This is a genomic window from Paenibacillus sp. IHB B 3415, from assembly GCF_000802655.2.
In the GTDB taxonomy this organism is placed as follows: domain Bacteria; phylum Bacillota; class Bacilli; order Paenibacillales; family Paenibacillaceae; genus Paenibacillus_AQ; species Paenibacillus_AQ phytohabitans.
In genome coordinates, this window is the sequence record NZ_JUEI01000025.1 from 1 (window position 1) to 47765 (window position 47765).

Sequence of the window (47765 nt, forward strand, 5' to 3'; positions counted from 1 at the left end):
TTTTAGGTCCTCTACTTTTCCCTCTTTTATAATTTCTATTATTTTCTTTTCAAATAATCGTTCGCGAAAAAGACTTGAATGTAAATTCCGATTGAGCTCTAACTCCATTTTCTCTATTTTTACATTAGGTTCTGTTAGTTCAGCATTTTTCTTCCATACGGATTCCGGTGGAAACAAGACATGGTTAAACATGTAGAATACTATTGTACTTATGCTTAACAGTTTTTCGTGTAGAACAATAGGGAGCAACTTGTAATATTGTAGGATTTTATCACGATAAAAAAATCCGCGTGAATCATGGATTATTCCTTTCACTCTATCCTCAGATATAGGATAGGAAACAGAGGGGCCGATTAATGCGGTACCTTCAAATGTTTGATTGTTAAAAATACTAATCAGTATAAATTTTTCTGAAAATGCCGACTTCTTAATTAATGGGAATTCATACGGTTTACTCGCGTAGAAATTCAATTGCGCAAATAATTTTTGTTTTTGGTTCTCATAAAGAGGATTGAAAAACGGTTGATTTGAGGATTCATATATTATTTTCCCGTTTGGGTCAATATATAAAACGCTTAAACCAAAAGTACTGGAAATGAGATCGCATATTTTCTTGTTTTTATCAATGTAAGAGTCCATGCACTTTCCCCTTTCCTCATTCAAGTACAATAAGCTCAATGCTTCATGTGGTAATTGTACAAAAAAAAGTACGGAAATACCATAATGATTTAATTTTCAATGATATGATAGCGCTTAGAGCTGCGACCGTAGTATTGCAATACATACGGATTTTCAGTTATTCCTATAAAAGTCTGATTCTTTGATAAAAGGCGATTATTTAAGAGAGGGTGTTAAGACAAATGAAGGTATTGGACAAAGTTATTGTTGTTACAGGAGCGGGAGGCGGAATCGGTAGAGAATTGGTTCTTAATCTGCTTTCAAAGGGTGCGAGTGTTGCTGCTGTAGATATAAGTAAGGAAGCATTAGAGATAACTGTGAATCAAGCAGACAATAAAAGCCGGAGGCTTTCTACACATATCGTAAATCTAACGGAGCGGGATGCAGTCGAAGCACTTCCGGAGCAAGTTATTGATCATCATGGAAAAGTGGATGGAATCATAAATAATGCAGGTATTATTCATCCATTTTTGAAAGTCAATGAACTGGAATACGATAAAATCAAGTTAGTCATGGATATTAATTTTTACGGGACACTTTATATGGTAAAGACATTTCTTCCTTATCTGCTGAATAGACCAGTTGCACATATTGCCAATGTATCCAGTATGGGAGGATTTCTTCCGGTTCCCGGTCAAACCATTTATGGCGCATCTAAGGCTGCTGTGAAACTTTTGACAGAGGGTCTCCAGGCCGAGCTTAAAGAGACAAATGTGAAAGTAACTGTTGTTTTTCCTGGCGGAGTAAGCACAAACATTATGAAAAATTCCGGATTGGATGTTACGGATAATAAGGAGATAAGTAAGGAACAAGTTTCCCAATTGTTATCACCTAAAGAAGCGGCCGAAATTATTGTGAAAGGGATTGAAAATGACCAGATTAGAATTTTGGCGGGCAAAGATTCCAAAATAATGGATAAACTCTATCGTTTGAGTCCTAAAAGAGCGACAAACCTTATTGCAGATAAAATGAAGGATTTGATCTAGGAGAAGATCAGCGTTCCCATTTACAGTGAAATGGAAAAGAGATTGCTACTATGAACGTATGGGGTAATTAGTAGCAATCACTTTCTTGACAGAAGAGCATCTACGACATAGGCCAGATTATAGAAAGCTGGTATTAGTACAATACTTTATACAAGCTTATGTTTGTAAACTCTATTAACCATTTCTGAAGATACAAACATGATGCTAAAAAGTAGAAGCAAGATAATGGGTACCATAAACATACCAAATTGGCTTGCAATAAACCCCATTAATAAAGGTATCAATGTAGAACCTGTATAAGCACTTGCCATTTCAAGTCCAATTACACTTGAAGAAGCTTTTTCCCCAAACCTTTCCGGTGTGGCATGAACAATATTCGGATAGATTGGCGCTCCACCTAGTCCCACAATGAGCAATGCCCCTGCAGCAAACCAATGTGGAACCGGTAAAATAAGAATTAGAAGTCCGACACAGCCAACTAACCCGCCGTATCGTATCAGCCTTTTACTGGATAACTTAGTCGAGAGAAATCCGGAAAAAATCCGTCCTATAATGATTCCAATATAAAATAGGGAAGAAAAGGCTGCTGCTGTGCCAGGAGTAATTCCTTTGCTATCAATAAAGAAGGATGCCATCCATAGACCAGCGGCTGTTTCCGAACCATTGTAACAAAGCATGGAGACCATGGACATTCTCACACCCCTGATTCGTAAGGCCTCTCTGTTACTGACGAGTGTCTGCTCGTCTCCTTCTTCTATCTTTCCGTTCTCAAAAACCTTCCATAAAGACAGCGATCCCAATAATATTAGAGCTATGATAGTAAGTACTATCCCTATAGTAAGGTATCCCATACGCCAGTTATTTCCATTATCCAGTGAAAATGACATTACAATAGGTCCCGTCATTGCTCCAATCCCCCAGAAACAATGCAACCAGCTCATATGCCTGGCCTTAAAATGTAGAGCTACATAGTTACTTAATGCTGCATCTACAGAACCAGCACCTAATCCCAAGGGAATCGCCAGAAGTATAAAGAATAAGAACTCGTTTGAGAAGTAAAATCCAAATAAGGCAATCGTTGTTAATAAAATGCTGAACAATGTTACCTTTCCAGTGCCAAATCTATGCAACAATCTGCTTGCAAATAAACTGGATACAACCGTACAGAATGAGACCGTTAACGATATATAACCTGCCATTTCTGTTGTGGCACCAATATCAAGTTTCATAATAGACCATGCACTTCCAAGCAAGGCGTCAGGCAATCCGAGACCTATGAATGCCAGGTAAATAATAATCAGCAATAACGTAATCATCTCTAATCTCTCCTCAGTTTGAATACACTTTGCAATAGCATTATACCAATATAAATCTATCTTAAATAGCAATAATCAATGAATAAATAACACTATTTCGATGTCCTTGTAAGGGAAAGCTGCCTAAAATAAGGTTATATTCCTTACACGGACTGTTACTGGGCGAACCAGGCATGACCGATTTCGATTACTCAACCTGTAATCGTTTTCAGTCATTTTTATTTTGCAGGGGGTGAGTATGTATGAAGGTGATTAAGAAAGTGAACTACAACGTGGTGGCGGGCTGCTCATCGTGCCTATGATGCTGGCAGCAGTGATCAACACCGTGTTTCCGCAGTTCTTTCAGATTGGTGATCCCACAACGGCTCTATTTACTTCGAAAGGAACGATGGTGCTCATCGGCATGATCCTGCTCGTCTCAGGTATGCAATTGAACTTGAGCAAGCTCCCTGTCACGCTGAAGCGGGCGGGAATGCACTGTCTGGCAAGGGTGCTGATCGCCTGGGGGATCGGCTGGGCATTCGTGCATTGGTTCGGCGTGGAGGGGTTGCCGGGATTTCTGCCGTTGCGTTCATTGCGGTGCTGACCAGTTGCAATCCGGGCCTGCACCTGGCGTTAATGAATTCCTATGGGGATGACGTGGACCGGGCGGCTTTCGGCATTTGAACCTCATCGTCGTCCCGGTAATTCCAGTCATGATCCTGAACTCAGCCAGCGGGGTAGGAATTGATTACTTGAGCGTGCTGGCAACGCTGATTCCTTTTCTGATCGGCATCCTGCTTGGTAACCTCGATGACCATATTCAGAAGATGTTTGCTCCGGGGACGGTCATTGTGTTGCCGTTCCTGGGGACAAGCTTTGGTTCAAACATAGATCTGAGCATTGCCTTCCGTTCGAGCCTGTCCGGGCTGCTTATAACGGTGCTGTTCTTCGTCCTATGTTTACTGCCACTGATTATAATTGACCGTGTTTTGTTAAAGCGTCCAGGGTATACAGCAGCAGCCACCTGTTCAGTCGCCGGATTGTCCATGGCAGTACCTGCCATGGCTGCCGGATTCAACCCGGCTTATACTCCTTATGTTGATACAGCCATTGCACAAATTGCATTTGCTGTCATTCTGACCTCCATCACTGTGCCATATGTGGTGAAAAGGCTGGCGGGGTAGTAGGTGAGCTATGGCAGGTAATATGTAATAGAGTGTCCCAAATGCCAAGAATGGCTTGGGACACTCTTATATATGTTTACTTTCCGAGCAAAAAAACAGAGAAGGTGCTTGGAGGAGAAGCAAATGCATAACGTAGCTTAGAAGATGGTAGCAGGATCAGCTCCACAATTTAAAATGGTTCGGTAGCATTATCTTTCTGTACTTCGTTCTCTTGGCCACCAAACTTTTCCTGCATGTATCCTGCGCTAACCTGGATACTCTTGATTGGGTCGTTATCCACCCAATTTTTATGAGTTTCTAATATAACACCTTCTACTCCGTTTTTTATAGCAATTGCTGAGAGAGTATCCAGATCCATATTTCCATATCCTAATTCAGTAGCATTTTCTTTCAGTATGGGTGTCATATAGGGACCTGATTTGGTATGTCCGCGGTCATTGATATGCCATAGTTTCATTCGGCTGCCCAGTTTTTCCATCAAAGCCGGAACATTAGCCCCGCCATCGGCCATCCAGTAACTATCAAACTCGAAATTAACATATGCAGGATCTGTTTTTTCAATAATAATGTCGTAAGCTGTTTTATCAGGGGTGACCTTTTGCAGTTCAACATTATGATTATGATATAAAAGACGTATCCCTTCTTCAGAAAGGGCTTTTCCTGCCTGGTTAAGATTTTGAACAAGTTCTTCCACGTCATCTAAACTACTATAATCAAATTTGTACATACCGGTAATAACTACTGTATCTGTACCGAATTTTTTCGCTTCAACGGCTAACGCTTTCGCATCCTTCTCAATGCTCCCCAGATTACTATGTAGGCTTACGACCTTCAGTCCGCTTTCCTTAATCAGCTTAGGCCAATCAAGCTTGCCGCCATTGCCAATAGGCATTCCTGAGAACTTTGTCATTAGTTTTACAAGAATGGAAGACTTGTGAATCATAAAATCATTTAATTCGATAGAATCATAACCTGCATTTTTGATATTAAGTAATGTTTGTAAAGCATTATCATAATTATTACTCATTGTTCCTATCATAATCTGTTGAACTGCAGTTGTTATATGCTGTGAATTATTCCGGACCTTACTTTTAACAATTTTGCTTTGCTCCGTTTTGTGTGATTTGACAATTTTATTAATGCGGATATTTTCTTTGATTTCATACCCGGCAACAAGAATTATTATGAGACTAATACACGCAATGATTACTTTTAGTACCTTTTTTCTGTTTTTTTTCAATTTGTACATCTCCGTTTCATTGACTTATTTCATGAGTACTTTACAATAATATCAACATCTGTCTATTTTACAACCGACAGATTCTTCGGAAATGTCGAATACAATGGAGGCCCTATGTCAGAAAAAAATAATGTCAACCAGAGGGTGATGCTAACGAAACGCTTGGTTGGCGAAGCTTTATTAAAAATGTTAAAGACGCGTAATATTAATAAAATATCCATACGGGAACTATGCCAAGTTGCAGGAATTAATCGCACTACATTTTATAATCACTATGGGAGTCAATTTGATGTATTAAATGAAATCGCTGAGACGTACATGCAAAATACTTCATTTACTGTTATCAATGATCTTGCAGCAGGTAAAAATATTGATGAATGTCTGACTGGAATACTACAATACATCAAAGACAATCTTGAATTTATAAAACTTGTAATAGATATGGAGAATTATGATCTAATCTCCCGCATTACTATCTCACTGCCGCAGTTTGATCATATGGTCATTAAACATTTACCGGAAAAATTGGATTTGAAGGAAAAGAAGGCAATTGCCTCTTATGTCCAGTATGGAACAGTAAGACTTCTTAAAGAATGGATTCTCACAGATTGTTTGGAGTCACCGGAAGAAGAAGCAGAATTGATTCTGAAAATGGCTGGAAGGACGATTGGTAATGGATAACCGCCTGCAATAATCAGAGCCATGCTGATTCTGAAGAGACAATCTCTCGACTGGAAGAAGCTCTGGACAACATGAAAGAAGCGGAGTGTGTGGCAATAATCCACGTGATATTCCAAGGGATGGTTGACATGCCATGGATGAATCCCATAGATCTCCAGTTGCGGTCTTTGAATATACAAAATATTCCAGGTGGTTGGATATTCAGATACACAGCATTTTTCAAGGAGGTTCGAAAAGGTCGCGGGCTGCAAATCCAGGGACTTTAGGAAAAACACACCAAGTGTTTAGACGTATTTAGCCATCCGATGGAATAAGTAAGAGGTGAAACTGTAGTTGATTTGAAAATAAATGCCTGCGGGTTCAGCAGAACTTACATCATTTTGCGCGGTATGCAATTGGACAAGAACTGAAGTATCCAGTTTTGTGTTTAAGGGCGTATCGCGCGTTTTTTCCATAGTTATGCAGGAGGCACAGTCGCTAACCGACGAGCTCCCAATTGATACACTAGCAGGCTCAAAAAGCTCATACAGCGGGATATCATGAAAGACTGACGATGAAGTGACCAGATGAGCCTGACAGGGTCAGTCCGTTTTCTTTTTTCAACCACTACTTCTGCTATATGCTCATCCTTTCACTTCGAGGAGCAGCTTGTGCAGCAAGGCAATATCATTTTGGACTGATTGATGGGCATGTTCTGAAATCAGCCGGACGGAGACTTTTTTAGAATCGGGAATGTTTGATAATTCAGAATCGCCATTTTCAATCAAAAGCTTTCTTTTATTCAGCCGTTCAATGGCATCTTCGATCAAATAAGCAAGCTTCCTGCTGTCAACCTTATCCAGAAAAAAGAGGGAGGAGTACAGGGAAGTGAAATTTGTTAAGTTTTGAAATGCGGAATAGATTTCTTCCACCAGTGTTTCACGGCCCTTTTCTGTAATTCCATAGGTCGTTTTCTCGGGACGGTTGTCGGTCTGCTCAACCTTGATTTTTTGAATAAGTCCTTTTTTTAAAAGAACCTCAAAATTATAATAAAGGGTTCCATCGTTGATCGGAAATGAATTATCGAGAGGCTTTAGAACTTGCTTCTTCAGATCGTAAGGATGATGCTCCCCCTCGCTCAGGATACCAAGGATAAATATTTGAAGCGACATAAGACTCCTCCTAAAATATATATGAAAAGAGCCGTCTGCCGTAAAGGGCGTTCGGCTCTTTCTATTTTACATGAAGAGCGGCTGAGGTGCATCACCGGGGCTTAATTTAGTGTACGGCTTGAAATGGTGGATTACAGTATTCAAAGCAAGCGCTGAAACCATGATAAGGCTAAGACCTAACAGCAGTACAGCAGAACGTCCTCCGCCGAATAGCAAATTGTAGTCCAACTGAACTGTATAAAACATTACGGAAATATGGCTAATGGCTTTATAAAATCCTGGCATCATAACCTGTGGCACCACCGATCCATTGGCGATGGTCTGAATCAGCAAGAACGGTAGATTTAGCATCATGCCTGCCTGTCCAAAGAGGAGGCAGAAAATGCTGGTGAACTGAATGGCTGCGAATAATTCGAGGGCGTGCAACAGCCACAAATGAACAAACGTACCAGCTCCATATCCGTGTATGAAGAAATAAATGCTAAGCCCGATCAAGGGGACGATCAGAGAAATTATAGCATTGGTACCTTGCAGCGAAAGGAAGGCTTTCCATTTTCCAAGCTTACCCTTTAATTGGTTCAATGCACCGATTGCCATCATGGAGTATATCATTGCCCCGACATAAGAGGACATCGTCAGAAACATTGGAGCCATTTGGTTATGCATCCCGGCTGGCTGAGGATTGGAATCTATTACATTGGCCTTGACTTTGTTAACAATGCCTGTGGCTATTTCCTTGGCCTGCACCTCCGACATCTTCATATTTTGCAGTACACCTTCAATGCCGCTTGTCTGCAGCTGGGTACTGATTTTTTCTGTGATTTGCGTTACTACATTTTGAACTGTGCTGTTGGTGGTAGCTGGATTGGATTGGTTGATATAATAATCCAGTTGAACTTGCTGGTCCGGAGCAGAGAGCTTCTGCGTAAAATCCTGAGGGATGTGCATGATCAGATGAATGTCCCGGTCTTCAAGCTTTTGCTGAGCCGTCTTTAGATCGGTATCCGTCTGCACTTGAAACGGCAGCTCCTGCTCAAGCTGCTTCGCAAATTCCATCCCGTACTGCTTATCTTCATTTACAATTGCCACCGAGAGATTGCCGATGTTCTTCGGAACCGCACTATAACCGGAAGTGAAGACTCCGATCATAATGATTTGGTAAAAAATCATCATAAAAACACCACTCAGAATTGCCTTATTTTTGAAAAATGATTTCATCGCTCACACCATCCATATACTTTATTTAAAATACTCTATTTAAAGTATAACTTTTCATGGATGCTGTCAATAGTTCCGAGAAATCGTTTCAATCAAAATCTTGTTCGGTTTGTATACTGATGATGCTATGGTAGCAGGCAGAATTAAAAATTCTATATCGAAAACGAAATAGTTAATCGCTATACTGTAAACGAGTGAACTGTTAACTTTTTAACTTTAATCGGCTTGGACTGACAGTTAAAAGAAAGGAATAAAAAATGGATCAGGACTTAAAAACTCAACTCGTACATTCGATATTTCAATTAAAGAGGCTACATGGAGCGGGACTCGGAATGGAAACGGGAGGGAACAAGAGTGACATTAACATGACAGAACTTGTTCTAATGAAAGGAATCGCCGACAATTCCACTGATTCCGAAAACAACATCGGTTTGCCCGACGTTCGGGGATACCTGTCAATCTCCAAAGCTGCAGTTTCCCAGATGCTGGGTACACTTGAGAAGAAAGGATATATAAACAGAGACTTAGACAAGAATAATCGTAGAAACCTTGTTGTTACACTTACCCCCAAAGGACGTGAGATTCTAAAGAACAAGGATAACGAGTTTAACGATAGGCTTGATAAAATTATAACTCATCTCGGAGAAGACGATGTTAAACAAATGATAACGATTGTTAACCGTATGATAGAGTATACAAACAAACTTAATAACGAATAAGACAGGATGAATGAGCGAAGATTTTTAAATAAGCAAAAGAAGGGGAAGAGGTTATGAATACATGAAGAATAAAGAGCGTTGGACGATTTCCGATATTCCCTCCCAGAAAGGCCGCTTGATTCTTGTCACAGGTACAGGGGGGTTAGGTTATATAACCGCTTTAATTCTGGTCCGTGCAGGTGCGGAAGTTATTCTGGCAGGACGAAACAGAAGTAAGGGGGAGGCGGCAGTCAAAGAAATTCAGTCAAATGTTGTTTCGGCAAATATACATTTTGAACAGATTGATCTTGGCGATCTTGCCTCCATAGAAGCTTCCGTAAAACGGATACGCGATAAGTATCCAAGGCTGGATGTCCTTATTAATAATGCCGGAGTGATTATGAATCAGGAACGACAAGTTACCAAGGATGGTTTTGAATTGCAGTTTGGCACAAATTTCCTTGGACATTTTGCGTTGACAGCTCATCTTATGCCGCTTTTACGAAAAGGACACAACCCTCGGGTTGTCAATGTCTGTGCCCTTGCCGCCAATAGTGGTGTAATTAATTTTGATGATCTGCAGTCGGAAAACCTTCATAAGCCCATGCCAGTATATGGTCAATCAAAACTGGCTAACTTGATTTTTTCACTTGAGCTTCATCGTCGTAGCATGGCTGAACGGTGGGGAGTTATGAGCATTGCCGTTCATCCGGGCTTATCTCGATCAGATTTGGTTGACAATGGAACAAGAGAAAAAAGCAAGATGCCGCTTGCGCTTCGTCTGATTGGACCAATAATGTTACAGTCGGCTGAACAAGGGGCTTTGCCAACGCTGTTCGCAGCAACCTCCCCGGAGGCCGTCAGCGGACAGTATTATGGACCGGATGGAGTTAAAGAAACAAGGGGATTCCCTGCACCTGCCAAAATACCGGCTACTGCAAAAGATGTAAATACTGCCATACGATTATGGGAAATCTCCAAACAGTTGACGAATGTGGATTTCGAGAAGATATTATCGGGGATATCCTAAATAAAATCATGCCGGTTACTATTCTGCCAAGGATGCGAGCGCAGTATTATGCAGAAAAAGCGGCCGAGGAGGCCGCTTTATCATTTCTGTAATAGCGCTGCTCATCCAGACTGTATTTGGTTTGTTACATCCTACTAGTCAGCAGTTCCACAAATTTGGTTGCTTCCGCCCCGGTCACGGGCCGATTCGGTGCGAATTGGGTGGCGGAATCACCGTTCAGAATCCCCGCCGCAACGGAGCGCCCAATAGCTTCGGAAGCCCAATGCCCGTTTGGCACGTCTTTGAAGGCTACCGGGTTTGCTACAGAAGAAGCTTGTTTTTGGCCCGTAGTCCGCATAACATTATCAGCGATCATCGCAAGCTGCGCCCGCGTTACGGCCAAATCCGGGTTAAACAGGCCTGCACCGGTTCCTTTCATAATACCGGCCGTCTTATTTTGGCGAATAGCCAGATCCTCAGGCGAATTTACGGTATCCGTGTAAATATCTGTACCGATTACCTCGCTTAGCTTTAGCTGGTCAGCCAATAGCGCAGCCAACTCCGCGCGTGTCACTTGAGCATCCTGCAGTAAAGAGACCGATGTCGCAGCTGGCTTTTTCTGCTCAAATAACCATGCCAACATATTCTTATCATTAAATACGGGTATCCACGAACAGTGTCTGAAATCTCCGTAAAGCTGTTGAGAGGCTAGAAACGCATCATCATAAATAGTTAGCTTGGCCTGGTTGTTGCCTAAACCGGTCAATGCCTCGTAAGTCAGCGTACTCGTCCGGCTATCTGTGATCGGGTCATTTTGTGCATGTACGAGCCATACCGGTACATCCGTCAGGTCCTTCAGTTCCGATTTAAACTTATCTACGGATCCGGTGTAATCAGCTACGGCGTCTTTCGCCGCAACGATAATGGAGCCGGCGAACAGCTCCGGATACTGCGTCAGGAAACGAAGCGCACCGCCGCCGCCGCTGGACACCCCTACGACATAAATGCGGTTCGGGTCTACCTTGCCAGAAACGATAAGCTCCTTGATTAACTCCGCCTGTACCTCAAAGTAATCACGCATCAACGAAAGTTCTTCGGGATTGTTATAGATTTTCCACCCATAGTTTTCTGGGAATTGTACGGCCAGAACGGATGTATCGTAACCAGAATCTGTCCAGGCAACGGCGCCTTTGTTCTCGGTGAGTTGCTTGAGGTTGTCTGTTCCGACCTCTCCGCCGCCGTGCAGCCATACGATCAGGGGTTGTGGGGCTGTAGATTCGGTCAGTTTAAGTCTGTAGTTCAACTTCTCTCCATTAGTTCCTGTAAACTCCCCAGCGACAAAATCATCGAATGTCCGTGTCTTCACTACCGTCACGGATTCCTTATTAAACGACAACTCGGGGTAACGTCCATTCGTCACGGCAAACGCTGACACCGGACCCCCGGAATATTTAAATGGCTTTACTTTAAGTGATAAAATATTATCCGCCCAACTCAGTTCAACCCCGTCATCCGCATAATCGTTTTGCACAGTCTCGTTATTCTCGTTAACAGGATAACCATCGAAGTTGCCGGTAATTACAAAGTCAGATGCTCTCAAATCGGCATATGAGCCTGCGCTGCTCACCTGCAAATCAAATGATTCAACCATCCTACCCGTATCGCCAATATAAGTATTTGCCGTAATTTGCACAGGTGAAGCCGCTTCGGCTTTCACAGACAGTCCACCGGTCAGTATGGTGCCAACCGCCAAAACAAACGATAACATCAGACCAGTACCTTTTCTCAATTGCATCCTACCTACCTCCAGTTATAAAGTTGTGTTATTTGTACACGAGTCGGATCAAGTCGCTTAAAATGAAAAAAACCTAACTCGAACCGACATAGGAAAAATCCATGTCTGATTCGATTTAGGTTTTGCCCGATTAAGCGGTTACAATCCACATCGTATCTACATACGAAATCATATATATGAACTTTTAAAAAGTCAACAAGTTATTTTTTTAATATTTTCAAAATAAAAAAACATATTTTTACATTATCTTTCACTTGAAAACGTTCTCCACCTCTTATATAATAAAAATACAATTTATATTAGGGTTGTAACTGCATTGCAGGCAAAGCCTAAACCAATTCATGCTAGTTTAATTTTAGTTATGGATTCGTTTAGGCTTTTTTTGTCCGTAAAAAAATATAAAGTGGGCGAACTCATGAGGATAAAAAAAGTATTTAATAATAATGTTGCATTGGTTGAAGGACCAAATCGATCTGAGATCATTGTTATTGGAAAGGGACTAGCCTATCAGAAAACTCCAGGTGAAGATATAGATCCGTTAAAAATAGAGAAGACTTTCGTGATGGAGACCAAAGAGTTATCTGAACGGCTATCTACATTACTGAGTGAGATTCCTCCAAAGCATCTGGAATTGACAGATCAAATTATTCGTTATGCAGCAAAGGATTTAAGCACGACCTTTAGTAATAATATCTACCTGGCTCTGACAGATCATATTAGCTACGCAATTACGCGCACCATACAGGGGTTGAGCCTTAAAAATGCACTGCTATGGGAGATACAGAAATTTTATCCGAAAGAATTTCATGCTGCAACGCATGCATTACATTTAATTGAAAAGGAAACTGGAATTAAACTGCCTGTAGATGAAGCTGGATTTATCGCAATGCATTTCGTGAATGGGCAGCAAGATGGTCAGGAAATGGAACAGACCTTGTTAGTTACCCAGATGGTTCAAGGAATTCTTAATATAGTAACACTTCACTATGGGATAGAGCTGGATGAGAATTCGTTAAATTACAGCCGCTTTGTGACCCACTTGAAATATTTTTCTTATCGCACCATGCGTCATGAATCGATTCCTTCTGAGGATGATGAACTTTACCAACAAGTCGTTACCAAATATCCTGAAGCTTTTGCCTGTAGTGAGAAGGTAAGATTCTATTTACGGGAAGAGTTTCAAGTTGAAACAACCGAAGGTGAAATGGTCTATTTTATGCTTCATATTAGGCGTGTGACCAGCAGAGATTAACCTATTACAATAAAGAACAGGGTTGTTACCATTAGTTGGGCAAAGCCTGGATACGTGATAAGTGTACTGTTTTTCAGTGTGCTTTATCACCTATTCAGGCTTTTTTATTTCATAAAACCAGCCAGAATGAGATCAAAAGGAGCGAGCACAAATGAAATACGAAAGATTAGCCAAAGATATCGTGCAAAATATCGGCGGAGAAGAGAATGTTAACAATCTTGTCCATTGTGCAACACGGTTAAGATTTAATCTCAAAGACAATCAGCTACCGGATAAGGAGAAGCTGAAAAGCTTAGCTGGGGTTTTGAGTGTCGTAGAAAGTGGCGGTCAATTCCAAGTGGTAATTGGAAATGACGTTGCTCACGTGTATCAAGAAATTATGAAAATCAGCAAATTAGGGGCAGGAAATTCTGCTTCCGCAGATGCAGATCAACCCAAGGAGAAGATCATGTCCAGAATTTTCGCAGTAATTTCTGGAAGTCTTTCTCCCCTATTGCCTGCAATGGCTGGAGCGGGGATACTTAAAGCTTTTTTAACCTTATTCACAAACTTTGAATGGCTATCTGCTGATAGTGGAACCTACCTCATTCTGGCAGCAGCAGCAAATGCCGTTTTCTATTTCTTGCCTATATTCTTGGGCATTTCTGCATCGTTCAAATTCGGGGCAAATCCATATGTAGGTGGAGTTATTGGTGCAGCTTTAATGGAACCGAACTTTACGGGATTATTGGCGAATGGAGACACCTCTTCTTTTCTTGGCATTCCTGTAGTCTTAATGGATTATTCATCAACGGTCTTTCCGGTATTCGTATCCATTTGGATTTTCTCTTATGTGGAGAAATACTTAAAGAAAATCATTCATAAAGAGCTCCAGACGTTCATGGTTCCGTTGTTGTCTTTAGTCATTCTTGTGCCGCTTGCTGCGATAGTCTTCGGTCCGTTTGGAGTATATCTCGGAAACGCGATCGCAGATGCTATCAATTACCTCATGGGAGTTAGCGGGCTGTTAACAGGTGCTGTAATTGGCGGGTTAATCTTCTTCCTAGTTGTGTTTGGGCTCCATTGGGGAATTATTCCGATCGTGCTGGCAAATCTTACGAATGGAACCGATCCAATCCTTGCGATGTGGGCAGCATCTAACTTTGCAATGGCAGGGGTGGCACTGGCTGTCTTCCTTAAATCCAAAGAAAAGACTTTGAAATCACTGGCTGGTTCCTCTACATTAAGTCTGTTGTTAGCCGGGGTCTCTGAGCCCACTGTTTATGGTATATTGCTGCGTTACAAGCGCACAATCCCCTATGTTATTATTGCCGGAGCTGTCGGCGGGGCAATTAATGGCGGTTTCAATACGTATGCTACAGCATTTGTCTTCCAGAATATTTTCTCGATCGGTGCATTTGAACCGGTGGGTTACTATTTAATCGGGATTGTCGCCGCTATGGGAATTGGTTTGATTCTAACGCTTCTTTTCGGGTACCAAGATAAAAAAACTGTTGCAGTGACTGAAGCAACTCCTGCTGTAGAAGTGAAGGCTATTCAACCGGAGGCAAGTGCCAATTCTTCTAATCATTCATCTGTCTTGAAGAAAGAGGTGCTTCTCAGCCCGTTAACAGGGGAAGTGAAATCCTTGACTGAAGTTCCCGATCCTGCTTTTGCAGAAGGTGCTATGGGAAAAGGAATAGCTATTGTTCCGAGTGTTGGCCAAGCCGTATCTCCAGTGAATGGAACCGTTGGTACCATTCTCAAATCAGGCCATGCTGTAATTCTACGGTCCGAGAATGGAGCAGAAATATTGATTCATATTGGAATCAACACCGTTCAATTAAAAGGGCAATATTTCACCCCTCGGGTTAAAGCAGGGGATCAGGTGCGAAAAGGGGATCTACTGATTGAATTTGAGCTTGAAAAGATCAGGGAAGCTGGTTACAATCCGATCACTCCAATCATTATCTCAAATACTGCTGAATACTTGGATGTAATTGAAACAACAAGCTCATCGGTTACAGCCCAAGATAAGTTGCTGACTCTTGTGGTCTAAGCAGAACTGGCTAGAAAGGAGACTCACTTTGAAATCCAACACAAACAGTTTTCCAGAAAATTTCTTATGGGGCGGCGCAGTAGCGGCCAACCAGGTAGAGGGCGCTTTTTTAGAGGATGGAAAAGGTTTGTCCACAGCAGATGTAATGCCACGTGGCATTACAGGGCCGATCATGGAGATTCCTGAAGGTGAATATCCTTCTCATGAAGCTATCGATTTTTACCACCGGTATAAAGAAGACATCGCAATGTTCGCAGAAATGGGCTTTCGCTGTTTTCGGACTTCAGTTGCATGGACACGTATTTTTCCAGAGGGAGATGAAGAGATTCCTAATGAAGAGGGCATCCGCTTCTATGAAGGCTTGATAGATGAGTTGCTCAAATACAATATAGAACCTGTCATTACGATCTCTCATTATGAAATGCCTTTAGGATTGGCCAAGAAGTATGGAGGTTGGAGAAGCCGTAAGACCATTGAATGCTATGAACGGTATGCCAAGGTTCTATTTGAGAGATTAAAAGGGAAAGTCAAGTATTGGATGACTTTTAATGAAATTAATATTCTGGCCCATTATCCGTTCACAGGTGGTGGAATTATCCTCCGGGAAGGAGAGAATAAGAAACAGGTTCAATATCAGGCGGCACACCATCAGTTCATAGCAAGTGCACTCGCCGTAAAGGCTTGTCATGAAATTATACCTGATGCCCAAATCGGCTGTATGTTGGCTTATATTCCCGCATATCCGTTGACGAGTGCACCGGAGGATGTCTTTGCCGCCCTGCAAGGTGAAAGGGAAATCCTGATGTTTGGCGATGTACAGGCCAGAGGAGGTTATCCATCCTATGCAGCGCAATTTTTCAAGGAGAATGAAGTGGTACTTGAAAAAGAACCCGGGGATGATCTTATTCTGAAAAGCTACCCTGTTGATTTTATTGGCTTCAGTTACTATATGAGCCGTGCTGTGAGTGCAGATCCGGAGGGGAAAGAGACTACAGCGGGTAATTTGTTCGGTGGTGTCAAAAATCCATATTTGCCTTCATCGCAATGGGGGTGGCAGATTGATCCGCTGGGTCTAAGAATTGCTCTTAATCTATTATATGACCGTTATCAGAAGCCGTTATTTATTGTAGAGAATGGTCTGGGTGCAGCAGACAATCTAGAAGCTGACGATACGATTAATGATGATTATCGGATCAATTATTTGCGGGAGCATCTCTTGGAGGTCTCGAAGGCTATTCAGGATGGTGTCGATTTAATCGGATACACCAGCTGGGGACCGATTGACTTGATCAGTGCATCTACCGGAGAAATGAAAAAGAGGTATGGTTACATTTATGTAGATAAAGACAATGATGGTAAAGGAACCCTTAGAAGAATAAAGAAGAAAAGCTTTGCCTGGTACAAGAAGGTAATTGCTTCTAACGGGTCTGACTTAGACTGAAATATTACTGACATAAAAGCCGCCCTTTAACTAAGGACGGTTTTTATGTTAAGAATATATCATCTATTCTTGAGTGACGTCATGGGCATTTGCGTAGTTTTCAAGTTGGAGCAGGTACAAGACTCCAAGGCCATCTAAATAGCTACAGTGATTGCCTGGATAATCATGTAAATATATTAGTCATTCTCTTCAGAGCGGCTTTTATTTTATTGAAAATGACATGTTTAATCTTAAAAATGCCCATTTGAGTAGTAGAATGAATGATTGTATCATTAAATTGTAAGCGGATTCAATAATTATATTTGAGGGGGAGCATCATGAGATTTAAAAAAATTGGGTTAATGCTGGCGGCTGGCGCCCTGGCTATTACAACTGTTACCGCCTGTGGTGGGAACAATAACAACACCGGAAATTCCACTGCCGCCAACCAGAATCAGGACCAGAACACTGGCGGAGATGAGATTGTTGACATTGAAGTCTGGGGAACGAATATCGGGTATAAGCCAATCATCAAGGGCAGTGAGCTATACGAATTCTACAAGGAAAAACTCGGTGTTGGAGTTCTTCATCCCTATGTGGAATGGAACGGGGGTACGAATTATCTCAATCAACTGAATCTGAAGATTGCTGCTAATGAAATGCCGGATCTTTTTCTCCCCCAGCAGGGTCTTGAGGACAGCCTGGCCAAAAACGGGGCGATTGCAGATTTGACTGAGTTGCTGCCTAAATATGCGCCAAATTTGTGGAATGCGATCCCGCAGGATATGTGGGATGTAGTTAAAGCGAACGATCCTACCGGACAGGGGAAAATATATTATATTCCGGGTGTAGTGGACTATGGAAGATACGCTGGTATGATCCGCCAGGATTGGCTCGATAAGCTGGGCCTGCAGATGCCTACAACCCAGGAGGAGTATGTAAAAGTGCTAGAAGCCTTCCGGGATAAGGATCCCAACGGGAACGGACAGAAGGATGAGATCCCAACGGGCGGACGGGAACAGGCACGCTGGATGGACCACATATTTGCAATGTATGGTGTAGCGATGTTCGAGGGCTATCCAGACTGGGATATTTATAATGGTGAACTGACGTACTCTGCGGTGACTCCGAATATGAAAGCCTCGTTGGAGTTCTTGTCCAAGTTGTATCAGGAAGGCCTGATCGACAAAGAATCTTTGCTGAACAGCAAAGACAAATGGGACGGCAAGATTCAGTCTGATAAAGCCGGGAATTACTTCCACTGGGTGGAGTCTGGCTATCTGCCGCTTGAAAACTTGTTTAAAAATACCGGCGTGAAAGCTAATTTCACTGTACTGCCAGTTCCAAAAGTTGATGGTTATGAGGGCTTTTATACATGGAAACGCTTCACGCCTCCTGCCTGGGTAGTGAAAAATAACAAGGATGAGAAAAAGCTGATGGCTACCCTGAAGCTACTGAACAATATGTATGACAAGAAAGTATGGAAGGATTTGTATCTTGGCGTAGAAGGCATGCATTATACGATGAAAGACGGTAAAGCCGTCAAACTTCCGGACGATAAATCTACGCAGGAGAACCGGATTCTCGATCCCTATGCCAAAATATCCACGCTTGATTTCATGACCGATCTGAACAAGTCGACAGCTTCAGAAGATACAATGTGGGAGATGGATCAGGTTAACCGGAATATGCAGGAGGCCCAGAAGTATGCGAAGGTTATTGCCGGTGATGGCATGCCGGCCAGTGTATACGAAGGCTACCCGGACATAAACAATCGTACACTTTACGTGGAATACGCTTCAAAAATCATTATTGGGCAATACCCGCTTAGCAAGTTTGACGAATTTGTAGAGAAATGGAATAAGTCTGGTGGCGAAGAGGTAACTAAGCGAGCCAGAGAATGGTACGCAAAAGTGAAGAAATAAACGGGTTATCGCTAAAAGGCTGCTCGACACGTTACAGTCGGGCTGCCTTTTTTTGTAATACTTTTAGATTTAGACTGCTACCACAGTAAAGGGATGTGGATGCATATAGTGTTGATGAAGATCAGACGCATTTCAGATGAAGTAAGTAGAAAATGTTCCTTTAAATGACCTGGTAGGAACTTAAAAACGCCTTATTGAGCCATGAATCTGTTAATTATATAGTTACACTGTAAACGAATTCAACAACGAGAATTTGGGAGGGGAAACATTGAAATCTATTGCATCTCATCAGATGAAGGTATATTGGCCGCTTTATGTGATGGCAATTCCGGGCATGATATTTCTCATCGTGTTTAAATTCATTCCGCTGGCCGGTGCTGTAATCGCCTTCAAAGACTATTCCGTTTTCAGGGGATTTATTGATAGTCCCTGGGTAGGGTTTAAGCATTTTGAAACGCTGCTGCAGCATCCTGATTTTCTCAATGTATTCAGCAACACTCTATTGCTGGGACTATTTAAGCTTACGATTGTGTTTCCGGTTCCCGTGCTGCTGGCACTAATGATCAATGAAATCCGGAAATCAGCACTGAAGAAAGGAGTTCAGACTGCACTCTATATTCCACACTTTTTGTCGTGGGTAATCGTGGGAGGTATTCTGTTCGATTTCTTTTCATTAAGCGGGATGTTCAACATTGTCCTTGGATGGTTTGGGGCTGAGCCTGTTCTGGCGATGCAGGAAAGCGCATACTTCAGACCTATTTATGTCCTGGCTTCCATATGGAAGGATGCGGGATGGGGAACGGTAGTCTACATGGCCGCAATCAGTGCCATTGATCCTCAGCTCTATGAATCAGCAATGATTGACGGCGCCTCCAGACTCAGACAAATCAGGCATATTACATTCCCGATTCTGCTTCCTACCGTGCTTGTGCTTTTCCTGCTCGATATCGGGAATTTCTTAGATCTTGGATTTGACCAGGTATATAATTTGTTAACTCCTATGACCTATAACGTGGGGGATATCCTGGATACGTATGTGTTCCGGACGGGTATTCAGCAGGGGCAATATAGTTTTGCAACTGCAGTAGGCTTATTCCAATCTGTCATTGGATTTATTATGGTCTACACGTTTAACAAGTTGTCCAATAAGATTTCAGATGGGGGGCTCTGGTAACTATGCTTGAAGCAAGAAAAGAGAAAGTGTTTGTAGGAGTCATTACTGGCTTGCTCATTCTGCTCTCTGTCATGGCGCTAATACCGCTTGTGTCTGTAATCTCCACTTCCTTGAGCTCCAGAAGTGCCGTAGATATGAACCTGGTCACCCTATGGCCGAAGCAATTCACTTTAGATTCTTGGAAATATATAGTTGATAGACCTGATTTATGGAAATCATTCTTTTTGACACTTAGCACGACTCTGATTGGTACCGTATTGGCCCTCTTGATGACCGCTTTGTTTGCTTATCCATTATCAAAACCGGAATTCCGGTGGGGTTCGGTCATTATGATGGCTGTTGTAGTCGCGATGATTTTCAAGGCGCCCCTCATACCGTACTTTTTGACCGTACGCGGTATTGGTCTGTATGACAACCCGTTGGTTCTGATCGTACCGCATATTTTAAATCCGTTCAATCTAATCATCATGCGAACCTTCTTCAAGCAATTCCCTAAGGAACTTGAGGAAGCGGCCTTTCTGGAGGGAAGCGGATATTTCCGAATGCTGTTCCAATTTGTGCTTCCGCTGTCCAAGGCTGTGCTGGCAACCCTTGCTTTATTCTATGGTGTAGTACTATGGAATCAGTTCCAGCATCCGCTGCTTTTCCTGCAGGATACTAATTGGTTTCCGCTGCAAATCAAGATCCGCCAATTCATCACCGATGACAGTGTTATTATGGCGGGGGCTACATCCACGATGGGTCTTAATTACAATGAGCGGACTTTAAGGGCAGCAACAGTTATCTTTGCAATTATTCCAATTATTATTGTATATCCTTTCCTGCAAAAGTATTTCGTCAAAGGAGCAATGCTGGGTTCCGTCAAGGGCTGATTTATTAAAATAAGTGTATCAGGACGTATCTGGGATACAGGCAAAAGAAAGGAAGACAGAACTAGATTATGCAGGAGGTAGACATGAGCAGTCGTTTAACGGAAGTGCTGCAGGGTAAGCAGCACAATTATATTCTTCCTTTTCTCTGGCAGCACGGCGAGGAAGAAGCTGTCATTCGGGAGGAGATCACCCGGGTTCATGAATCCGGAATCGGAGCGTTGTGTGTGGAGGCACGCCCCCATCCCGACTTTCTTGGTCCGAAGTGGTGGGAGGATATGGATATTATTATGGATGAGGCACGTAAGCGGAACATGAAGGTATGGCTGCTGGATGACGATCATTTTCCTACCGGACATGCGGCAGGCAAGGTGAAGGAGGCTTCAGAGGAGCTTCAGCGCAAGTTCCTGGGAGAACGCTTTATTGATACTCTGGGTCCCGCGAAGGGCAGCTCTCTGCTGATTGATACTCTGCTAATGACAGGACTGCGACCGACCTTCTCCTTGCGGCCTTACGCCGGAGGGATCAACAAGCTAATTTCTGTGGTGGCTGTCCGCCGTGACCCAGCCAACGGAAGATTGCTCAGCGAAACTGTAGACCTTACTGAATTGGTGCGGGAAGGTACCCTGTACTGGGATATTCCTGAAGGATACTGGCGGGTGTTTATTGTTTCAGAGAATAGGGAAGGCGGCAGTATACAGCAGGAGGATTATTTGAATCCGCTGGTGCGGAATTCGGTTCGCATCCTGCTCGATACGGTGTATGAGCCTGTATTTGAACGTTATAAAGCGGATTTTGGCAAGACCTTTGCCGGCTTCTTCTCAGATGAACCCGGATTTTATAATGACAAGACGACCTTCGATTTCAATTCAAGGCCCGGTAAACAAGGAGTGCCGCTTCCCTGGAGCAGTGAAATGCCAGACTTGTTGGAGCAGGCGCTAGGTGAGGGCTACCTTGCGCAGCTGCATCTTCTCTGGCATGATGCCGGGGAACAATCGGACATTGTCCGCTACACGTATATGAATATCATCAGCAGGTTGTATGCGGACAATTTCTGCAATCAAATCGGAGAGTGGTGCAGAGCCCGTGGGGTCGAATATATCGGTCATGTGCTTGAAGACAACAATGTGCATGCGAGGCTTGGTCCAGGCACCGGACATTTCTTCCGCTCCCTCTGGGGACAAGACATGTCCGGCCTTGATGTAGTGCTATGGCAAATTGTTCCCGGTTTCGATCAATTATCTTTCCGCCAGCCAACTGGGGGAGAGACGGACAGTGAATTCTACCACTATGGCCTCGCCAAGCTAGGGGTGTCGCTCGGGCACATCGATCCGAAGAAACAAGGCCGGACGATGTGTGAAGTCTATGGAGCGTATGGCTGGACAGAAGGGCTGAAGCTGATGAAATGGTTGACTGACCATATGCTTGTGCGCGGCGTCAATCATTTTGTCCCGCATGCGTTTACCCAAAAAGCATTTCCGGAGCCGGATTGTCCACCGCATATGTATGCTGGCGGGAAAAACCCCCAGTACCGTTACTATGGTTATTTGAATCAGTATATTAACCGGATCAGTCATTTAATCTCCGGTGGAACTCATGTGGCTACCGCAGCTGTAGTCTATCATGCCGAAGCTGAATGGTCAGGCAACTCTATGTACTTTCATCAGCCGGTCAAAGTCTTGATGCAGCATCAAATTGATTGCGAGGTTATTCCTGTAGATGTTCTTCTGGAGGCATCGCATGTCCAGGATCAGAAGCTGCATGTCCATCGTGAGAATTATAGCTGCCTGATCGTACCTTATGCGGAAGCACTCCCGGCAGCGGTGATACAACGGTTGGTCCGGTTGGCTGAGCAAGGCCTACCTATCCGTTTTGTCGGCGGACTGCCTGAACGCTCAAGTGAGGGGGGCGATGTATCTGCTGAACTCATGATGCTTCTGGCGCATCCGAAGGTGAAGACGGTTGATTTGGATGAGCTGGCACATGACCAAATTGCAGAAGGCTATTACGATGTCAGAGTTCAGCAATACGAGCCTTATTTGCGGAATTATCACTATGTCCATGATGATCTGGAAGTTTTTATGTTTTTTAACGAGAGCCCGAATCAGATCCTCTCTACAACGGTTGCTCTGCCGGTCCAAGGCGATGTCTATGCCTATAATGCTTTTCTTAATAAGCTGAGCTGCATGGATATCGTGGGACAGAGCGGTACAGCAACAGTTGAGATTGTGCTTCATCCCTACGAATCAATCGTCCTGCTCCACGGTCCTGCCTTGAACGGTCTGCTTGCCGAGCCAATGAGGATTGCGGCGGAGACAAGTCTGGAATTGAACGGAGAATGGATTCTCTCCCTGTCGGATGCGGATCATTATCCGTTGTTCAAGGAGTGGGGGACCATAGCTGCTTTGAAGAATATGGGTGGACCTGATGATTTGCCAGAATTCTCAGGAACCCTCCGCTATGAAACGGAATTCGAGTGGGATGGGTTAAGTAACGAAGTTTTGCTTGAATTAGGGGAGGTATATGAGACTGCGGAAGTATGGATGAACGGTGAGCATGCGGGTCTAAACCTCTGTCCACCCTACCACATGGAGATCGTGGGACTCATCCGTAAGGGAACCAACAAGTTGGTTATTGAGGTTACCAATACCTTGGCCAAAGACCAGCGTGACTTCCTATCCTCCTTTTCCCAACAAGATCCAAGCGGACTGCTTGGTCCTGTAAAGATCAGAGCGATTGCAAAAAAAGTGTAGCCACTATGAAATAGGGGAGGCGGCAATTCAACGTAACGAAGGGAAGGGAGATTTATAAACATGTACGTATGCAATCCGCTTAACATGGAATACAAATATCAGCTCACCGATGAAAGCGGCAAAATAATAGCCCACAGGGAAGGGGCGGACCCTTCCCTGGTGCTCTTTCACGGAAAATACTATCTGTTTCCTTCTATGACGGCGGGCTTTCTGGTAAGCGACAATTTGACCGGCTGGTCCTTTCATTCGTTAGAGCATGTGCCGATTTATGACTATGCTCCGGATGTACGGGTGATCGGTGAATATCTTTATTTCTCCGCGTCCAACAAGTCAAGAGTTTGTTCTTTTTACAGAACGAAAGATCCGATTCACGAAGGTTTTGAAGAAATTAAAGGAACATTTCCTTTCTGGGATCCTAACCTGTTCATGGATGATGACGGAAGGATTTACTTCTATTGGGGATGCTCTAATCTGACGCCGATTTATGGAGTGGAGCTTAATCCTGAGAACATGAAGCTGAAGAGTGAGACGCAGGAGCTTATTTTTGGCCAACCCGTTGTCCATGGCTATGAAAGAGTTGGCGAGAATCACATGGCTAAGACACCCGAACAAATTGAAGAATTGGTTGTAAGCTATGGAAGTATGATTCCCGACCTGAAGGAAGAACAAATGAATGCTCTTAGAATTAAGTTCGGCAACGCTCCTTATATTGAAGGAGCTTGGATGGATAAGCATGATGGCAAGTATTATCTACAGTATGCTTCCCCGGCCACGGAGAACAATATTTATTCCGACGGCGTCTACATTTCGGACCAACCCTTGGGGCCATTTACGTTAGCGGCAAATAACCCGTTCTCGTACAAGCCGGGTGGATTTATTCCCGGGGCAGGACACGGATCGACCATGAAAGACAAGTACGGAAATCTATGGCATGCTTCAACGATGAGAATTAGTGTGAATCATATTTTTGAACGGCGGGTGGGACTGTGGCCGGCAGGCTTCGATGCGGACGGAGAACTGTTCTGCAACCAACGTTACGGAGATTGGCCTTATAGCATCGAACAAACGGCGATGGACCCTTGGAAAGCCCCGGAGTGGATGCTGCTCTCCTACGGGAAGCCCGCCAACGCCTCCTCCTGCGCAGCAGGATATGAGGCTTCACTGGCAACCAATGAGAATGTACAGACATGGTGGAAGGCGGCATCTTCCACTCCCGGACAATGGCTGGAAGTCGATCTGCAGCAGCCCTGTGGCATCGCCGCCATCCAAATCAATTTTGCTGACGATCAGTTGGAGTTTCCGCTTCCTGCAGGTTCGGTGATGCATAAAGGTAGATTTATCGATGAAACCCGTCAATGCACAAGATGGGTGCTGGAAGGCTCTTTGGACGGTGAAACGTATTTCATGCTTACCGACAAATCGGAAGCGGATTCCGATTTGCCGCATGACTTCATTATACTGGAAGGCAAAGTGAAAGCCAGATATATACGCTGTACGGTGCGAAAGCTTCCTTATAACCAGCAGGCTTGTATTTCCGGTCTCCGTATTTTCGGAATCAGCGCGGGCGAACTTCCTGGTGAGGTGAGCGGTGTCCGTACCGAACTTTTGAGTGAGCTTGATCTTTCCGTATCCTGGGATCGGGATTATGCGGTTGGATACAATGTGTTGTGGGGATTTGCGCCAGATAAACTGTATCATAGTTACATGGTACTCGGTAGCCATCAGGTTACCATCAAGGCCTTGATCCAAGGCCAGCCGGTATATGTCCGAGTGGATGCGTTCAATGAATCGGGGATTACCGAAGGCGTTGTGAAACAAGCGGTTTAAGCGAACCCTATGACAGGAGGAAGCCAATGAACAGCATTATCAATCCTGTATTGCGCGGATTCAACCCTGATCCGTCTATTTTACGTGTAGGAGACGATTACTATATAGCCACTTCTACTTTCGAGTGGTTTCCGGGAGTTCAAATCCACCATTCCAGGGATCTCATTCACTGGAGATTGCTGAAACGGCCATTGGATCGGATTTCACAATTATCAATGTCCGGGAATGGAGATTCCGACGGTGTCTGGGCACCTTGCCTGACTTTTGATAACGGTCTCTTCTATCTGATATATACAGATGTTAAATCCCACAAAGGCGCCTTTAAGGACACGCACAACTACCTGGTAACAGCAGCAAACATAGAAGGTCCGTGGTCGGAACCGGTATATCTGAACAGCAGTGGCTTTGACCCTTCGTTATTTCATGATGATGACGGCCGGAAATGGCTGCTCAACATGATATGGGATTTCCGGAAGGGAAAGAACAAGTTCGGAGGCATTGTCATTCAGGAATATTCGCAGGCGGAGCAAAGACTAGTGGGTCCGGTTATAACCATCTTTAAAGGAACAGAATTAGGATTTACAGAAGGCCCACATGTGTATAAGCGGGGTGGCTACTACTACCTGATTACTGCAGAAGGCGGAACCCGGTATCAGCATGCGGTTACTGTCGCGCGATCCGCTTGTCTTCATGGCCCTTACGAAGTGAATCCGCTGAATCCGGTGCTGACCAGCAGTGGCAAACCCGGTCTGTCACTGCAAAAGGCAGGGCATGCATCCTTAGTTGAAACTCAAAATGGTGAATGGTATATGGCTCATCTTTGCGCAAGACCGGTGGACGGTCATCATTGTATATTGGGCAGGGAGACAGCACTGCAAAAATGTTACTGGGATGAGGAAGAGTGGCTCCGTTTGGAGGGGGGAGACAATTCTCCTTATACTACGGTACAGGCCCCAGTCTTGCCACTTCATCTGTTTGAGCAGGAACCGGAGATAGATGACTTCGACACACCTGAATTGGCTAACCAGTGGAACACCCTGCGGATTCCGCCCAATTCGGGCTGGCTCTCACTCGGTGAGCGGCAAGGCTTTCTGCGATTAAAGGGAATGGAGTCCTTAAGCTCATGTCACAGACAAAGCCTGGTTGCCCGTCGTCAGCAGTCCTTGTGCATGGAAGCCGAGACGGTCATCGAATTTGAACCTGTGAGCTTTCAGCAAATGGCCGGCCTGATCCTGTATTACAACACAGAAGATTATGTGTATTTAAGGATTACCCATCTTGAGCAGCAAGGGAGAGTAATTGGGATTATCCAATCCAAGCATGGGGTATACGATGAGCTGCTCGAAGCGGATTTGCAGCTGCCGGATTCCCGTCCGGTCTACTTAAAGGCTATTGTCAATCGTGACTGCCTACAGTTCTATTATGCAATTGAAGCGGGCTGCTGGTGTGCCATTGGCGGGGAGATCAATATTTTGCATCTTTCGGATGAAGCTGCGGAGCCTCTGCGCTTTACTGGTACATTCGTAGGCATGTGTGTACAGGACTTAAGCGGCACCCGGTGCCAGGCAGATTTTGATTATTTTATCTATAAGGAAAGCGAGTGAGCAGATTGTCATTAATACAGTTTCCTGAAGATTTCTATTGGGGGGCCGCAACAGCAGCTTATCAGGTAGAAGGAGCTTGGAATGAGGGGGGCCGCGGCCCATCTATCTGGGATACCTATGCGCATACCCCCGGAAATATCAGTAACGGTGACAACGGGGATGTCGCTTGTGACAGCTACCATCGGTATGAGGAAGATATTGCTTATATGAAAGAACTCGGGCTGCGTACCTACCGGTTTTCTATCTCCTGGTCCAGAGTTATTCCTGATGGAACGGGGGAACTGAACAAGGAGGGGCTGGAATACTATCACCGTCTGGTGGACAAGTTGCTTGAGAACGGAATTGTACCTTTTTGCACCCTCTATCATTGGGATCTTCCTCAAGCGCTGCAGGATATAGGGGGCTGGAAGAACCGGGAGACTATTAATGCTTTTACCCGGTATGCCGAAGAAATGTTTAGGCAGTTTCAGCACAAAATTAAATACTGGACTACCTTCAATGAGCCTTGGTGTATCTCCTTCAAAGCCCACTACATTGGAGACCTGGCTCCCGGAGAAAAAAATCTGCAAAGTGCGCTTGATGTTGCCCATCATCTCATGGTCGCTCACGGCAGAACAGTAAAGATGTTCCGCAAGCTGGAGATTCTCGGGCAAATCGGCTATGCTCCGAATGTAAGCTGGCGAGAACCTTTTAGCTCTAAGCAAGAGGATATGGATGCATGCCGCCGGAGAATAGGCTGGATGGTCGAATGGTTTATGGACCCACTTTTTAAAGGCGAATATCCAGAATTTATGACTGAAGCTTTTGAGGCTGTGGGAGCGAAGGTGAATATCCGTCAAGGGGATATGGAAGAGATTAAGCAACCAATCGACTTTCTTGGAATCAACTATTATACAGGCTCTTTGGGACGTTACAAGAAAAATAACGGATTATTTGAGCTTGAGGATATTGATGAGGGATATGACCGGACGGACTTTAACTGGCCGATTTATCCCACAGGTTTATTTAAAGTACTGGTCCATATTAAAGACCGCTATGGAGCCATACCCATCTATATCACAGAGAATGGAGCCTGTTATGATGGCGATCCGATCCAGGGGAAAGTTGAGGATGCCAAGCGGATTGCATACCTGAGCAAGCATCTGACCCAGTTAAGCCGGGCTATCGAGGCGGGCGTCCCAGTTAAAGGATATATGGCCTGGTCCTTAATGGATAATTTTGAATGGGCGGATGGTTATAATAGGCGTTTCGGTCTGATTCATGTGGATTTCCTTTCGTTAATACGTACCCCTAAAGACAGCTTTTACTGGTATAAAAAAGTGATATCTAACGGGTGGATAGAAGTCTGACCTGCATCGCTCCGGCACGTTGGATTATTTCAAATAGACAAATACTTAACCACGTTCACTTTCTTGTGTATGGAAAGTGAATGTGGTTAATATATTTTGATACAGATCGACTCCTTTATTGTTGAATTCCAAAAGTCATTAACTCCTTATAGTGTGTTTTCATGTATGATAATGTTGAAGTGACTTAAACTATGGAAGGATTGGATATAGAGTGGAACGGGTTGCAAAGAAGTTTATTTCACGAATAAGAAATATGAAGCTGCAAAACAAATTAATGCTCGGATATGTGTTGGTCTGCGTTATCCCGCTATTATCTGTAAGCGCATTCATATTTCAGCAATCCGCAAAGGGGCTAGAGGATTCTTCTCAGGAATTTGCTTCTCTGTATACCTCGCAAATAAGGAGCACTTTGAATGAGTTTCTAAAAGAATACGAGGAAGTAACAAAGTCAGTACTTGTAGATAACGATATCATTTACAGCCTCGGCGATACGAAGAACCTGCCTTTTGATGAATTGGTTAATCAAAGACTTGCTGTTCAGCGTTTGCTGATGCGGGTCGCATTGCTCAAATCCGAGATGAGCACGGTGATGCTGGTCAGCAGAGAGGACAGTGTGTATCAGTTCAGCAGTTCAACGAACAAAGTGAATGAGAACATGCTACTGGCCCAGGAATGGTATAAAGGGCTGCGGGATTCGAATGAAACCTTCTTCATTACCGGATTGCATGACCGTTCCTACTATGAGGATAAAGGGGATGGAGCTGTGGTGACAGCGGGAAGAGTGCTGTTCAACTCGAGTGGAGCTTATGCAGGCATGCTGCTAATCGATTTGGATCCCTTTACCCTGCTACAGCTTGATCATGAGTTCATTCTGGCTCGGGACAAGTACGGTATAAGTGTGGTTATTACTAATCTTAATCAACAAATAGTCTATCATTCTGATGCTGCCAGCGGAAAGTTATCCTGGAAGGAGGTTCTGGACTCAAGCGCCAGCTACATCAAGAGTAACGAAATCAAGGATCATATTGTGTTATTGGGAAGGACCTCCCAAGGTGAGCTTTTAATTAAAACTGACATCCCCCGCTCAAGGCTTTTACAAAAGATTAATCAAATTAAAGTGATGACGGTCGTTGTCATTCTGATGAGCTGTCTGGTTATCACGCTGTTCTCGTTTGGCTTAAGTTATACCATTACAAAGCCTATAAAAGCGCTTCGAAGAAGTATGAAACAGGCGGAAGTCGGCCAATATCTGGCTATAGACAAGGAGCAGGCAAATGATGAAATTGGAAGCCTGGTGCACAGCTATAATAAAATGATTACAACAATCCGTACGTTAATCGAGGATGTGTATATCGGGGAAATCAAACAGCGGCAGGCAAAGTTCATGGCTCTCCAGAATCAGATCAATCCTCATATGCTCTATAATACCTTAGAGTCTATACGTATGAAAGCCTTGATGAAGGATGATGATGAGACTGCTGAGATGATTAAAATTCTGGCACGCATGTTCCGGCTGGTCTTAGCCAAGGAAGGCAAGCAGCATTCCGTTAAGCATGAGCTGGAATACACCGCAAACTATTTGCAGCTTCAGAATATCCGTTTCGATCAGATGTTCCGGCTTGAGCTTGAAATACCTGATGAAATGCTGGAGTGCAGCATCATCCCCCTGGTCTTTCAGCCGATCGTTGAAAACAGCATAAATCACGGTTTTGAAGACTATAGCCGTATGCTGGACATTAGGATCGAGGGCAGCTGGACGGAACAGGGAGAAATGTTGTTCCGGATTATGGATAACGGAGCTGGCATGAGTATGGACAAGCAATCAGAGCTGAACTCGCTTTTGAACGGAGCGGATGTGTATAAATATAAGCTGGAGTTCAACGTTGAACAAACTGGAAAAGGCTTGGGGCTGTTAAATATTGCGGAACGTATTAAACTTCATTACGGTGACCGCTACTATTTAACCATCTTACCCAGTGTTGCGGAGGGGACAACGATTGAAATTCTGATACCGAGGATTTGAAAAGACAGCAGGAGGAGATTGGTATGAAAGTAGTAATTATAGATGATGAGAAAGGTATTGTGGAAGGGCTTAAAAAGATCATAGGCCGCTATCTTCCAGAATGTAAGGTGGTCGGCGAAGCTTATAACGGGCTGGACGGATTCGAAATGATACAAAAGCTTCGTCCCGATATTGCAATAACGGATATCCGTATGCCCAAAGCAGATGGTCTCGATATGATCAAAATGCTGGAAGAAACAAACGTTCAGACGAAATATATTCTGTTAAGTGGATATGCAGATTTTGAGTATGCCCGAAGAGGGATGAAGCTTGGAGTACAGTTCTACATTAACAAGCCAGTTGAGGAAAAAGAGCTGCGCGACAGTGTGAATCAGGTCGCGGATCGTATTCGTGCAGAGAAGATCGAGCTACAGGGATTAAACGAATTAAAGCATGCAATGAATAGCCGAATTCAGGAAGAAACCTTACGGGATATTCTTGATATCGGAAATGATCAGACCCGTTTGGTAGACGAACTGCTTCACGGTGCACTAATTCCAACAGCAGGTATATGGTTCAATTCTATACTGATTGAAATTGAGGGGAGCACTGATGCGCTGAAGGAGATTGGTTTTCAGCCATTGCTGCATCTGATAGACCGGACTTTGAAAAGTTACCATCAAGTTTACCGCTTCCGGTACTTCGGCCCGCAAATCGCCATTGTGATTGCACACAACAGCAATATTATGCACAATCGGTTGCTTCATGTGATTCAGGAGCTGAAAAAGGCGGCCTACCGGGAGCTGAATCTGCAGATCAGCATAGGAATGGGTAGAGTGTATAAGCAAGCGACCGGGATATGTAAGTCCTTTGAAGAAGCGCGAAATGCATTAAGCTACAAGGTTATTAAGGGAGGAGATCCTGTAATCTCCTTTAATGAGATTATAAAAATAACAGACCGCAGTTATCCGGTGCCTGAAGAAGTTATATCCAAGCTGGAAGCTGCACTTGATAACATGGATGAGGAAGAGTGTGTGAATATAATCCACGAGATTTTCCGGGGAATGACAGCTGAGCCAGGAATGTCCCCGGCAGATCTCCAGCTGTGGTGTTTAAACATTCTTCTGTCAAGTATTCGGAAGCTGTCATTCCAGCAGCTGCAGCAGAACGAGCTGGTAGGCAGACATATTCTGTCTTTAGATGGCTTCTCGCGGTTTAGGACGCTTGAGTATTTGGAGGAGTGGATGATCCAAGTCATTCGGGGAATCATCAGTTTCAAGGTGGAGCATCATTTATCCCATAGAAAAGATATTATCTCGGAAATTAAGCTGTACGTGTCTCAGCACTACAATGAACAGGTCAGTCTTGCTGACTTGGCCGCCCGTTTCTTTATCAGTCCCTATTATTTGAGCCAATTGTTTAAACGGAAAACGGGCGACAACTACTTGAATTACTTGACCCAGCTGCGAATCGATAAAGCAAAGGAACTGCTGGAAAATACAGACTTGAAAGTATACGAAATTTGCCAGAAGGTCGGTTATTTCGACGCACAGCATTTTGCGCGAATGTTTGAAAAATTCACGGGTTGTAAACCTAGAGATTTCCGCAAAAAACTGCCTATTGTTTAAATGTACTTAGCTACTCAAGCACCACATGGGGTGAAGCCATGAAATTCAAAATGAGTTCCCGATAGGTGTCCGAGAGAGTCGAGGGGCTTCGGAGAGTTCAGTTGAAATTGTCTGAGATTGATCCTATCTATTATCAAATTCCTATGACCTGTCTCCTGAAGAGACCGGTCAGCATGCGTATAAGCTGCTTGTGAGTGCGCTAGAGTCCACACACAAAAAAACGGCATCCCAGGGTAACGATTTGCCAGAAAAGCAGCTTGGTCGCAGTAGGGGGGATAGACGGAGTGCTTTCTCTAGTCATGATTTTCTATGCGGAGGAGTTTCGCGACAGATCCTTAATTTCAAACTTGCCTGATGAGGAGAAGCAGACCGCAGGGAACTGGATATGGCTAAAAGACTTATTGAACAGTTAACGGAAAATTTTAAACCCTAGAAGTATCGCGATGAATATAAAGAGCGCTTTTGGAATGCTATCAAAGATAAGATGGAAGGCAAGGAAGGTAAAACAACTCCTGAAGAGAAGGCCCCCAATCTGCTCGATCTTATGGAAGTCGTGCAGGCTAGTTTGAAGCAGCTAAAGCCTCTTGAGGAAATTGAGGAAGGCAGGAAGACCTCTGAAAATCAGGTAACAACCAGGTCTAAACGTACCGTTGCAAAAACAGAATAGCACTTCTGAGAATAACGATTATGAATAATAAGAAGCTTGTCATCCATTCTGGCTGACGGGCTTCTTTTATTATGATTACGGTAAATAACGCACTCTCCTAGGGAATCCTAAAGAATATGTCGTATTAAAAAAATGCTCAATGCACAATCTCCATCAAATAGCTAATAATTATAATGAATATATTAAAACAAGGAGAGGGTGATTATAATGGAATTAGTCTCAGGATAAGGTTGTGACGCTGTGAAGAAATTAAAAAGACTGCGGATTGGAATTCAGCTATCGATGCTGGTAGCTGTGGTTGTGATCGTTGTGTTTCTGAATTTAATCATGAACTATACCAAAGCAGCGGAAGTGGTAGGTAAGAAGAATAGCAATTTTTTAGCACAAATGATTAGCCAGATTAACCAGACCATCTCCTCCAACAGCAATCAACTGAAAAGAATACTGGAGAAGACTGCCTACAACCGTACCATCGTACAGGCTTATCTTAATGAAATCGATCCGTTAGTGAAGTACGAACGTTATTCCGAATTGACCGATTACATGTCCGATATGATGAGTATGAAGGAAGGCATTCTGGATATTGCCCTATTCGGAACGGATGGGACACAAATCAATCTGAACGGCGATATCAATAATTTGGCTCCCTTTATAAGCGAAGTTCCCGAAAAGCGGCTGTACTATTATTCCGGTGTTCAGAACATTGTGATTGGCGGGTTAAACCGCAGCACCTTTATTATCGGCTGTCCGATTTATTCAATAACCAATTTTGAGCGAAAGGACCGGATTGGAACCCTGATGATAGTGGTTGAAGCCAATGCCCTACTGGGATCTCCTCATAAGCTGGCCGAAATTGAAGGAGCACGGCTTTACGCCCTGGACCGAACAGGGCAGTTGTTCTCTTCCAACGATGAAACGGTAAAGCCCGGTTCTCCTTATTCCCAGGCCGTGATGAAGGATGAAGAAGAGGACTCTTTTATGCAGGAGGGAATGATTCAGGACCTTGAAGGCAAGTTGATATTTATACTGCCCAAGAAGGAATTATTAAGCGGCATCGAAGAAATTCTGGAACGGTCTTTCTTAATCCTGATTCTTTCCATCTTGTTACTGATCCTTCCGTTCTATTTGGTCGTCAACAATATATTACGGCCATTGAAAAAGCTGATGAACTTTATGAGCAATTTCAAACTGGGCCTGCTCCATAATTTATCTAAGAGAATCCATCTGCAGGGATATGCTGAAATCAGTATCATGGCAAACCAGTTTAACCGGATGCTTGATGAAATTGACGAGCTGACAAATTCACTGTTGGAGAGCAATACTAAGCTCTACACAGCCGAGTTGGTCAAGAAGCAGGCCGAATTATCTTTTCTTCAGAGCCAGATCAACCCGCACTTTCTGTATAATACACTTGAATCCATCAAGGGAATGGCTGTAGAGCAAGGCTCTGAGCAAATTTTCCATATGGTCAAGTCCCTGGCTTATGTTTTCCGGTACAGCATCAAAGCTGCAGACATCATCCCCCTGCAGGAAGAAATTACGCTGGTCCAAAGCCATATTTACATCCAGCAGATCCGATTCGTTAACCGGTTGACAGTTACTTATCAGATCGAGGATTCGATCCTAACCTGCCAGGTTCCCAAAATGATCCTTCAGCCTCTGGTTGAAAATGCCATCTTCCATGGAATTGAGCCCAAAACGGGCAGAGGTCACTTGATAATCACGGGAATGGCATCAGAAGGCCAGTTAATCCTTGCTATCCGTGACAATGGTGTCGGAATCGGGAGGGATAAGCTCCTGGAGCTTCAGACGGGCTTAACAGCTCGGCAAGAGGCTAAGCAGGCCCGGGAGGGAGGTATTGGCTTAGTGAATGTCAACAACCGGATTAAAATGCGTTATGGGGAAAACTACGGTATTATCATAAAGAGCGAATGGGGAACGGGAACGGAAGTTGTCATCCGGTTGCCATACAAGGAGGACTTCAGTGTATAACGTTTTTATTGTGGATGATGAAGAGCTGGTAATTAAAAGCTTGATTGCCAGCATAGATTGGGCTGCCTACGGTTTCCAGGTGGCCGGGTATGCGTTAAGCGGAGCTGAAGCATTGAATGTGCTGGATGAAGTCAAGCCGGATCTTATTTTTACAGATATCCGAATGCCGGGAATCAGTGGTCTTGAGCTAATCAAGCAGTTGAACGAGGCTTCCTGTCCTGCCCTAATGATTATTATAAGCGGTTATGCTGAATTTGCCCTTGCCCAAAAGGCGATCCATTATGGTGCGTTCGGGTACTGCCTGAAGCCCTTTGATGAAGCGGAGATTGTCCCTTTTCTTAAGAAGGCCAAGAATGTACTATTGGAACGCCATCAACAACAAGAGCTGGATTTCCTGGCATTCCTTGAAGCAGAGCCGCCTGAGAATAAGAGAAATCAGCTGGAAGCAATCCGTCTGGCAGGTGTAGATCCGCAAGCAGCGGAGGGAATGAGAATAGTAGTATTCCTTGGGAAGCTTACCCGCAAACTCGGCCCCCGGAATAGGGGGGTTGCCTTCCGGATAGGGCTGGAGAAGTATGCCTGGTTGATCGCCGGCCACATAATCCCCGAGAATTTGCTGACGGATCAGCCTTATACAGATGCCCTTAAGGGCTTTGGTTGGAGCGACCGCTTCTATGACCTTGCTGCCCTTCAGAAAGCCATCCGAGAAGCTGAGATTCATGCATATCAATATTTTGTGACCAACACCATCTCTGAGTTCAGGCCGGCAGTTGTTAAGGAGAATGCTTTGAAGGGCCTGGAGAAGGCCGTTGCAGAGAATGATATCGCCGCTGTGAGCTTCAATCTTGAGCAACTGGCCGCAAAATTTAGCGGGGGCAAGCTGCAAATTCCGGATGCGCTGCACACATATAATATGATCTCTATGTTAATTTATAAGGAGAATGAGGAGCCGTTTGAAGATTTTATGTACTCTTTCGACCAGCTAACCAGCTCGTTTCATTCCGTTATGGACATGCTTGAGTACCTGCACGGACTACTTGAAGTGAAGAATAGGCAGGCAGGCAAAGGTGGACAGAAGCTTGCAGGCAATCGTACGCTGATGGCTATCCGCTCCTATATTGATGAACATTATCGTGAAGAGCTTACGATCCCGCTGCTTGCGAATATGTTTAGCGTTAACGGAAATTATGTAAGCCAGTTATTTAAAAGAGAAACAGGCCGTACATTTACGGAATACTTAACGAATCTAAGGATTGGATACGCTTGCGAACTCTTAATGAATTCTGATTTGACGATCAGCGAGATCGCAGAGAAGTCCGGTTACAGTGACTATTTTTATTTTAGCCGTCTTTTCAAACGTATCAAAGGTATGTCCCCAAGCGCTTACCGGAGAGATTCATAAAGTGTAACGTTATTAAAAAAGCAGACCTTCAAGAAGAGGCAACCATATCGTAAGATATGGAGTTAATTCTTGAAGGCTTTTTTGTGCGGATTAATTCCAGATGTGATTATGTACCATACTTAGAAATATGCACAATTGTTAGTCGGAGCAAAATGTGTTTACGAAAAAACAATAATTCCTGTGCAAATAATGCTAATGATAATTAATGTAGAACGGGATAAAAAGCGCTTACAATTAAATCATAACAAAAAAGAGGTGAGGGTTTTTGAAGGATTCATCTGCATACCAATTGACTTCCACGAACGGGGGCCTGAATCAGCAAAGGCATCTTTGGACGGAAATGAAAAAACACAAGTACTTGTACTTGCTTGTGGCGCCAATGATTATTTATTTTATTGTCTTTTCTTACATCCCCATGTATGGAATTCTCCTTGCCTTTAAGGAATTTGACTATTCGAAGGGTATTTTGGGAAGTCCATGGAATCATTTTGAAAATTTCCGCATTGTATTGTCTGATCAAAATTTTCATCAAGCCTTTCGAAACACCATCCTGATCGGATTAGGCCGGTTACTCATTGAGTTCCCTGTTCCGATTATTGTCGCTATTCTGTTGAGTGAATTACCCTTCAAACGATTGAAAAAGTTTTATCAGACTGCCCTTACGTTTCCTCATTTTATCAGTTGGATCGTTCTGAGTGGCATCTTAATCGGATTATTGGGTGATCAAGGAGTAATTAATCAACTATTGTCGTTGTTGGGTTTTGAGAAAAACACAATATTGTCAAATAGCGGCTTGTTTACGGCCCTTATATTTATATCGAATATTTGGAAAGAAGCCGGATGGTCTGCGATCATCTACCTGGCTGCTATCGCCGGGGTCAATATGGAATTATACGAAGCGGTTACGGTGGATGGAGCTAACCGGTTCCAGAAAGTAAAAGCTGTCACGTGGCCAGCGGTAAAAGCAGCAGCTCTCATTCTTCTGGTGTTGGCAGTGGGCAATCTGTTGAACGGCGGGTTTGATCAAATCTTCAACTTGTACAATCCGATCGTGGCTGATTATTCGGAAATTCTGGACACATATGTATACAAGACCGCATTTATCGATGCGACGGGATTTGGCTATTCCACCACGGTAGGATTGCTGAAATCAGTCATCAGTTTTGTCTTTTTATTCAGTACAAATGCCATTGTGAATAAGATGTCGGATGGGGGAGGCCTATAAATGAGACAGAGAATAAACCTAACAAATGTACTTCTAGCGCTTGCGCTCGGCATACTTGCGATACTTGCGATATTCCCCTTCTATCAAACTTTGATTGTTTCGTTCTCAACCTTAAATGACAGGGGCAGCGGTCATATTTTTCTTTGGCCGCGTTCCATTGACTTTTCGGCATACCAATATCTATTTGCCGAGGGGTTAGTGACAAGAGGGATGCTCGTATCCATTTTTGTGACAGTCGTGGGCACGGTTGTCAGCATGATCGTAACAACAGCAGGAGCTTATGCTATTTCAAAAAAAACCATGCCTGGCCGTAATGCGATTTTGAACGGCATCATTTTTACGATGTTTTTCTCCGGCGGATTGATTCCTTATTTTCTTACTTTGCAAAATCTTCACTTGCAGAACAATTTGTTTGTCATGATTCTGCCGGTTGCCGTTAACGCTTTCAATCTGATTTTGATGAAAAACTTCTTTGGTACCGTTCCTCCGGCTTTGGAGGAGTCGGCCAAACTGGATGGGGCAAACGATATTACAGTATTGATTCGTGTCGTGGTTCCAGTATCGCTTCCGATTATTGCAACAATCACACTGTTCTATGCGGTCGATCGTTGGAATGAATGGTGGCTCGCAATGCTCTTTATCAATGATCCTAAATATTACCCGCTGCAACTGGTGCTACGAAATGCGATCACTAATCTAAGCGCTCTGCTGAACAGTGCGACGGCTACACAAATGGCGCAAGGCACGTCCAGATTTTACGGGGAGTCTGTGAAGGCCGCCATCATTATGATTTCCGCCCTTCCGATTTTGATCATCTATCCTTTCATACAGCGATTCTTTAATCAGGGTATCATGCTGGGTTCCGTCAAAGGTTGATAATAACAATTATGGATTGTTGTTATAGATAAACATAGTTAAAGGGAGGCTCAATATTATTATGAGAAAGAATCGAATGATGGGTACGGTTGCAGCAGCACTGTTGTTGACGACTGTCTTGTCGGCATGTGGTGGGGCGAACGAAGGGGCTTCGAACGAAAATTTGAAATCGACAGCATCGTCGCCATCGACATCAACGGATACTGTAACTGAAAATGAAAAACTAAAAGTGGCTCTGTGGGGAATTCAGGACACATTTAATGCTGCTGGAAATACGAGTGACACTGTCTTCAATGATCTTCAACAAAAGTTTAATGTAACCATCGAGCCGGTGCAAATTACCTGGAATGATTGGCTCGAAAAATTGAAAGTCTGGGCGGCTTCTTCCCAACTTCCTGATCTCTTTCCAAATGATCTTGCAGGTAACCTGGCTCTTTACACTACCTGGGCCAAGCAAGGGATCATTAAACCGTTGCCCGAAGATTTGAGCCCGTATCCCAACATTCAAGCACTTATGAAGGAACCGTCCATTCAATCATTTAAGATTGACGGTAAATATTATATGATTCCGCGGATGACCTATCCTAGTTCAAGTGATTGGTCGATGGACAGACCAATTTCTTACCGCAAGGATTGGGCTGAACAAGCAGGGTATACCTCGTCGCCAAAATCATTTGATGAATTAGTCGCCATGATCAAGGCTGTTCAAGCACAACATCCTGGAGTAACCGGAATTTCCTTGGCGAACAAGCCGTATCTGCTCACCGCCTTCCTCGGCAGCTTCCCGGAAGAATCAAACGAAAAATCCTGGGTCAAAGAGGACGGGAAATGGATTCCTGCTTTTGCATCCCCGCGGATGTACGAAGGAGTGAAACAATTGCGCACTCTGTATCAGGAAGGACTGTTGGACAAGGATATCGCGATTCAAAAGGATAGCGACGGCACCATGAAGTTTGTGAACGGGCAATCCTTCATGCTCTTCGGTCAGCTTACCGCCACCAATATTGAACCGTTTATTAAGGCGAATCCCGATGTTGAATTTAAGGATGCCTACGGATTTTTGGACTGGTATCCGGCATCGGACGGTCAACGGTATACGTTCGCGGAGACACCGTTCTGGTCGGAACTTTATTTCAGCAATCAAATGAGTGATGCCAAGTTTGATCGGGCGTTACGGCTCGTTGATTACATGATTGGCGATGAATATACAGCAAAACTAAAAAACGGTATTGAAGGTACGGATTATAATGTGGAGAACGGAAAAGCTGTTTCGCTGCTACCGGAAGGCCAAACGCTGGCTGATAAATATCCTTTTACAGATGCCTTAGGTTCTCTTGCATCTTGGTACGGCGGATTTCTCTATTCAGGCCAAAAAGTTGTAAGCTCGGATCCGAATCTTGCGGCATACGACCAAATGTCCATTGACAAGTATAATGAACTTAAAACAACGGCGAAACCTGTGCCTATCAATTTTGAAATCATGACCATGTCTACACCTGCCAAAGACAAAGTCGCCACTTTGCGCACTGATGCTCTGAACAGCCTGTTTAAAGTGGTCATGGGCAAGGACGATCCTGTTGAGATGTGGAAAAAAGAAATTAAAGCTCTGGATGCCAACGGCTTGCAGGCTGCTATCGAGGAAACGACCAAAGTTGCCGCCGAAAAGGGAATCCAATAACGGCAAACAAGGAGGGTGATGCAGAGGGGAACCTTTAGCGCATCACCTTTTTTTCTTTAATAAAAATAATGAAAAGAGGAAGAGATATGAAAGCACCCTTGTTTCGCGATCCGATTCATGACGGCGCGGCGGATCCGGTCATCGTGTGGAACCGTGAAGTACAGGAATGGTGGATGATCTATACCAACCGCAGGGCGACAATAGAGGCAGAGGGGGTTGCTTGGGTACATGGAACGGATCTCGGCGTGGCGTCGTCACGGGATGGCGGAAAAAGCTGGCTGTACCGGGGAACGCTAACGGGGCTCGATCTGGAGTGGGGACGGAATACGTTCTGGGCGCCGGAAATTTATTGGCATGACGGGGTTTACCACATGTACGTCAGTTACATCCAAGGCGTGCCAATCATGTGGGCGGGTCATCGGCGCGACATGGTTCATTATACTAGTAAGAACCTGCTCGACTGGACATTCCAATCCAATCTTGAACTGAGTTCAGACAGCGTCATCGATGCCTGTATCCATGAACTTCCAGGGGGCGGCTTCCGCATGTGGTACAAGGATGAGGAACATGGCTCGCATACGTATGCCGCCGACAGTAAGGATCTTTACCATTGGGAAATTGTCGGTCCCGTTCTTACACATCGGCAGCATGAGGGACCGAATGTGTTCCAACTAAAAGGGTATTACTGGATGATTATCGACGAGTGGAGAGGTCAGGGAGTGTTCCGTTCGGACGACCTGATTACCTGGGAGCGCAATGGGCTTATCCTGGACCAGCCGGGAACACGCGAGGATGACGGCATGATCGGAATGCATGCCGATGTTGTAGTTCAGGGAGAGAAGGCCTATATCTTCTATTTTACCCATCCAGGCAGGACGCCGGACAAAGAAGGTCAGAAGGAAAGCCAGGAGACTCGCCGTTCGTCCATCCAGGCGGCACGACTTGATGTCATAAATGGCCTACTCGTATGTAATCGCGATGACGATTTCGAAATCGAATTATCAATACAAGGCGATACAGATGCAAAGTAAGCTAATCTACAATCAGCCGTTCGAAGCGTATTTATTTGTTTATTTCACGGTTGAGGACTCAGGCGGGTCAGATGACATTCCGTTATTGGAGGGATGAATAAGATGGTAGGCAAAAAGGTTATCGCATACACTGACACCTCGCAAGAGTGGAAACTTGGCCAGAGTATGCATTTGGCTCTTTATGGAAGCGATAGGCTGATTTCGTTGAACTTTGGATACGGAGTACTATTTGCCCCGGCGCATTACGAAAATACATCTGATTCAAAGGCTGGGGTGACCGGAGGACTGGTAAATCCCTGGATTTTCCGCATGTCGGATGGAACGATCGGCGTTGTGGCACAGAGCACAGAAAGCAGTAGTTATAACCAGGTAGAGGTAAGCGTTGCTGCTTCACCGGGTAAGTTGCTGTTCTGGACGACGACGGATTTGGTGTCGTACGAAAGCAAAGGCTTCTTGACGATCACGGAGGACGAGACGATTTCTAGGCCTCAAGTTACCCGGAAGGCAGACACTTATTATATTTCCTGGGAGGGAGATTGCGGGGAGGTGAAAGTCAGCAGCACCACTGATTTTGTTTCATTCTCCGCCCTTTATGACTCTCCGGTCCCTCGTGACGAGATAAGCGTAACTATAGATAACGGTGATGCGTCGTGTGTTTTTGAACTTACCGATTTGGAGAAAGATTATCTGACCCGGAAGCTGGGTCCGTTGGAGAATACCGGAGTCAATCCGATTCCTGACCTCACGGTAAGGGTAAGAGCAAAGCCTGATTTTAAACATTTGCCCAAACTCACTGCACTGTATAACGATTCGTCTACTGCCGAGAAGAGGGTGGAATGGGATCAAGCAGCATTTGATTCGATTCCTTTTCATCAGCCGGGAACCTATATGATTACAGGAAAGGTCGACATACGGGAATATGCCTGGCCCATGATCACTCAGCGGGCAGATCCGCATGTGGTCTTGTATAAGAACAAGTACTACTTTATTGCTACAGATGACGACCTGCAGGAGCGTTTATACATTCGTGTTTCTGATACGCTGGAGGGGATAGCCGACGCACCGGATCACCTTATTCTGAATCGGAATCCATCCGGCGATATGTCAGGGCTCTTCTGGGCGCCGGAACTTCATCTTATAGGCAACAAGCTGTCCATACTGTTTGCCGCCTCAACAGAAAGTTCGCCCGAAAATTGGTGGAGAAACGTCCAGTGCCGAGTAATGCAGCTTGTCGGCAGTGATCCGCTAAGTGCCTCGGATTGGGGACAAGCACAGCGCGTTATGCAGAAGGAATCCAATGTCCCGTTATATAACGGCACTGGTATCACCTTGGATATGACCTATTTCGAGGTGAATGGTACTCATTACTATATGTGGTCACAGCGAGACCTGGCGGAGGGAATGGATTCGGCCAATCTGATGATTGCGGCAATGAATCCCGAGAATCCGGCCTCTATTGCCAGCGTCCCCATTTGCCTCGCCAAACCGCAGTTTGGCTGGGACCGACAGGGAGAAGTAAATGAAGGTCCTTATATGATCAGGCACCATGACGATGTGTACGTAACATTCTCTGGCAGCAACACCGACAACACCTATGCGGTAGGTCTTCTGTCCGCCAAAGCGACTGCTGATTTGCTGCGGCCGGGAAGCTGGAAGGTAACGGGTTATCCTGTGCTTGCGTCCAACCATGTGTCCGGTCAACTCGGTCCGGGGCATAACGCATTTATTAAAGATGAGAACGGAAATGATGTCATGGTGTTCCATGCCAGGCTAAACGGAGAAGAACGCTGCACTGGGATGCGCACTGTGCATTGGGCCTTTGACGGTTCTCCAATTCTGTATATGACGCCGGAACGGGAATTGAAGCCGGAGTTCAGAGCGGTAACTCTCTGTATCCGAGTTGTGGGTGAAAGTGAGGATGTGACCAGTCGCACAGAGGACCTTGCCGATTACAGCAGCCTGCTTACCTATGTCAAGGGTGCGGGCGAAGATGATAATCATGTTTTTGGTGAGCGTGAATCCGCAATGTATGCCGCTGTTCGGCGGACTTGTGAAAGTGACTACACCTTACTCAATAGTGGAAAACCCATCCTGTACCCGGTTAGTAGCTATGCTGCTAATCCAATTGGTTCGGGATTAATGAAGTCGCCCCATCTGTTTCGCAAACCGGATGGAACGTTTGGATTGATTGCGGGAAATAACAACGCCGGAAGCCAGATTTATCTTTGGGATACCGACGATTTAATCGCCTACCGAAATGAACGCCTGCTGCTGTTGAACACCACAGGCATTGATGTTAAGGACCCCTGGGCTATATTCGATGATGAAATTCAGGCTTACCGTATCCGCTGGACAGGAGGAAATGGCCGATTTTATGAGACGCTCACCAACCTCATAGAAATATTGTCAGTTACGGAAATTGAGAATAGAGGCCGGCCATTTGTGCGTAGCCCCTTCCCGGTTGTATCGGGGCCTTTTTCGGAACTGAAATTATCGAAAGTGGAGTATGAGCGAGTTGTTTTGAAATACTCCGGAATTGTCCATACCGCAGTAGAACCTCAGACCGTGACCGTCCGATTTGGAGAGATCGCAGCGCTCCCGGATAAAGTGAAGTGTTGGTACAGTGACGGGTCTTCGAAGCATATGGGGGTTGAATGGGACACAACCCATATCGAATTTCTTACTCCCGGGGTCCACACCTTTAACGGAACAGTCAAGCAAGAAGTTTATGCCGCCCCTTTTATCAAGTATCGTGCAGATCCTTATATTACGAAGGGAAAGGACGGCTATTATTACTTTACTGCAAGTTACCCCATTAACGGTGACGAGGACTCTGAGGGGTATGACCGGATTGTTTTGCGACGCTCGAAATCGCTGGAGGGACTTGGCGGAACCGTTAACCTGGATGGCAGCGTCAGGGAGGAAGTACATGAGATTGTAATTTGGGATGAGAAGAAGTCCAATACCAATCACCGCTTTGTCTGGGCGCCTGAGATTCATCAAATACAAGATAAATGGTATGTGTTCCTTACCTCAAGCCGGAGCCAATCTGATATATGGGCGATTCGACCGTCAGTTATTTCCTGCGGAGGCGATGGGGATCCTTTTAAACCAGGGAACTGGGATATGGAAGCGAAATATTGCGAGCCAATGGAAGAGGATATGATAGCTTTTAGCAACTTCTCGCTGGATATGACCTATTTTGAAAGCGGCGGAGAACATTATGTTGTATGGGCTCAGTATGTCGGCCACTCCTGTCTGTTAATCGCAAAGATTGATCCAAATCGCCCATGGGAGCTCACCAGTAAATCTGTAATCCTGTCCACACCGGAATATGCTTGGGAAAAGACGACAGACGGAAATACGATGATTGACGAGGGACCGGCGGTTATTAAGCACGACGGGACAGTCTACTTGGCATTTTCGGCTTCCTCAGTTAATTGGTCTTACTGCATAGGAATAATGACTGCAAGCGAGGGTTCGAATCTTCTGGATCCACAGAATTGGATTAAAAACGGGTATCCCGTGCTGGCGACAGACGATTTGGCAATTCAGTTAGGGCCTGGCCACAACTCTTTTACCGTAGACGAACTTGGTAATCCGGTGATTGTATATCACGCAAGAACTCCTGGTGAGAAAGAGGGATCGGGAAATGGCGGATTAGGTGATCCTGGAAGACATGCCCATATCAAGCGGGTGCACTTTAAGGCAGATGGCGACATCGTGTTCAACATGATGCCGGAAGAAGAACTGAATCCGCATTTAAAGAAAGTAACCTTAAACGTTGTAGTCAAGAATGACGTTAGATAAATGCACATTTTGAAAATTAGACCGAACATTCTGCCTAAAATTCAAGCCTAGTTATTAACGAACGTTTTGAGAAAAGTGTGTTGTCGTTAGCATTACTTTTTCGGATATTGGAACTCATTGTATCATGACACCAAGATCCCATAAGCAATGAGCGATTAATCCTGTTCTTTTCTGGAACAGGAAATCGCTTTAGCATAGCTTTCTCAATCGAATATCTAATAGATTCACTTGTATCCTGAATTTATTGAAAGCGCTTAATTTAAGGGGGTGATGCATGCTTTAAATGTCTATACGGATAGTGTCTTCTGCTGGAATTTGGAAAATGTCGAAAGTAAGGACTTGAGTAGAACGATAATAAAAACTCATTAAAAAGATAATTAAAGGAGATGAAGTGAAAAATGTTAACTATGAGAAGCAGAAAGAATTTAAAGTTTTTGTCCATTCTTATTGCATGTGTGATGTTGTTAGTTACATTGTCGGTATCTTATCCAGCAGAAACTCATGCTGCAACTACTTTAAATACCTATGCAGCGCCTTCAGGGGTTCCACAGGATACAACCTTTAGTGTAAAGGTACGTGTTCCTGGAGGAGCATGGATAGATTTGGATGAATATCAAACTAGAATCGGGGGACCCAGCAGAGCTTCGTTTGCCTCCTTTGTAACTTTCGATAGTAACGGCCCGATAGAAATGTCGGTAACTTATAACGTCGGAACCATATCGTCGGTGAAAATCCGTCCTTCAGCTAAGGGTATTACGCCTAGTATCAGTGGGAATACGGCGACATTTACCGTTCCCGGTCCTATGAAGCTTGTTTTGGATGTTAATGATAATGTAGACAACGATTTGATGATTTTTGCCAATTCACTAGAAACGAATATTCCTAATGCATCAGACCCGAATGTCATTTATTATGGTCCTGGTAATTATAGCGGGGACATTACAGTTCCAAGCGGCAAGACACTGTACCTTGCTGGTGGAGCTGTGGTCAGAGGTGGAATCAATGCGGATGATACTACCAATATCTCAATAAGAGGCCGTGGTATTTTACTCCAGCCTGGCGGAGAAGGTATTTCTGTTGACCGATCAAGCGGAGTTACCATCGATGGTATCATCGTTAATGGCTTTGCTAATTTAAATAGTGGCGGTTACGGTATTGACCTACAGAATTCAAGCAATGTTAACATTAATAATGTAAAACTACTCGCTTATAAAAAGTGGTCAGATGGTATTGATATGATGGCATCAAACGATGTTAGCATTAATGATGTATATATACGTACCGGTGATGATGCCATTGCTGTTTATTCATCACGTCCCGATTTTAATGTTTTTGGCAGCACCAGCAATATCAGCGTTACCAACTCTGTTCTTATGAATGGCCTGGCTCATCCGATTAATGTAGGAACACATGGAAACTATGATAACCCGGATCGTATTGATAAGCTTACCTTTTCAAATATTGATATCCTGACACACAATCCCTTGTATGCAGTAGGGTTCATCTCTGTGACTGCCAGTGATGAGAATATGCTGACCAATGTGTTATTTACGGATATTCGTTGGGAAGATGTGCTCGTGCAAAAGTTTATCGATATCATCACTTACAAAAATGCAGGATACAGTAAGGCTCCAGGCCGAGGAATTAATGGTGTGACGATCAGGAACTTCTCATATAACGGAACCCTTACGGGTACTAACCAGATTTACGGCAATAGTGCCACCCGCATAACTCAAAATGTAATCTTTGAGAATCTGAAAGTCAACGGGAATGTTATAACCAGTGCAAGTGCAGGGAATTTTGCTATCGGCAATTATACCGGCAATATCAACTTTGTACCCGCAGGAGAGGCCTATAACCGGGTTCAGTCGTTCAACTTCCAGACCAGATACATGAGGCATCAAAACTATGTGGGTCGGGTCGATGCAAATGTATCTCCGGTTGCTGATTCGCAATGGAAGATTGTTCCCGGACTTGCCGACCCATCAAGTATTTCTTTTGAATCTGTCAATAAACCTGGCTATTATTTAAGACACTCCACCTACAATATAGCATTGAGTCAAAATGATGGAACAGGTAGTTTTGCACAGGATGCAACGTTCAGGGTGGTAACGGGGTTGGCAGACAGCACATGGTCATCATTCCAATCTTACAATTATCCTGACAGGTATATCAGACATTCCAATAATGTTCTATCCATTCAGCCTATTTCTACAACGCTAGAGAAGGCGGATGCAACCTTTAAGCTGGTCAATTAAATTATTTTTAAGATGGCTTTGATGATATAAATGCTTGAAAAAGGCTGTAGATAACTGCAGCCATGGACGAGACATGAAGAGCTGCACATAATTGAACGAGCTAGTAGCCTGTATTTCGGAACGTTTGTAAAGGGTTAACGGGTTGCAACAAGATAGGTAGTAAGCTCACGACACTATCATAAAGCAACCGACTGAGGTGATTCCTGTATAGTACAGGAGTCATCTTTTTTGTTGTTTAGGAAATTATACAATACAAAAAAATGTGGATAACTCCGAAAAAAAAGGGAGGGGGGATGAATGTGAGAAACCAGGAGACGTTGAAAAAACGAGGAATCATCCGTCAGATTTTAAAAGATCACTTTCATAGATTCATGGAAATGCACGGACATCACCTACTTGAGGGACTTCGTAGCAGTATTACAGAAACGGTGAATAAGGCTATATGTTGTGGTACGCGGGATATGGGCTACGCGCGATATGAATGTAAGGGATGTACGAAAGGAACGCCGGAGCCGGTGTTTATTTGCTTTACCTACAAAAGCCGTTTTTGTCATGGATGCGGAAAAAATATATGGATGAATGGGCAGAAAAGCAGCAGGAACGTATCTTGAATGTGCCTCACCGCCATTTGGTTTTTACAGTGCCGGAGGAATTGCGTAAGGTGTTTTTTCAAGACCGGCGTAAGTTAAATGAACTGAGTAACCAAGTGGCCAAAGTGATTCAGTATTATCACCGGCGAAAAAATAAAAGTAAGAGATACGAAGTGGGTGTCATTACGGTAATTCATACGTTTGGCCGTGATGTAAAGTTTAACCCACACATCCACTCGCTCATTACAGAAGGAGCGTTGGACCGGAACAAGGAGTGGAGAAAAACAGAGTTCATCTCGTATGAGTACTTGCGAAAGTCGTGGCAAAAGCTACTGCTGGATCTCATGGTGAAATGGTATCTAGAAGAAGAACGAGTAAGGAGACTGGTGAATCAGTTGTACCAGCGCTACCCGAAGGGGTTTTACGTGAATGCGGAGCAACGGATGAAAGATGCGCG

General features: G+C 44.2%; 33 protein-coding genes and 1 pseudogene. 28 read left to right on the forward strand and 6 right to left on the reverse strand.

Annotated features, from left to right (window positions below):
* Positions 1-639, reverse strand: a 639-nt coding sequence (locus tag QW71_RS13545; RefSeq protein WP_039298760.1) for a hypothetical protein, incomplete at its 3' end; no start/stop codon positions are given.
* A 221-nt stretch (positions 640-860) separates the two neighbouring features.
* Here QW71_RS13545 and QW71_RS13550 point away from each other — a divergent pair.
* Positions 861-1664 (forward strand): SDR family oxidoreductase, encoded by an 804-nt coding sequence (locus tag QW71_RS13550; protein ID WP_039298763.1) that lies wholly within the window; start codon positions 861-863, stop codon positions 1662-1664.
* Positions 1665-1810: 146 nt separating this feature from the next.
* Here QW71_RS13550 and QW71_RS13555 read toward each other — a convergent pair whose 3' ends face one another.
* Complete coding sequence (locus tag QW71_RS13555) at positions 1811-2980, reverse strand: sugar MFS transporter (RefSeq protein ID WP_039298767.1); 1170 nt, start codon at positions 2978-2980, stop codon at positions 1811-1813.
* Between the two features lie 301 nt (positions 2981-3281).
* Here QW71_RS13555 and QW71_RS38510 point away from each other — a divergent pair.
* Positions 3282-4146: pseudogene (locus tag QW71_RS38510) on the forward strand (2-keto-3-deoxygluconate permease).
* A gap of 169 nt (positions 4147-4315) precedes the next feature.
* Here QW71_RS38510 and QW71_RS13565 read toward each other — a convergent pair.
* On the reverse strand, positions 4316-5386 hold the full coding sequence (locus QW71_RS13565; RefSeq protein WP_200905922.1) for a sugar phosphate isomerase/epimerase: 1071 nt from the start codon (positions 5384-5386) through the stop codon (positions 4316-4318).
* Between the two features lie 114 nt (positions 5387-5500).
* On the opposite strand from QW71_RS13565, the gene QW71_RS13570 reads away from it, so the two are divergent.
* Positions 5501-6067 carry a TetR/AcrR family transcriptional regulator gene (locus QW71_RS13570; RefSeq protein ID WP_039298770.1) on the forward strand — a complete coding sequence of 189 codons (567 nt, stop codon included), beginning with the start codon at positions 5501-5503 and terminating at the stop codon, positions 6065-6067.
* A gap of 623 nt (positions 6068-6690) precedes the next feature.
* Here the strand turns inward: QW71_RS13570 and QW71_RS13580 are convergent.
* Together QW71_RS13580 and QW71_RS13585 are read right to left on the reverse strand one after the other, a co-directional pair.
* Positions 6691-7218 (reverse strand): PadR family transcriptional regulator, encoded by a 528-nt coding sequence (locus QW71_RS13580; protein WP_039298776.1) that lies wholly within the window; start codon positions 7216-7218, stop codon positions 6691-6693.
* Positions 7219-7284: 66 nt separating this feature from the next.
* Complete coding sequence (locus tag QW71_RS13585; RefSeq protein WP_039298779.1) at positions 7285-8436, reverse strand: YhgE/Pip domain-containing protein; 1152 nt, start codon at positions 8434-8436, stop codon at positions 7285-7287.
* Between the two features lie 257 nt (positions 8437-8693).
* On the opposite strand from QW71_RS13585, the gene QW71_RS13590 reads away from it, so the two are divergent.
* Positions 8694-9155, forward strand: coding sequence for a MarR family winged helix-turn-helix transcriptional regulator (locus tag QW71_RS13590; protein WP_039298782.1), 462 nt, complete (start codon positions 8694-8696; stop codon positions 9153-9155).
* A 61-nt stretch (positions 9156-9216) separates the two neighbouring features.
* A complete protein-coding gene (locus tag QW71_RS13595; protein WP_039298785.1) occupies positions 9217-10164 on the forward strand; it encodes an oxidoreductase in 948 nt (315 codons plus the stop codon).
* 124 nt (positions 10165-10288) lie between these two features.
* On the opposite strand, the gene QW71_RS13600 is transcribed toward QW71_RS13595, so the two are convergent.
* Positions 10289-11938 (reverse strand): S-layer homology domain-containing protein, encoded by a 1650-nt coding sequence (locus QW71_RS13600; RefSeq protein ID WP_039298788.1) that lies wholly within the window; start codon positions 11936-11938, stop codon positions 10289-10291.
* Positions 11939-12353: 415 nt separating this feature from the next.
* Here QW71_RS13600 and licT point away from each other — a divergent pair, with 415 nt between their 5' ends.
* The 23 genes from licT to QW71_RS13710 form a co-directional block, all read left to right on the forward strand.
* The gene (gene licT, locus QW71_RS13605; protein WP_039298791.1) at positions 12354-13190 is read left to right on the forward strand and encodes a BglG family transcription antiterminator LicT; all 837 of its coding nucleotides are present in this window, start codon (positions 12354-12356) and stop codon (positions 13188-13190) included.
* Positions 13191-13341: 151 nt separating this feature from the next.
* A complete protein-coding gene (locus QW71_RS13610) occupies positions 13342-15228 on the forward strand; it encodes a beta-glucoside-specific PTS transporter subunit IIABC (protein WP_039298794.1) in 1887 nt (628 codons plus the stop codon).
* A 28-nt stretch (positions 15229-15256) separates the two neighbouring features.
* Positions 15257-16669 (forward strand): 6-phospho-beta-glucosidase, encoded by a 1413-nt coding sequence (gene ascB / locus QW71_RS13615; RefSeq protein WP_039298797.1) that lies wholly within the window; start codon positions 15257-15259, stop codon positions 16667-16669.
* A gap of 317 nt (positions 16670-16986) precedes the next feature.
* The gene (locus tag QW71_RS13620; protein ID WP_039298800.1) at positions 16987-18573 is read left to right on the forward strand and encodes an ABC transporter substrate-binding protein; all 1587 of its coding nucleotides are present in this window, start codon (positions 16987-16989) and stop codon (positions 18571-18573) included.
* 268 nt (positions 18574-18841) lie between these two features.
* The gene (locus tag QW71_RS13625; RefSeq protein ID WP_039298803.1) at positions 18842-19747 is read left to right on the forward strand and encodes a sugar ABC transporter permease; all 906 of its coding nucleotides are present in this window, start codon (positions 18842-18844) and stop codon (positions 19745-19747) included.
* Between the two features lie 2 nt (positions 19748-19749).
* On the forward strand, positions 19750-20619 hold the full coding sequence (locus QW71_RS13630; protein ID WP_039298806.1) for a carbohydrate ABC transporter permease: 870 nt from the start codon (positions 19750-19752) through the stop codon (positions 20617-20619).
* Positions 20620-20702: 83 nt separating this feature from the next.
* Entirely contained in the window at positions 20703-23369 is a 2667-nt protein-coding gene (locus tag QW71_RS13635; RefSeq protein WP_039298808.1) for a glycosyl hydrolase, read from the forward strand.
* A gap of 60 nt (positions 23370-23429) precedes the next feature.
* On the forward strand, positions 23430-25196 hold the full coding sequence (locus tag QW71_RS13640; protein WP_039298811.1) for a family 43 glycosylhydrolase: 1767 nt from the start codon (positions 23430-23432) through the stop codon (positions 25194-25196).
* A 26-nt stretch (positions 25197-25222) separates the two neighbouring features.
* A complete protein-coding gene (locus tag QW71_RS13645; protein WP_039298814.1) occupies positions 25223-26800 on the forward strand; it encodes a glycoside hydrolase family 43 protein in 1578 nt (525 codons plus the stop codon).
* 5 nt (positions 26801-26805) lie between these two features.
* Entirely contained in the window at positions 26806-28149 is a 1344-nt protein-coding gene (locus tag QW71_RS13650) for a GH1 family beta-glucosidase (protein ID WP_039298844.1), read from the forward strand.
* A 409-nt stretch (positions 28150-28558) separates the two neighbouring features.
* Complete coding sequence (locus QW71_RS13655; protein ID WP_306766036.1) at positions 28559-30172, forward strand: sensor histidine kinase; 1614 nt, start codon at positions 28559-28561, stop codon at positions 30170-30172.
* Positions 30173-30195: 23 nt separating this feature from the next.
* Positions 30196-31779: a response regulator gene (locus tag QW71_RS13660; RefSeq protein ID WP_039298817.1), complete on the forward strand. Its 1584-nt coding sequence runs from the start codon at positions 30196-30198 to the stop codon at positions 31777-31779.
* 484 nt (positions 31780-32263) lie between these two features.
* On the forward strand, positions 32264-32446 hold the full coding sequence (locus tag QW71_RS13665; RefSeq protein WP_039298820.1) for a hypothetical protein: 183 nt from the start codon (positions 32264-32266) through the stop codon (positions 32444-32446).
* Between the two features lie 240 nt (positions 32447-32686).
* Positions 32687-34438, forward strand: a complete 1752-nt coding sequence (locus tag QW71_RS13670) for a sensor histidine kinase (RefSeq protein WP_039298823.1) — start codon at positions 32687-32689, stop codon at positions 34436-34438.
* A complete protein-coding gene (locus tag QW71_RS13675) occupies positions 34431-35840 on the forward strand; it encodes a helix-turn-helix domain-containing protein (RefSeq protein WP_039298825.1) in 1410 nt (469 codons plus the stop codon). Before QW71_RS13670 ends, QW71_RS13675 begins: the two co-directional genes overlap by 8 nt.
* A 265-nt stretch (positions 35841-36105) precedes the next feature.
* Complete coding sequence (locus QW71_RS13680) at positions 36106-37065, forward strand: sugar ABC transporter permease (RefSeq protein ID WP_235441457.1); 960 nt, start codon at positions 36106-36108, stop codon at positions 37063-37065.
* Positions 37066-37941, forward strand: coding sequence for a carbohydrate ABC transporter permease (locus QW71_RS13685; protein ID WP_039298828.1), 876 nt, complete (start codon positions 37066-37068; stop codon positions 37939-37941). It begins immediately after the preceding gene.
* Positions 37942-38002: 61 nt separating this feature from the next.
* Positions 38003-39619, forward strand: a complete 1617-nt coding sequence (locus QW71_RS13690) for an extracellular solute-binding protein (protein ID WP_083442540.1) — start codon at positions 38003-38005, stop codon at positions 39617-39619.
* Between the two features lie 86 nt (positions 39620-39705).
* On the forward strand, positions 39706-40650 hold the full coding sequence (locus QW71_RS13695) for a glycosyl hydrolase (protein WP_039298834.1): 945 nt from the start codon (positions 39706-39708) through the stop codon (positions 40648-40650).
* A gap of 102 nt (positions 40651-40752) precedes the next feature.
* Positions 40753-44460, forward strand: a complete 3708-nt coding sequence (locus tag QW71_RS13700) for a family 43 glycosylhydrolase (RefSeq protein ID WP_039298835.1) — start codon at positions 40753-40755, stop codon at positions 44458-44460.
* Positions 44461-44858: 398 nt separating this feature from the next.
* Positions 44859-46718 (forward strand): AbfB domain-containing protein, encoded by a 1860-nt coding sequence (locus QW71_RS13705; RefSeq protein ID WP_083442542.1) that lies wholly within the window; start codon positions 44859-44861, stop codon positions 46716-46718.
* Between the two features lie 293 nt (positions 46719-47011).
* Positions 47012-47329: a transposase zinc-binding domain-containing protein gene (locus QW71_RS42190; RefSeq protein WP_373604763.1), complete on the forward strand. Its 318-nt coding sequence runs from the start codon at positions 47012-47014 to the stop codon at positions 47327-47329.
* Positions 47290-47765, forward strand: a 476-nt coding sequence (locus tag QW71_RS13710) for a transposase (RefSeq protein ID WP_160311805.1), incomplete at its 3' end; no start/stop codon positions are given. The genes QW71_RS42190 and QW71_RS13710, both read left to right, overlap by 40 nt.

Excerpts from the sequence above, each read along its gene's own strand:
- QW71_RS13550 (WP_039298763.1), top strand. The coding sequence starts at position 861 with ATGAAGGTATTGGACAAAGTTATTGTTGTTACAGGAGCGGGAGGCGGA.
- QW71_RS13555 (WP_039298767.1), bottom strand. The coding sequence starts at position 2,980 with ATGATTACGTTATTGCTGATTATTATTTACCTGGCATTCATAGGTCTC.
- QW71_RS13570 (WP_039298770.1), top strand. The coding sequence starts at position 5,501 with ATGTCAGAAAAAAATAATGTCAACCAGAGGGTGATGCTAACGAAACGC.
- QW71_RS13580 (WP_039298776.1), bottom strand. The coding sequence starts at position 7,218 with ATGTCGCTTCAAATATTTATCCTTGGTATCCTGAGCGAGGGGGAGCAT.
- QW71_RS13585 (WP_039298779.1), bottom strand. The coding sequence starts at position 8,436 with ATGAAATCATTTTTCAAAAATAAGGCAATTCTGAGTGGTGTTTTTATG.
- QW71_RS13590 (WP_039298782.1), top strand. The coding sequence starts at position 8,694 with ATGGATCAGGACTTAAAAACTCAACTCGTACATTCGATATTTCAATTA.
- QW71_RS13595 (WP_039298785.1), top strand. The coding sequence starts at position 9,217 with ATGAAGAATAAAGAGCGTTGGACGATTTCCGATATTCCCTCCCAGAAA.
- QW71_RS13600 (WP_039298788.1), bottom strand. The coding sequence starts at position 11,938 with ATGCAATTGAGAAAAGGTACTGGTCTGATGTTATCGTTTGTTTTGGCG.
- licT (WP_039298791.1), top strand. The coding sequence starts at position 12,354 with ATGAGGATAAAAAAAGTATTTAATAATAATGTTGCATTGGTTGAAGGA.
- QW71_RS13610 (WP_039298794.1), top strand. The coding sequence starts at position 13,342 with ATGAAATACGAAAGATTAGCCAAAGATATCGTGCAAAATATCGGCGGA.
- QW71_RS13620 (WP_039298800.1), top strand. The coding sequence starts at position 16,987 with ATGAGATTTAAAAAAATTGGGTTAATGCTGGCGGCTGGCGCCCTGGCT.
- QW71_RS13630 (WP_039298806.1), top strand. The coding sequence starts at position 19,750 with ATGCTTGAAGCAAGAAAAGAGAAAGTGTTTGTAGGAGTCATTACTGGC.
- QW71_RS13635 (WP_039298808.1), top strand. The coding sequence starts at position 20,703 with ATGAGCAGTCGTTTAACGGAAGTGCTGCAGGGTAAGCAGCACAATTAT.
- QW71_RS13640 (WP_039298811.1), top strand. The coding sequence starts at position 23,430 with ATGTACGTATGCAATCCGCTTAACATGGAATACAAATATCAGCTCACC.
- QW71_RS13645 (WP_039298814.1), top strand. The coding sequence starts at position 25,223 with ATGAACAGCATTATCAATCCTGTATTGCGCGGATTCAACCCTGATCCG.
- QW71_RS13660 (WP_039298817.1), top strand. The coding sequence starts at position 30,196 with ATGAAAGTAGTAATTATAGATGATGAGAAAGGTATTGTGGAAGGGCTT.
- QW71_RS13665 (WP_039298820.1), top strand. The coding sequence starts at position 32,264 with ATGGAAGGCAAGGAAGGTAAAACAACTCCTGAAGAGAAGGCCCCCAAT.
- QW71_RS13685 (WP_039298828.1), top strand. The coding sequence starts at position 37,066 with ATGAGACAGAGAATAAACCTAACAAATGTACTTCTAGCGCTTGCGCTC.
- QW71_RS13690 (WP_083442540.1), top strand. The coding sequence starts at position 38,003 with ATGAGAAAGAATCGAATGATGGGTACGGTTGCAGCAGCACTGTTGTTG.
- QW71_RS13695 (WP_039298834.1), top strand. The coding sequence starts at position 39,706 with ATGAAAGCACCCTTGTTTCGCGATCCGATTCATGACGGCGCGGCGGAT.
- QW71_RS13700 (WP_039298835.1), top strand. The coding sequence starts at position 40,753 with ATGGTAGGCAAAAAGGTTATCGCATACACTGACACCTCGCAAGAGTGG.
- QW71_RS13705 (WP_083442542.1), top strand. The coding sequence starts at position 44,859 with ATGTTAACTATGAGAAGCAGAAAGAATTTAAAGTTTTTGTCCATTCTT.
- QW71_RS42190 (WP_373604763.1), top strand. The coding sequence starts at position 47,012 with ATGAATGTGAGAAACCAGGAGACGTTGAAAAAACGAGGAATCATCCGT.